The following is a 43546-nucleotide window of genomic DNA, read 5'->3' as shown; positions in this document are numbered from 1 at the left end:
TGCGGCCCGGCGCCACGGGCGCGCGGCCCCGCGCCACTGGCGTGCGGCCCGGCGCCACGGGCGCGCGGCCCCGCGCCACTGGCGTGCGGCCCCGCGCCACGCGGGCGAGTGGTCGTCCGGTGGGTAGGGCGCGCCCCCGTGTGCGCCGCCCGCTCCCGGTGACCTGCGAAATCGCCGCCCGGCCCGCATCCGTTGGGCGGCGGGGTCGTTGGCACGTACGTGCACACCTACGACGTCCCCAGCCGCCGGCCGTTCCAGCCGGTGCCCCCGACCGGCTCACCGCTCCCGCTCCGTTCCGGCGGAGAGGTGCCGGCGTCCCGAGCGGCCCGGCACGCCTCGGGCGGCCCCTCCGCCACGCCGATCTACGACGCGCTCTACGCCGAGTGGGTCCGGTCGTTCAGGACGCTGCCGGGCGACCGGCACGGCGAGGAGGAGCTGGGCTTCGCGGCGTTCGGGACCCTCGCGCGCGGTTCGAACTCGTACAGCACGTCGAGTTCGTACAACTCCCCCAGCTCGTACAGCTCCTACAGCGCGGGCGCGCAGACCGCGCGGCAGATCGCGGCGCAGAACGGGCAGGGCGCGACCGCGGTCTGGCAGGCGGGCGGCCGTCAGCAGGGCACCGGGATGCAGCACGTCCCGGCGGCGCTTCCCCCGGCCCCGCGCCGGGGCCTGTGAGAAACGGTTCCGCGGGCGGGCTGATACGGATGAGGGGCGGCTCCTGACCGGAGCCGCCCCTCATCCGCGTTGCCGCGAGGGCTACCTCTTCGTGTTGAGGGCTACTTCTTCTTGTTGGCGCCGCGCTTCTCGCGCACCCGCACCGAGATATGGATCGGCGTGCCCTCGAAGCCGAACTCCTCACGCAGCCGGCGCTCGATGAAGCGGCGGTAGCCGTGCTCGATGAAGCCGGAGGCGAAGAGCACGAAGCGCGGCGGCTTGGTGCCCGCCTGCGTGCCGAACAGGATGCGCGGCTGCTTGCCGCCGCGGATCGGGTGCGGGTGGGCGGCGACCAGCTCACCGAGGAAGGCGTTCAGCCTGCCCGTCGGGACCCGGGTCTCCCAGCCGGCCAGGGCCGTCTCGATCGCCGGGACGAGCTTCTCCATGTGCCGGCCGGTGCGGGCCGAGACGTTCACCCGGGGGGCCCAGGCCACCTGGCCCAGCTCGGTCTCGATCTCCCGCTCCAGGTAGTAGCGGCGCTCCTCGTCCAGGGTGTCCCACTTGTTGAAGGCGAGGACGATCGCACGGCCCGCGTCGACGGCCATGGTGACGATCCGCTGGTCCTGCACCGAGATGGTCTCGGACGCGTCGATCAGGATGACCGCGACCTCGGCCTTCTCGACGGCGGCGGCGGTGCGCAGCGAGGCGTAGTAGTCGGCGCCCTGCTGAAGGTGGACGCGCTTGCGGATGCCCGCCGTGTCCACGAACTTCCAGGTGACGCCGCCGAGTTCGATCAGTTCGTCGACCGGGTCGCGGGTGGTGCCGGCGATCTCGTTGACGACGACGCGGTCCTCGTTCGCCACCTTGTTCAGCAGGGAGGACTTGCCGACGTTCGGGCGGCCGATGAGGGCGATGCGGCGGGGGCCGCCCACCGCGGTGCCGAAGGTCTGCGCGGGAGCCTCGGGCAGGGCTTCGAGGACGGCGTCGAGCATGTCGCCGGTGCCGCGGCCGTGCAGCGCGGAGACCGGGTGCGGCTCGCCGAGACCGAGCGCCCACAGGTACGAGGCGTCGGACTCGCCGCTCATGCCGTCGACCTTGTTGGCGCACAGGACGACGGGCTTGCCGGCCTTGCGGAGCAGCCGGACGACGGCCTCGTCGGTGTCCGTGGCGCCGACCTTGGCGTCCACGACGAAGACGACCGCGTCGGCGGCCTCGATCGCGTACTCGGCCTGGGCGGCCACGGACGCGTCGATGCCGAGGACGTCCTGCTCCCAGCCGCCGGTGTCGACCAGCTTGAAGCGGCGGCCCGCCCACTCGGCCTCGTAGGTGACGCGGTCGCGGGTGACGCCGGGCTTGTCCTCGACGACGGCCTCGCGGCGGCCGATGATGCGGTTCACCAGGGTCGACTTGCCGACGTTCGGGCGGCCGACGACGGCGAGGACGGGCAGCGGGCCGTGGCCGGCCGCTTCGAGGGCGCCCTCGACGTCCTCTACGTCGAAGCCCTCTTCCGCGGCGAGCTCCATGAACTCCGCGTACTCGGCATCGCCAAGCGCCCCGTGCTCGTGCTCGGCCGAGCCGTCGGGCTGGATGTGGTCGTTCATGAAGTCCGTACCTCGTCGTTCATCGTGGTGATCGGTGGAGCGACGGCAAAACGGCCGATCCACTACTCAAGTGTCGCCTAACGCCCGTCGGGGCGCCCGGCGTTTTCCGGGCGTCCGGTCAGACGCCTGGCGTGGTCAAGGTGGGCGCTGAGCTGCTTCTGGATGCGGCCGGTGGCCTCGTCCAGGGCGCTGCGGGTGCGCCGCCCGCTGCCGTCGCCCGCTTCGAAGGGGTCGCCGAAGACGACGTCGACCCGGCTGCGCAGCGGGGGCAGCCCCTTGGTCAACCGGCTGTTGCGCTCGGAACTTCCCAGCACCGCCACGGGGACGATCGGGGCCCCGCTGCGGACCGCGAAGTAGGCGAGGCCGGCCCGGAGCGAGGCGAAGTCGCCGTCCCCCCGGGTGCCCTCGGGGAAGATCCCGAGGACGCCGCCGGCCGCCAGCACGCCGAGGGCGTCGGTGATGGCCGTGCGGTCGGTGGTGTGGCGGTCCACCTTGAGCTGGCCGATGCCGAGCAGGAAGGGGTCGAGCGGGCCGACGAAGGCTTCCTTCTTGATCAGGAAGTGGGTGGGCCGGGGGGCCACGCCCATGACCATCGGTCCGTCGATGTTGTGCGAGTGGTTCACGGCCAGGATCGCCGGGCCGGTCGCGGGGACCTTCCAGGCGCCGAGGACGCGGGGCTTCCACAGCCCGTACATCAGGCCGACGCCGATGCGGCGCCCGACCTCGGCGCCTCTCGCGGAGGGTGCGGTCACTTGGCGGCCCGCTTCTCCTCGACGAGGGTGACGACGCACTCGATGACCTGCTGGAGCGTGAGGTCGGAGGTGTCCACCTCGACCGCGTCGTCCGCCTTGGCGAGCGGGGACGTCTTACGGGTGGAGTCGGCGGCGTCGCGCTTGATCAGGGCCTCGCGGGTCGCGGCGACGTCGGCGCCTTTCAGCTCGCCGCTGCGGCGGGCGGCGCGCGCCTCCGGGGAGGCGGTGAGGAAGATCTTGAGGTCGGCGTCGGGCAGCACGGTGGTGCCGATGTCGCGGCCCTCTACGACGATGCCGTCCGGCGCGGAGGCGGCGAGGCTGCGCTGCAGCTCGGTGATCCGGGCGCGCACCTCGGGCACGGCGCTGACCGCGCTGACCTTGGAGGTGACCTCCTGGGTGCGGATCGGGCCCGCGACGTCGGTGCCGTCGACCGTGATGGTCGGGTCGGACGGGTCGGTCCCGGAGATGATCTCCGGCTTGCCGGCCGCGGCGGCGATCGCGGAGGGGTCCGTGATGTCGATGCCGTTGCTGACCATCCACCACGTGATCGCGCGGTACTGGGCCCCGGTGTCCAGGTAGCTCAGCCCGAGCTTCGCGGCGACGGCCTTCGAGGTGCTCGACTTGCCCGTGCCCGAGGGGCCGTCGATGGCCACGATGACGGTCGGGGCGGTCCGGGCGGCGCCGTTTTCCACGGTGGGAACACCTTCCTGGTGCGGGGTGGAGGTCAGTGCGGGGCACGATCGCGCCCCGCACAAGGTTACTGGCTCCGCGGACCCCGTATTACTGGCCCTTCCCCGCCGGCGTTACCGGCCCTTCCCCGCCCGCGTTACCGGGGTCCTCCCCGCCGGACGCGAGCGGGCCGTCCCCGGCCGGACCACGGAACCGTGCGGGCCGCACCACGGAACCCTCCGGGTCCGGACCACGGAACCGTGCGGGGCCGGATCGCGGGACCGTCCGGGGGCGAATCCCGGGACCGTCCGGGACCGGGTCACGGGACCGTCCGGGACCGGGTCACGGGACCCGTCCGACGGCGGTGGCCGGAGCGGACGGGCGGGGCTACTGCCGCAGGGCCCAGCCCCGGTCCCTCAGGGCGGCACTGAGCACGGGGACCGCCTTCGGCTCGACCATGAGCTGCACCAGGCCCGCCTGCTGCCCGGTGGCGTGCTCGATGCGTACGTCCTCGATGTTGACCCCGGCCTGTCCGGCGTCGGCGAAGATGCGGGCGAGCTGACCCGGCTGGTCGTCGATGAGGACCGCGACGACCTCGTAGACGCGCGGCGCGGAGCCGTGCTTGCCGGGGACGCGGACCTGGCCGGCGTTGCCGCGGCGCAGGACGTCCTCGATGCCGGTGGCGCCGTCGCGGCGCTTGGCCTCGTCGGAGGACTGGAGGGCGCGCAGGGCCCGTACGGTTTCGTCGAGGTCGGCGGAGACGTCCGTGAGGAGGTCCGCGACGGGTCCCGGGTTGGCGGAGAGGATGTCGATCCACATCCGGGGGTCGGAGGCGGCGATGCGGGTCACGTCGCGGATGCCCTGCCCGCAGAGCCGTACGGCGGCCTCCTCGGCGTGCTCCAGGCGGGCGGCGACCATGCTGGACACCAGGTGCGGCATGTGGGAGACGAGGGCGACGGCGCGGTCGTGGGCGTCCGCGTCCATCACGACGGGCACGGCACGGCAGTGCGACACCAGTTCCAGGGCGAGGTTCAGGACCTCGGTGTCGGTGTCGCGGGTGGGGGTGAGCACCCAGGGGCGCCCCTCGAAGAGGTCGCCGGTCGCGGCCAGCGGACCGGACTTCTCCCGGCCCGACATGGGGTGCGAGCCGATGTACGAGGAGAGGTCGAGGCCCAGCGCCTCCAGCTCGCGGCGAGGTCCGCCCTTGACGCTGGCGACGTCCAGGTATCCGCGGGCCAGGCCCCGGCGCATGGCGTCGGCGATGGTGGCGGCGACGTGCGCGGGGGGCGCGGCGACGATGGCGAGGTCGACGGGCCCGGCGGGCGGCTCGTCGGTGCCCGCGCCGAGGGCGGCGGCCGTACGAGCCTGCTCGGGGTCGTGGTCGGTGAGGTGGACGACGACACCGCGGGCGGCGAGCGCGAGGGCGGCCGAGGTGCCGATCAGGCCGGTGCCGATGACGAGCGCGGTCCTCACTGGGCGATGTCCTTGCGCAGGGCGCCCGCGGCACCGAGGTAGACGTGCACGATCTCGGCGCGCGGCCGGTCCGACTCGATGTGGGCGAGGAGCCGGACCACGCGGGGCATGGCGCCCTCGATGTCCAGTTCCTGGGCGCAGATCAGCGGGACGTCGACGATGCCGAGCTTGCGCGCGGCGGCCGCCGGGAAGTCGCAGTGCAGGTCGGGAGTGGCCGTGAACCAGATGCTGATGAGGTCGTCCGTGGTGAGCGCGTTCCGCTCCAGGACGGCGGTGAGCAGTTCACTGACCTGCTCGTCCATGTGGCCGGCCTCGTCCCGTTCCAGTTGGACGGCGCCCCGGACCGCTCGTACCGCCACGGTGATGCTCCTCGCTGTCTGCGCTGGTCTGCGTGTCTCGTGCGTGACCAGCGTAGTCAGCGCCCGCGGCGGCGGTGCGCGGCGCCCGCCTGACGAGACGGGTCAGGAGCCCGCCGCCCCGGGGCGGCGGGACGGCGGGGCGGACCGGGGGGGCTGCTGCGGGGCCGGGTCAGAGGGACTGCTGCTTGATGAGGTCCTCCAGCGAGGTGTCGGAGGGGACCTGGCCGCTCGGGGTGAGCTTGTCGACGGCCCGCGGGAGCGCCTGGGCGAGCTGGTCGGCGGCGTGCTCGGGGCTGACGCCGGTCTGCTCGGCGATCTTCTGAAGAGTGTCGTCGGGAAGCGCCTCGGCGACCTGCTGACCGCTGACGGCCTTGTTCTCGCCGGTGCCGACCCAGGACTGCGCCTGGTCGGCCAGGCCGGACTTGGTGAGCAGGTCCATCAGGCCGCCCAGCGGGTTGCCGCCGCCGGAGCCCGAGGCGCCGCCGAGGGCACCGAGCAGGGCGCCGAGAATGTTGCCCGCCCCACCGGCACCCGTACCCCCACCCCCACCGCCACCGCCCGAGCCGGGCTGGTTCCCTCCGCCGAGGAGGCTGCCGAGCAGACTGCCGAGATCGTTACCCGCCATGGTCCCGCCTTTCGTGAGCGCGGCCGGCGGGGAGATGGCCGCCGGCCTCGGACTCTGCCAATGTCACCGCGATCACCCTGTTCCGCCACTTCTGACGAGACCGCACAGGTCCGCCTCCGCACCCCGGCCGCCCGAGCCCCGGCCGACGCGCCGAAGGACCCCGCGACAACCGCTGAAGAACCCCGCCGACAAGCCGACAAGCCGACGTACTGAAAAGCCAAGCCGGTACACGGGCTCCACCCGCCAAGCCGGTGCGCGTGCTCCAGCCAAGCCGGTACGTAAGCTCCGCCAGTTAAATGGAACCCGGCCGCCCGGCGCCGGCCCGTACGCTCCGGACATGGCTTCCGAACCACCCGCCCCGCGCCCCTCCACGCCCTCTCCCGTGGACCCGCTCTCCCTGGTGCGCGACCACACGGTCTACTCCTGTGTCATGGGCTCGCGCGCCTTCAGGCTGGCCACGGACGGCAGCGACACCGACCGGCGGGGCGTCTTCCTCGCGCCGACCCCGCTGTTCTGGCGCTTCGAGAAGCCCCCGACGCATGTCGAGGGCCCGGCACAGGAGCAGTTCGGCTGGGAGCTGGAGCGGTTCTGCGCGCTCGCGCTGCGCGCCAACCCGAACATCCTGGAGTGCCTGCACTCCCCCCTCGTCGAGTACGCGGACGCGGTGGGGCGTGAACTCCGCGCGCTCAGGGGCGCGTTCCTGTCCCGGCTGGCGCACGAGACGTTCGCCCGCTACGCCGTCGGCCAGCGCCGGAAGCTGGAGGCCGACGTCCGCAGGTACGGCGCCCCGCGCTGGAAGCACGCCATGCACCTGCTGCGGCTCCTGACGAGTTCACGCGATCTGCTGCGCACCGGCATCCTCACGGTCGACGTCGGCGCGCAGCGCGAGCCGCTCCTCGCCGTGAAGCGGGGCGAGGTCTCCTGGAGCGAGGTCGAGCGGTGGATGGCGCGGCTGGCGGCGGAGGCCGAGGAGGCCCGGGCCGGCAGCCCGCTCCCGTCCGAACCCGACCACGCGCGCGTGGAGGACTTCCTGATCCGGGTGCGCCGGGAGTCGGCGCTCCGGGAGTGCGCCGGGGCGGGCGCCTAGGCCACGACCGACGCGGACGCGCTCCGGTCCGCGGCGAGGCGGACCCTGACGACGTAGTCGTGCAGGGCGTCCCGCGCTGAGGGCGCGTCCGGCAGGGTTGAGGCCGCCTGGGCCTCGTCGAGGACGGTGTGCAGCCGCTCCACGTCCTCCGCCACGCGCGCGTGGGGGACGTCGGCGGCGCCGTGCTCGCGCTCGGCCTTCTCGGCGATCAGGTCCGGCAGATAGCCGGGCGAGTCGATCTGTCCGACGAGGGTGGGCAGATCGGCCTGGACCTCGCCGCTGCGCATGAGGTGGATGCCGGTGAGCAGCACACGGAACGTGTAGAGCAGCGGCTTGAGTTCACCGGTCCGCTCGAAGAGCCGCCACTGCGTCGAGGCGAACCCCCGGTAGTGGTGGGCGTGATGGCGGGTGAGGACGCCCGGGGCGAGCGCGACCAGCTCCCGGTGTTCGTCGCCGGTGCGCACCACGAGCGGCGAGAGCAGCTGTTCCAGCACATAGCCGTTGCGGCGCAGCATCAGCCGTACGAACTTGCGCAGGTCGTGGGTGACCAGATCCATTTCGACGCCCTCGCGCACCCACATGCGGGACCGGGTCTCCGCCGGCTCGCGCAGGCCCACCAGGTCGGCTGTGGGCAGCAGATGGACACCGCGCAGGTCGACGTCGGAGTCCCGCGAGGGGAAGCCGTACAGGTGCGCCCCGGAGACGGTGGCGAAGAGCACGGGGTCGGGTTCTTCGGCCACCACGCTCGCGAGGTCGGTGCCGAGGTCCAGGGCGTCTGTCATCCCTCAAGCGTCCCAGAGGGCCCCCAGGGACATGAGGTCGCCCTGGTACTCGATCCGGTCGGCCCACTCCCGGGGCCAGGCGTCCGAGCCGTGGTAGGCGCCGGCGAACGCCCCGGTCAGGCAGGCGATCGAGTCGGAGTCACCGGAGGTGCAGGCGGCCCGGCGCAGCGCGGTGACGGGTTCGTCGACGAAGAGCAGGAAGCACAGCAGCCCGGTGGCGAGTGCCTCCTCGGCGACCCAGCCGCCGCCGGTGGCCATGCAGGGGTCGGACTCGGGCGAGACACTGCGCACCGCGTGCCGGAGGTTGTCCAGGACGTCGAGGCACTCGTCCCAGCCGCGCGCGATGTACTGCTCGGGTGTGGCGTCCTCGCTGTAGGTCCACAGGTCGCCGAGCCAGCGCGAGTGGTAGCGGTGCCGGTTCTCGTACGCGTACGAGCGCAGCCGGCCGATCAGTCCCATCGGCTCGGTGCCCTGGGCGAGCAGCCACACGGCGTGGGCGGTGAGGTCGGAGGCGGCGAGCGCGGTGGGGTGGCCGTGGGTGAGCGCGGCCTGGAGCTGGGCGGCGCCGGCGCGCTGTTCGTCGCTGAGCCCGCGGACGAGCCCGACGGGGGCGACGCGCATGTTGGCGCCGCAGCCCTTGGAGCCGATCTGGCTGGCCTCCTGCCAGCGGCGCTTCTCGTTCTTCAGGAGGTTGCAGGCGGTGAGGCAGGTGCGGCCGGGCGCGCGGTTGTTCTGCGGCGACTGGTACCAGTCCACGAACTCCGCGCGGACCGGCCGTTCCATCCGCGGCGGGCCGAGGAGTCCGCGGTCCATGGCGGTGCGCAGCCCCCGGGCCAGGGCCAGGGTCATCTGGGTGTCGTCGGTGACGATGGCGGGGCGGGGCAGCGCCATCTGCCGCCAGGGTCCGCACTTGTCGAGGATGGCGGGCACGGAGTTGAACTCGGTGGGGAAACCGAGCGCGTCACCGAGGGCGAGGCCTATCAGGGAGCCGGTGGCGGCGCGTTTCGCGAGGGTCGTGGTGGTCATCAGGGCCGTCCTTCCGAGGTGGGGCGCAGCAGGGGTGGATGCAGGGCTTTCGCGCCGCCCGCGCGGTAGAGGGCGGCGGGCTTGCCGCGTCCGCCGGTCAGGCGCGCGGCACCGGGGACCTGTTCGACGAAGCCCGGCGTCGCGAGGACCTTGCGGCGGAAGTTGGGCCGGTCGAGAGCGGTGCCCCACACGGTCTCGTAGACCTGCTGAAGCTCTCCGAGGGTGAACTCGGGCGGGCAGAAGGAGGTGGCGAGACAGGAGTACTCCAGCTTGGCGCCCACCCGTTCGTGGGCGTCGGCGAGGATGCGGTCGTGGTCGAAGGCGAGCGGGGCGAGGGCGTTGAAGCGCAGCCACTGGGCCTGTGCCGCGTCTCCGCCGCCGCGCGGTTCGGGGGCGTCGGCGATGAGCGCGGCGAACGCGACGGAGACGATCCGCATACGGGGGTCGCGGTCGGGTTCGCTGTAGGTGCGCAGCTGTTCCAGGTGGAGCCCGGAGATGTCCGACAGGCCGGTCTCCTCGGCGAGTTCGCGGCGGGCCGCGGCCTCGGCGGACTCGTGGGGCAGCACGAAGCCGCCGGGCAGGGCCCAGTGGCCGGCGTAGGGCTCCTGGCCGCGTTCGACGAGCAGCACCTGGAGCGCGCCCCCGCGCACCGTCAGGACCGCCAGGTCGACGGTGACGGCGAACGGCTCGAAGGCGTACTTGTCGTATCCCTCGGGCGTCGTGCCGCCCGGCGCGCGGCCTTCCTCTGTCGCCACACCCCACCCCTTCGATGTTTTATGGTCAGCCCGACTATGGTCAGTACGACCATAAAGGAGCCGGGAAAGCCCAACAAGGCTTCCGCCATGGCGGGTTGAGGATTGTCCGGGCCGCCGCGGGAGAGCTGTCGGCGCCTGGGGCGAGGGCGGCGCAAGGGGTACGACGTCGGGCGGCGGGAGGGGTACGCGGCCGGCCGACGGGAGGGGTACGCGGCCGGAGCGGCGGAAAATGGAGCGGCCGGTCCCGGAGAGGTTCCGGAACCGGCCGTCGCGCGCGAGAAGCGGTGTCTAGAGGCCGACCTCGGCCATCAGCATGCCGACCTCGGTGTTGGACAGGCGGCGCAGCCAGCCCGACTTCTGGTCGCCCAGGGTGATCGGGCCGAAGGCGACGCGCACCAGCTTGTCGACCGGGAAGCCGGCCTCGGCGAGCATGCGGCGCACGATGTGCTTGCGGCCCTCGTGCAGGGTCACCTCGACCAGGTAGTTCTTGCCGGTCTGCTCCACGACCCGGAAGTGGTCCGCCTTGGCGTAGCCGTCCTCCAGCTGGATGCCGTCCTTGAGCCGCTTGCCCAGGTCGCGCGGGATCGGGCCGACGATGTGCGCGAGGTAGACCTTCTTCACGCCGTACTTCGGGTGGGTCAGCCGGTGCGCCAGCTCACCGTGGTTGGTGAGCAGGATGACGCCCTCGGTCTCGGTGTCGAGCCGGCCGACGTGGAAGAGCCGCGTCTCGCGGTTCGTCACATAGTCGCCGAGGCACTGACGGCCCTCGTTGTCCTCCATGGTGGAGACGACACCGGCGGGCTTGTTCAGCGAGAAGAACTGGTACGACTGCGTCGCCACCGTCAGCCCGTCGACCTTGATCTCGTCCTTCTCCGGGTCGACGCGCAGACCCTGCTCCAGGACGATCTCGCCGTTGACCTCGACCCTGGCCTGGTCGACCAGTTCCTCGCAGGCCCGCCGCGAACCGTAGCCCGCGCGCGCGAGCACCTTCTGCAGGCGCTCGCCCTCCTCCTCGGCGCCCGGGAAGGTCTTGGGCAGCTTGATGTCGGGCTTGCCCGCGTACCGGTCGCGGTTGCGCTCCTCGGCCCGCGTCTCGTACTCGCGCGAGCGCGCGTTCTCCGTACGGCCGCCGCGCTGCTGGCCCTGCCGGGGACCGCCCTTGGCGCCGCCGCGCGCCGAGGCGCCGCGGCCGGACTTCGGGCCCTCCTGCGAGGCGCCGGGGCCTACGTCGTAGCGGCGCTCCTCGGGGCGCGGCTTGCTGGGGCGCTTCGGCCTGTCGTCGGCGCGCCCCCTGTCGTCGCGCCCTCCCGCGCTTCTCGGCTGGGAGCCACCGGCTCCGCGCGGCTTGCCGCCACCGCCGGTCCCCCGCGGGTTGTTCCCGCCGGTTCCCCGCGGATTGCCGCGCCCGCTGTTCCTGCCGCTGCCACTGCCACTGCTTCGCATCAAAGTTCCGTCGTCGTCGTGTCGTCTGCGTCTGTGTCCGGGGCGTCCGGATCGAACGACGGGACCCCTTCCAGCGTCTCGGCCTCGATCGCGTCCGCCTCGGGGAGGAAGGGCGCGAGCTCCGGGAGCTCGTCCAGACCGCGCAGGCCCATTCGCTCCAGGAAGTAGTTCGTCGTCCTGTACAGGATCGCACCTGTTTCGGGTTCCGCGCCCGCCTCCTCGACCAGACCCCTCTGGAGGAGGGTGCGCATCACGCCGTCACAGTTGACTCCGCGGACCGCCGAGACCCTGCTGCGGCTGACCGGCTGGCGGTACGCGACGACGGCGAGCGTCTCCAGGGCCGCCTGGGTGAGCCGGGCCTGCTGGCCGTCCAGGACGAAGCGCTCGACGGCCGCCGCGTACTCGGGCCGGGTGTAGAAACGCCAGCCGCCCGCGATCAGCCGCAGCTCGAAGCCGCGGCCCTGGACGGTGTAGTCGTCGGCGAGCGCGCGCAGGGCGTCAGCGATCTGCCGCTTGGGCCGCTCCAGGATCTTCGCGAGGTGCTCCTCGGTCGCGGGTTCGTCCACGACCATCAGGACGGCCTCCAGGGCGGGCCTGAGGTCGAGGTCGGCGACGGTGCGCGGTCCCGCCGGGGTCTCCATGGTGTCCTCGCTCACGCCGTCTCCTCCTGCTTCCCCTTGCCGTTCCCTTTCCCGTCCTCCGCCGTCTCCGGGGGCCGGTCGAACTCGTCCGTCACCCTCGGCTGGTCCTCGCCATCGCCGCCCGTCCAGCGCACCATGAGGTCCCCGAGGGCTTCCTCCTGGTCCAGCGCGACGGCCTTCTCCCGGTACAGCTCCAGCAGGGCCAGGAAGCGGGCGACCACGGTGAGGGTGTCGTCGGTGTCGTCCACGAGCGCCCGGAAGCTGGCCTCGCCGAGTTCCCTGAGCCGCGCCACGACGATCCCCGCCTGCTCCTGCACGCTGACCAGCGGCGCGTGGATGTGGTCGACGTAGACCTGCGGTTTGGGCTTCGGCTGCATCGCCTTCACGGCGAGCCTGGCGAACCCCTCGGGGCCGATGCTGATGACCACCTCGGGCAGCAGCTCGGCGTGGTGCGCCTCCAGGCCGACGGTACGGGGGTAGCGGCGGGCCTCCTCGTCGAGGCGGGCGTTGAAGATGTCGGCGATCTGTTTGTACGCGCGGTACTGGAGCAGCCGCGCGAAGAGCAGGTCGCGCGCCTCCAGGAGGGCGAGGTCGGCTTCGTCCTCGACCTCGGCGGTCGGCAGCAGGCGGGCGGCCTTCAGGTCGAGCAGGGTCGCGGCGACGACGAGGAACTCGGTCGTCTGGTCGAGGTCCCAGTCCGGGCCCATCGCCCGGATGTGCGCCATGAACTCGTCGGTGACCTTCGACAGCGCGACCTCGGTGACGTCGAGCTTGTGCCTGGAGATGAGCTGGAGCAGCAGGTCGAAGGGCCCCTCGAAGTTCGAGAGCCGCACTTTGAAGACGCCGTCGTCGGCCGTGTCGTCGGCCGCGGTGCCGTCGGGTACCCCGGGAGCACTGGCTCCGGGCGCCCCGGCCGCCACCCCGGCTTCCGTCCCGGCGGCGGGGGCGAGGGCCACCGACTCGACGGCCGCCGCGCCACCCGGAGCGGTCAGGGCGGCCTCTGCCGGCGCCTGGAGGGCCCCGGAGCGTCCGACCGGGCTCGCGGACCCCTCAACCGTCTCCGAGCCCTCTGGGAGCACCTCAGGCGCTCCCAGGGCCACCTCGCGGAGCGAAGCCTCGGTTCCGCCGGGCGCGGAAGCCTCAAGTCGGCCGACCGGGGAGGGGTGAGACCCGCCGGCCGGCGCAGGCTCAGAGCCGCCGGCCGGCGAAGGCTCGGGCCCGTCCGGCGGTGTGACCGTGCCCGGACCGCGGCCCAGCGCACGCCGACGGCCGCCGGATGCGGCGGGCGAGGGCGGATCGTTCGAGGTCATAGCCGTCGCAGGCTACCGCTACCGCCCGCGCAGCCGTCGTACGAGGATGCTCGCGTCCCCCCGGGATTCCAGGTCGGCGAGGACCACGGCGACCGCCTCGCGGACGATCCGCCCGCGGTCGACGGCGAGCCCGTGCTCACCGCGGAGCACCAGCCGGGCGTGTTCGAGGTCCATGAGTTCCTCGGCGGACACGTACACCGTGATCTTCTCGTCGTGCCGTTCCCGGCCGCTGGGCCGCCGGTTGGCCGGCACGCGCCCGCGCTTGCGGGACGACTGCCCCGCGGCGGGGGCGGGTGCGGCAGAACCTTCCTGCGGCTGCGGGCGCCGGCCCGCGCGGTCCGGGGCCGCGCCCCGGCTGCGGGACTCCCCCGCGTCGGACGACTCGGCGTCGGCGGCGACGTGTTCGTCACCCTCGCCGTCACCGCCCTGGACGGGCACCGAATGCGGCGCGTCCTCCCCGGCGGCGGCCGCGTCGCTCTCACCGGCCGGAGCCGGCACCCGGGCCTCGCCGTTGGTCCGGCGTGAGGGAGTGGACGACTGGAGCGCCATTCCCCCGGTGGTACGGAACAGTTCGTCGGCCCCCGGCAGACTCACTCGGCGTGACACCGGGCGAGCACCTCCCTGGCGAGCTGGCGATAGGCGGCGGCACCGACGGAGTTGGAGGCGTACGTGGTGATCGGCTCACCGGCGACGGTGGTCTCCGGGAAGCGGACGGTCCGGCCGATCACGGTGTGGTAGACGTGATCGTCGAAGGCCTCCACGACACGCGCGAGCACCTCACGGCTGTGCACCGTGCGGGAGTCGTACATCGTGGCGAGGATGCCGTCGAGTTCCAGCTCGGGGTTGAGCCGCTCCTGGACCTTCTCGATCGTCTCGGTGAGCAGCGCGACACCGCGCAGCGCGAAGAACTCGCACTCCAGCGGCACGATCACCTTGTGGGCGGCCGTCAGCGCGTTCACGGTGAGCAGACCGAGCGAGGGCTGGCAGTCGATCACGATGTAGTCGTAGTCGGCCATCAGCGGCTTCAGCGCCCGCTGGAGCGTGGACTCGCGCGCGACCTCGCTCACCAACTGCACCTCGGCGGCGGACAGGTCGATGTTGCTGGGCAGCAGGTCCATGTTCGGGACCGCCGTCTTCAGGAGCACCTCGTCGGCCGCCATGCCCCGCTCCATGAGCAGGTTGTAGACGGTGAGGTCCAGCTCCATCGGGTTGACGCCGAGGCCCACGGACAGCGCGCCCTGCGGGTCGAAGTCGACGAGCAGCACGCGGCGCCCGTACTCGGCGAGGGCCGCGCCCAGGTTGATGGTCGACGTGGTCTTGCCCACGCCGCCCTTCTGGTTGCACATCGCGATGATCGTCGCGGGGCCGTGGCTGGTCAGCGGACCCGGGATCGGGAAGTAGGGCAGGGGGCGCCCCGTCGGGCCGATGCGCTCACGGCGCTGACGGGCCGCGTCGGGCGCGAGCGTGGCCGCGTACTCCGGATCGGGCTCGTACTCGGCGTCGGGGTCGTAGAAGTGCCCCTCGGGCAGTTCGTCGTAGTCGGCGAAGTGGGTGTGGTTCTCGCCACTTCCGTTGCCGGCCATGGCGTTCACGTGATGGCCATCCATGCTCTGGTGTGCTGGCTGGGTCAGCCCTGTTCTGGTGGGACTCTGGTGGGCTGCGAAGGTGCGGACAGCGACGGAGCCGACAGCCTTGAGCCCCGTGGGGCTCTGGCCCCGCGCCGGCATTCCTGGTTGACCACCCCCGGGAGTAAATGTCGACTCATTCACAAGTCGTCTTACCTCCTTGGTGACCAGGAAACTTCTAGATAGGTCAGCGTGGCACCATGCCGACGGTTGGCGACTCTATGGCGTGTCACCGCTCCGCAGCAACACAATCCGCCGGACCCGACCCGATGTGTCGGCAACCGAACACCCCTCTGTCAAGGGCGTAAGGCCGTCGCACAGCAGGTTTCACCGGTGTGCGAATCGGTTGAAGAGTTGCGTACGCGGCGAGTTGAACGAGTGTCGCAAAGTGACCCGACACACACCCGGCCGGACCTTGTCGGGCAAGGTCCGGCCGGGTGCGCGGTGTTGACGACCTGTGTTGACGTATCGCCTTTTGTCGCCCCGGAGTCGACCGGGAAAGTCGACTCACGGAGCCGTGGGACCTCAGCTGAGCAGGCTCTCCAGCGCGACGTGCTCCAGGCCGTGGGCCTCGGCGACCTCGCGGTAAACGACCTTGCCGTCATGGGTGTTGAGACCCTTGGCCAGCGCGTTGTCGCGGCGCAGGGCCTCGACCCAGCCGCGGTTGGCCAGCTCGACGATGTACGGGAGCGTCGCGTTGGTCAGCGCGTAGGTGGAGGTGTTGGGCACCGCGCCGGGCATGTTGGCGACGCAGTAGAAGACCGAGTTGTGGACCGGGAAGGTCGGCTCGGCGTGCGTGGTGGGACGCGAGTCCTCGAAGCAGCCGCCCTGGTCGATCGCGATGTCGACAAGGACACTTCCCGGCTTCATCCGGGAGACCAGCTCGTTGGTGACCAGCTTCGGGGCCTTGGCGCCGGGGATGAGCACGGCGCCGATCACGAGGTCGGCCTCCAGGCAGGCCTTCTCCAGCTCGAAGGCGTTGGAGACGACGGTCTGGATCCTGGTGCCGAAGATCTTGTCGGCTTCCTTGAGCTTGTTGATGTCGCGGTCGAGCAGGGTCACCTGGAAGCCCATGCCGATGGCGATCTGCGCGGCGTTCCAGCCGGAGACCCCACCACCGATGACGACGGCCTTGGCGGGGAGCACGCCCGGGACACCGCCGGGCAGCACGCCCCGGCCGCCGTTGGCGCGCATGAGCTGGTAGGCGCCGACCTGCGGGGCCAGCCGGCCCGCGACCTCGGACATCGGCGCGAGCAGCGGCAGCGCGCGGCTCGGCAGCTCGACGGTCTCGTAGGCGATGGCCGTGGTGCCCGACTCCAGGAGGGCGTCGGTGCACTCCTTGGAGGCGGCGAGGTGCAGGTAGGTGAAGAGCGTCTGGTCCTTGCGGAGGCGGTGGTACTCCTCCGCGATGGGCTCCTTGACCTTGAGCAGGAGGTCGGCGATGGCCCAGACCTCGTCGGCGGTGCCGAGTATCCGCGCACCGGCCGAGACGTACTCCTCGTCCGTGATCGAGGAGCCGACGCCGGCGTTCTGCTCGACGAAGACCTGGTGGCCGTGGCGCACCAGCTCGTGCACGCCGGCGGGGGTGATGGCCACCCGGAACTCGTTGTTCTTGACCTCGCGGGGGATGCCGACCTTCACGTCGATCACGGTCCTTGGCTCAGAGGGTTCGGGGCTATGCACGCCGAGGCGATGCAAGCCAGGCGATGCATGTCATACCCGGCATACGGGAGCACACCGGGAGACACCACGGAAGAACGCGGCGGAGCCAGTCTAATGAAGGGATTCTTTCTGTCTAGCCTTTCAATGCATCAATCTTCAGACGATGCACTACGGATTTCGCAGGCGTTAGCGTCCTGTTCCAGATCGAATGCGCTCTCCGGCAGCTCATCTCCCAGCATGCGCTCGGCGGCGGCGCGGTGCAGCCGGGCGGCGGCCGGGTCGCCGAGCCGGTCCAGGGTGTCGGCCAGCCGGAGCTGGAGCGCGGCCTGCAGCCGCACGTCGTCCGCGCGGCGCGCCCACTCGACGGCCTCCTGGCAGGTGCGCAGCGATTCCTCGGGCCGTCCGGCGTACTCCTGGACCCGCGCCAGCTCGCTCAACGCGCGTGCCTGGGCCGCGACATCGCCGTTCTTGCGGTGTCCGGCGACGGCGGCCCGCCAGTTGACCAGCGCCTCGCCGTAGCGGCCCGCGTAGGTGTGGGCGGTGGCGATGCGTCCGTAGAGCCGGGCGGCGTCCTCCCGCTCGCCGCGGGCGAGCCGCTGGGCGAGGGCCCGGCCGTACCAGTCGGCGGCCCGGTCGTAGTCGCCCAGCTCCTGGTGCGCGCCGCCTACGGATTCCATCGCGCGGCCGGTCGCGTACGGGTCGTTCGCGGCGCGTCCGGCGTCCAGCGCGGCCCGGTAGCGGGCGAGCGCCTCGGTCGTGCGGCCGGTCTGCGCGTCCAGGTCGGCGAGGTTCAGCAGGGCCGCGGCCTTCTCGCGGGGCAGGTTCCGGCGCTCGGCGACGTCCAGGACGAGCCGGTGGATGCCGTACAGCTCGGGTGCGGCGGCCTGGGTACCGAAGTGGGCGACCATCGCCCGCACCAGGGCGGCCATCAGACGGCGCGCGAGGGTGTCCAGCTCGCCGTCGGCGACCGCGAGCCGCGCGGAGGCGAGCAGCGCGGGCGTGCGGACCCGCAGCCATTCCTCGGCCGCCCGGGGGGTCGGGAAGCGCAGGGCGCGCGGCATCCCGGCCGGCTTCTCCTGGGCGGGAGTGCTGTCGGGTTCGGTGATGGCGCGGCAGGACACCAGCAGCCGTACGGTCCGCTCCAGCATCCGGGCGCGGGCGAGCTGCACCTCGGCGGGGCGGTCGTGGGTCTCGGTCAGGCCCTTCAGGAGCGGCTGGAGGCAGCCGGGGACCTCGTACTGCGGCAGCGGGGACTCGGCCGCGCGGAGCAGCCCGAGGGCGACGAAGTCGTCCAGGGTGGTGCGGGCCGCCTGGACCGAGCAGCCGGCCAGCGCGGAGGCGGTGTGCGGGTCCACGAGGCCCGCGGGGGCCAGCGAGAGCAGTCGCAGTATCCGCGCGGCGGTGCTCGGCAGCGAGGTGTACGCGACCCGGAAGACGCGGGCCAGGGCGGTGCCGTCCTCGCCCTCGGAGCGCAGGTGCTTGGCGAGGTCGGCGACGGCGGATGCCGGGCGGGCGGCGAGCCAGCCGCCGGCCATGACCAGTGCGGCGGGCTGCCCGGCGCAGAGTTCGACCAGTCCCTCCGCCGCGAGCGGGTCGACCGTGATGCGCACGGAGCCGGTGAAGTGGCCGAGGAGTTCGAGGGCGGACTTGGTGTCCAGGCCGCCGAGGGTGCAGGGGCGGACGTCCGCGATCCCGGTCAGCGGCCCCTCGGAGACGGCGACGACCAGGCAGTCCGGGGAGTCGGGCAGCACGGCGTCGACCTGTTCGGCGTCGGCCGCGTCGTCCAGGACGAGGACCGCCCGGCGGACGGCGAGGGCCTCGCGCAGCCGTTCGCCGAGGTCGTCGGCGCCCGCTCCGGGGGGTGTGGGCAGGCCGAGGGCGGTGAGCAGCTCGCGCGCGGTCGTCTCAGTGGGCACCGGGGTGCCGTCGGGTTCGGTGAGCCGGGCTCGCAGTATGCCGTCGGGGTAACTCTCGGCGACCCGCGCGGCGAGTTCGGCGGCGAGCGCGGTCCGGCCCGAGCCCGGCTTCCCGGCGATGAGGAGCACCCGGGCGCGGGGGGCCTTGCGGCCGGAGAGGGTGTCCAGTCCGGCGCGTTCGATGTCGGCCCGGAGTTCCTTCAACTCTCTGGTACGGCCCAGGAACTGACTGGCCGTGGGCGCGGACCCGGCAGCCGGGCGCCGCCCCTCGGCCGACACCTTCGTGCCGCCGTCGTCCACTGCCTGATCCGCCACGGGCCACGCTCCCGTTCCACTGCGCACGCCAGCCCGCCGGGACTCCGGTTCGGGCGTTTCCAGAGCCTAGTTCACGCTCTGCGACGAACCGGGAGGAGCGCGGCGGGGACATCCCCCGATCGGATCAGGCGATCGTAGGACCGGACCCCTCAAACGGGTGGGGTCCGGCGGGAACGCCCCGTCCGGGAGACGGCGCGAGGTAGGGGCGTCAGTCCTCGAAGGGCCGGGCGGGCCACGGCGCCCCGGCGGGGCGCAGCGCGTCCAGACCCTCGCCCTGGCGGGCGGCGACCAGTGAGAGCGCGCCCACGACCAGGCAGTTGTTGTGCAGCTCACCGGCGAGGACCCCGCGCACGAGGTCGTCCAGCGGGACGCGGGCCAGTTCCATGTCGGCCTCCTCGTCCTCGACCTCGAAGCGGTCGCCCTCGGCCTCGGAGAGGTCGCGGGCCAGGAAGATACGTACGGCCTCGTCGCAGCCGCCGGGCGTGGTGTACACGTCGGTCAGCACCCGCCAGTCCTCCGCCTTGACGTGCGCCTCCTCGTACAGCTCGCGCTGCGCGGCGTGCAGCGGGTTCTCACCGGGGATGTCGAGCAGGCCCGCCGGGATCTCCCAGAGCTTGTGGCGCACGGGGTGGCGGTACTGGCGCAGCACCAGCACCCGGTCCTCGCCGTCCAGGGCGAGCACGGCCACGGAGCCGGGGTGGACCTGGTAGTCGCGGCGGACCACGGACCCGTCGGGCATGACCACGTCGTCGGTGCGTACCGAGGTCTTGTTGCCCTTGAAGGGGGTCTCGGTCGCCCGGACCTCCCACTCCTCGGGGGTGTCCTTGATCGTCATGGCCTGTCCTCCCACACGTGCCCAAAGAAGCCGGTCCGTCGACGGAGCCGGGGTGCGCGACCTGCGGACTTCCCCGCGGACAGCGCACCCCGGCCACCGTACAACTCTTGTGCTACCTGCCCGTCTTGCGCTCCACCGCGGCCTTGACCAGCCCGGCGAAGAGCGGGTGCGGCCGGGTCGGGCGGGAGCGCAGCTCGGGGTGCGCCTGGGTCGCCACCAGGTAGGGGTGGACGTCGCGCGGGTACTCGACGTACTCCACGAGCTTGCCGTCCGGGGAGGTGCCGGAGAACTGCAGACCGGCCTTCTTCTCCAGCTCGGCGCGGTAGGCGTTGTTCACCTCGTAGCGGTGGCGGTGGCGCTCCTCGACGTACTCCTTGCCGTCGTACACCTCGCGCACGATCGAGCCCTCGGCGAGCTTGGCCGGGTACATGCCGAGCCGCATGGTGCCGCCCATGTCGCCCTCGCCCGCCACGATGTCGAGCTGCTCGGCCATGGTGGAGATGACCGGGTGGCCCGTGCCGGAATCGAACTCGGTGGAGTTGGCGTCCGGGATGTCGGCCAGGTTCCGGGCGGCCTCGATCACGATGCACTGGAGGCCGAGGCAGAGGCCGAGCAGCGGGATCCTGTTCTCGCGGGCGTACTGGATGGCGCCGACCTTGCCGGAGACACCGCGGTCGCCGAAGCCGCCGGGGATGCAGATCGCGTCGACGTCACCGAGCTGCTTGGCGGCGCCGGCCGGGGTCTTGCAGTCGTCGGAGGTGACCCACTTGATCTTGACGCGGGCCTTGTTCGCGAAGCCGCCGGCGCGCAGCGCCTCGGTGACCGAGAGGTAGGCGTCGGGCAGGTCGATGTACTTGCCGACGAGCGCCATGGTGATCTCGTGGACGGGGTTGTGGACGCGGTCGAGCAGGTCGTCCCAGGTCGTCCAGTCCACGTCGCGGAACGGCAGGTCCAGCTTACGGACCACGTAGGCGTCCAGTCCCTCGGTGTGCAGCACCTTCGGGATGTCGTAGATCGACTTGGCGTCGATCGCCGCGACCACGGCGGCCTCGTCGACGTCGCACATCAGCGAGATCTTGCGCTTGATCGCGGTGGGCACCTCGCGGTCGGCGCGCAGCACGATCGCGTCCGGCTGGATACCGATGTTGCGCAGCGCCGCCACCGAGTGCTGGGTGGGCTTGGTCTTCAGCTCGCCGGAGGGGCCGATGTAGGGCAGCAGCGAGATGTGCACGACGAACACGTTGTCGCGGCCGACCTCGTGGCGGACCTGGCGGACCGTCTCCAGGAAGGGCAGCGACTCGATGTCGCCGACCGTGCCGCCGACCTCGGTGATGACGACGTCGACGTCGTCGGTGGCCATGCGGCGGATGCGGTGCTTGATCTCGTTGGTGATGTGCGGGATGACCTGCACGGTGTCGCCCAGGTACTCGCCGCGCCGCTCCTTGGCGATGACGGTGGAGTACACCTGGCCGGTGGTGACGTTGGCCGAGCCGTCGAGGTCGACGTCGAGGAAACGCTCGTAGTGACCGATGTCCAGGTCCGTCTCGGCGCCGTCGTTCGTGACGAACACCTCACCGTGCTGGAACGGGTTCATGGTGCCCGGGTCGACGTTCAGGTACGGGTCGAGCTTCTGCATCGTGACCCGCAGACCCCGCGCCTTGAGCAGCGCGCCCAGGCTGGAGGCCGTCAGTCCCTTGCCGAGGGAGGAGGCGACACCCCCGGTGACGAAGATGTGCTTGGTCGTCGTGGCAGTGCTGTTTCGGAAAGCAGCGGGCGGCATGGCCAAGAGGGGGCTCCCGTGGTCGCGGTCTGGGGTGCGTACCGGCGTGGGGTCCGGAGATCTCCGGAGGCGCCGTCGCTGCGGTTCGGGGGTTTCTTGCCCACCGGTCCACGGGCTACCAGGGTATCAGCGACCGAACGAGGCTGCTTCCGGCCACGCTCCGCGCACACCTGGGCACACACCCCGCACACCGCTCACTCGATCGGCCCAGCCGGGTTGCCGGGAGCGGCACGCGGATCATCCACGTGCGTCGTATCCTGCTCGGACACTCGCTGCCGAGTCCCGCCGGTACACGGCACCATCCCCGTCCGTAACCGGAACAAAGAGGGCTTGTCAGTTCGTTTCGAGACGACAATCGCATCGCCCATCACACTGAACCGGACGCTGCGCAGCGACGTACGAAACCACGTCCCCCACCCCCGATCCTCCGCAGTACCAATTTTTCGCATTACCTACTTTTCCGCACTACCTACGTTCCCTTGACCGCAAGAGCGACCGCCCCACGCAGGGGCGCCGTGGCCGTTCGACTGGAGATGCACGTGGCCGGGCGCATCGAGGACTACGCACTCATCGGAGACATGCAGACAGCCGCGCTGGTCTGCCGGGACGGCACAGTCGACTGGCTGTGCCTGCCCCGCTTCGACTCCCATGCCATCTTCGCGGGACTGCTGGGCACGGAGGAGCACGGATTCTGGCGGCTCGGGCCCGCGTACGCGGCCGACGCCGAACCCCCGACGGCGAACCGCCGCCGGTACCGCGGCGACTCGCTGATCCTCGAATCCGAGTGGGACACCCCGCGCGGCACGGTCCGGGTGACCGATTTCATGCCCCCGCGTGACGGCGCCCCCCAGCTCATCCGGATCGTCGAGGGCGTCACGGGCCGGGTGCCGATGCGCTCCGCGCTGCGGATGCGTTTCTCGTACGGCCGCGTGGTGCCCTGGGTGCACAAGCACGAGGGCCGCACGGTCGCCGTCGCCGGCCCGGACTCGGTCTGGTTCGACACGGCCTGCGAGACGTACGGCAAGGCGCTGACGACGTACGCCGACTTCACGGTGGCGCCGGGCGACCGGATCGCGTTCACCATCTCGTGGGAGCCCTCGCACAAGGTGCCGCCCGCGCTGCCCGAGCCCGAGCAGTCGCTCGAGGCGACCGAGGAGTTCTGGCGCGACTGGGTCGACCAGTGTACGTACCACGGCCCCTACCGCGAGGCCGTGGTGCGCTCCCTGATCACGCTCAAGGCCCTGACGTACGCGCCCACCGGCGGCATCGTCGCCGCGCCGACCACCTCCCTGCCGGAGGAGATCGGCGGCGTCCGCAACTGGGACTACCGCTACACCTGGCTGCGCGACGCGGCCATCACCCTCTCCTCGCTGCTGCGCACCGGCTACCGCGAGGAGGCCCGCGCCTGGCGCGAGTGGCTGCTGCGCGCGGTCGCCGGCGATCCGGAGAACCTCCAGATCATGTACGGCATCGCGGGGGAACGGGAGTTGGGCGAGGCCGAGCTGGACTGGCTTCCCGGGTACGAGGGTTCGGCGCCGGTCCGTGTCGGCAACGGCGCGGCGCACCAGCTCCAGCTCGACGTGTACGGCGAGGTCACCGAGGCCCTGCACCTGGCCCATATGACGGGGCTGTCCCGCAACGACTACGCCTCGCTGCTCCAGTTGAAGCTGATCCGCTACCTGGAGGACCACTGGGACCAGCCGGACGAGGGCATCTGGGAGGTCCGCGGTCCGCGCCGGCACTTCGTGCACTCGAAGGTGATGGCCTGGGTCGCCGTGGACCGCACGATCAAGCTGATCGAGTCCGGTGACGCGGACGGTCCGCTGGAGAAGTGGCGCGAACTGCGCGACGACATCCACCGGGACGTCTGCGAGAAGGGCTACGACAAGGAACGCAACACCTTCACCCAGTCGTACGGCTCGAAGGAGCTGGACGCCTCCCTGCTGCTGATCCCGCAGATGGGCTTCCTGCCGCCGGACGACAAGCGGGTGATCGGCACGATCGAGGCGATCCAGCGCGAGCTGTCGACCCCGGACGGTTTCATCCTGCGCTACCCGACGACGGGTGAGGACGCGGGCGTGGACGGTCTGGAGGGCGACGAGGGCGCCTTCCTCGCGTGTTCGTTCTGGATGGCCGACGACCTGGCGATGATCGGCCGGGTCGACGAGGCCCGCAAGCTCTTCGAGCGCCTGCTCGCCCTGCGCAACGACCTGGGCCTGCTCGCCGAGGAGTGGGACCCCCGCCTCCAGCGCCAGGTCGGCAACTTCCCCCAGGCCTTCAGCCACGTCCCCCTGATCGACACGGCACTGCGCCTGACGGCCAGCGGGGCGTACGGGGGCTGACTGTTGTGGGATCCCGTTCCCCGTGTCGGATTCCGCGCGGGAATGTCGTAGCCGTGTCGGATACGACATGTGAACGGGATTCATGCCTCTGACCCGAGTAGTTCCCCTCTTTGTGTACCGGACCGTCCCGGTCGTCATCAACGCAGACGACCGGGGCATGCCCACGGCGTTCGGCGGTCGATCAGGCCGCCTTGGAGCGCAAGGTTGGGGGTCCGATGAGCTCGACAGATCAGCCTGCGTCGGTACAGGTGAGTGTCCGGCAGGCCGACGAGTCCGTGGTGGAGGACTTGGAGTGGGCATCGCACCGGTGTCGAGCGCCTGGACAAGCAGCTGCTGGACCAGGTGAAGAACGACGCCGCATCTGAACGGGCCCGCCAGGAGCAACAAGACGCGCACTGAGCCTGCCCATGGCCGAACGGACCCACTACCTCCTCGTCGGATTGGCCGCCCCGCAACTGCAGAGCCTGGAAAAGCAACTTGCGCTGCCTGCCGGCCAACTCGACCAAGCTGTCGTGCCAGCAGGCATCTTCGGCCACCGCGCACCCCACTGGCGGTTCTGTCCGCAGTGTTTGCGCGAGATGCAAGGTCGCTGGCCCACACGGTGGTGGCTGCCTTGGTCCTTCGCCTGCACCAAGCATCACGCGCTCCTGCACAATGTTTGCCCGGATTGCCGCAAAGAGCCGCGCGAGTTCCTTCCCAGGCCGGTGCACCTACACCCCGCAGAACACTGCATGCGCCGAACCGGCCGACGAAGCATTTGTGGCACCGATCTAACTACCGCACCTCCGTTGGGCCTCGACCCACAGCATCCTCTGCTCCAGGCCCAGCACAAACTCGACTCCCTCCTCATTGACAGAACTATGAGTGCCGAGTCAGTCTTCGCAGCGGCGGACACTCCCTTCTCCATGCTTCTACAGTCGCGATCGCTCTGTGACCTTCAAGGCATGAGCGAAATTTTCCAGAGGACTTGGGAAAGATCGCACAAAGAGGCCACCAGCCCGACGTCACCGTTTGACAGCTGGCGTATCCGTGAGCGAGGACGCCGACTCCTCACACCCGATTTCCTGCACCGCGAGTACACGATAAAGAAAAAGACCCTCCGTAGAATCGCCGAGGAGTACGACTGGCTGCGACAGCAATATCTCCTCAGGGTCCGTACAGCTGAAGAAATCGCCCAAGATGTCGGGGTCAGCACCAGCGCCATCCTCAACCGGCTGGAAAAACTCGGCATCCCTCGTCGCCCTATGGGCGTTCACAGCCGACCCGCTCTGACGACAAAAATCGACAAATCAGTGCCTCTCGATATCAGGACAGCAGTAGAGGGAACCTTGCATGGCTGGCTTCGCCTGCGTCGTTTTCAGATTTGCATGGCTTTCCCCACCGCCAGAACTGCGGCTACGTACCTTGGGGTTGCGCAGTCCGTTCTCGCGCTACAGCTCGACCAACTGGAACGCGACATCGGCGCTCAGCTGTTCCACCGACCCGGCCGCCACAGATCCCAGCGACCAACCAGCCGCGGGACGACGCTCTTACAACACCTCAAGGGCAGTCACGTCCAGGAACTGATGCGTCACAGCCTCGGTTCCAACATCGAACCCATGCCAGGGCAAGATGTCCTGACCGCTGCAGCCAGAACCGTTGATGGCGCACACGCAGCACTGACCACTCTGCACCCAGAAACGCCAATTCGGCACCTGAACGTCCCTTCGCCTCTGCAGCCCCTCCTACACCACCTACTGACTGACGACGACCAGGAAACTTACGCAGCCCGGATCCACACCGCCACGGGAATTCCATTCAATACCGTCTACAAGCAGCTCAAGCGCCTGGAAGCAGCCGGCTGGCTCACAAGCCGCGTCGAATCCCGAGCCGAACGGCCAGGTTCCGCACGCCGACGCACCTATTACTCACTGACCGCGGCGACGCATCGTCTGAATCGGACTCAGCGGAGCTCGCTCGCCAGCAAACCCATCGTGAACATGTCGTACCACTTGCCGTCACGCCGGAAGACCTGACGAAGCCGGCCCTCCTCAACAAAGCCAACCTTCTGGTACACCTTGCGCGCGGCATGGTTCTCGGTGACGACGGTCAGCGTTATCTTGTGGAGGCGCATGTCTTCGAAGCCGTAGCGGCAGATAGTCCGCACTGCATCCGTGGCGTAGCCGCGGCCCCAGTAAGCCTTCTCGCCCAGGTAGATATCGAGTTTCGCGATGCCCTTCTCCGGGTCCGCATCGTGCAGCATGACGAGGCCGATGAGAGTGTCGTCGGCGAGCGCCTCGATGCCTAGGAGCAAGTCGCCGTAGGTGTTGCGAGGGCGCTCCTCCAACCACGTGCGGACGCGCTCCACCGACTGGGCGTACGTGTCGTCCATCCACCGCATGACCTCGGGGTCGTGGTTCCAGCGCCACAGTGCCTCGGCGTCTGCGGGACCCATGGCCCGCAGATTCACCAGTTCTCCAAGCGCCATGCTCATCGACCCCTTGCTCAACTCGTGATCATCTTACGAACCATGAAGTGGTACCACGACCGCGATGGCACACTCAATCGGTTTCGGCGCTACCGAGACCACGGTCAGGGGCAGGTTGGGGAACTGCGCGAAGCCGGACTTCTAAAACTCGCCCCCGGAACGGCCGGCCCAGCCGAACAAACTCACCCCGGCCCGAGTGAGACGGGGGTCCAACAAGCCCAGACTCGTCACGGGATGAGCGAGGAGCTCGGTGTTCCAGAGTCAGGCACGGAGCAGTGAGGCGTGGATGCGGGCGATGGCCCGCAACACCTCGTCACGGTTCTTGGCTTGCTGCATCCATGCGGGCAGGCGGGCCACCACGGTCATCCTTCGGCTCTTTTCGTGCCAGAGAACCCCTTCGCGTAGCGGTGCTTGCACGAATCGCCTGATCAGGTCGAGGTGTTCGAGGTTGTAGGCCCATACCCACCCGTGCCGGGTCTCGGTCTGCAGCCACAGACGGACGCCGAAGTAGGGATCTGTGGCCGATTCGTTCCGGTCCCTGGGCAAGGTCACACGCCCGCGGCTCCATTCCTTCGCCGTCCCGCAGTTCCGGCAGACGAGACGCCTTGGAGCGAAAAGACCCTGGTCGTACCCTCCGGCCGGGTCTGGTGCTGTCCCAACGTGCGCGACCTTCTCGCAGCCGGGACAGCGCACGAGGACAGACTCGAGGAAGTCGTACTTCGTGCTGCGTGGGTCCCGGAACCGATGGTGCGTGGAGATCGGACTCATCAGATCAGTATGCGTGCCAAGCACGAAGGCTCCTACGGGAAACTGAGGAAAACGACAGCGCCACGGGACGAAGCCACCGACACGACGGTGGGAACGACTCATGAAACCCCAGGCCAGAAGAACTAACGATGCGTCAGCTGACGGAAACCTACAGACTGTTCCCTCTTTGTGTACAGGGACCCCGCCCCGGTCAGCGTCTGCGTGCGCGACCGGGGCGGGTTTCCGGCGTTTGGCGGGCAGTGAGGCCGCCTGGAAGGGGGCGGGGTCGGTGGGCTCGGGGTCCGACGGGGTACAGCACCGGCCGCGCTGGTACGGCTGAGTGTCGGGCGCGATGGCGAGTCGGGGTTCGCCTTTGGAGCACCCTGCCGACTTCCTTCCTGTTCGGCTTGCCTGGAGTGCACTCCAATTCCATAGCGTTGAGGACATGCCTGGACCCTAGGGTTTCGCCGGGGTCCCATAAGGCTGCCTGATCTCCATATCGGCTCCCGGCTGAACACGGAATGGACGGGAGCCGACGACCGATATTCCAGGAGCGTCTCCAATGCGACAACGCACACTAGGACAAGACCTCGAAGTCTCGGCTCTCGGGCTCGGCTGCATGGGCATGAGTTTCTTCTATGGTCAGCCACACGACACAGCCGAGATGACGAAGCTGCTGCGGTCGGCCGTCGACCATGGCGTGACTTTCTTCGACACTGCCGAAGTCTACGGTCCGTTCACCAATGAGGAACTGGTCGGCCAGGCGCTGGCACCGGTCCGCGACCAGGTGGTGATCGCCACCAAGTTCGGAATCAAGCACGGCGAGCAGGGGCCGACCCCGATGTCCGGGGTCGACAGCAGGCCCGAGCAGATCCGCAAGGTGACCGAGGCCTCTCTCCGGCGTCTTCGAACCGAAAGCATCGACCTGCTCTACCAACACCGCGTCGACCCGGACGTGCCCATTGAAGACGTGGCCGGCACGGTCAAGGAGCTGATCGCCGAAGGCAAGGTAAAGCACTTCGGCTTGTCCGAGGCCGGTGCCGCGACAATTCGTCGCGCCCACGCCGTACAGCCGGTAACGGCACTGCAGAGCGAATACTCGCTCTGGACGCGCGAACACGAAACCGAAATCATTCCGACCTTGGAGGAACTGGGTATCGGCCTGGTGCCCTACAGCCCGCTCGGCAAAGGATTCCTGACCGGCAAAATCGATTCCAGCACCTCGCTGGCCGACGACGACCTCCGCCGCCTGCTTCCGCGCTTCAGCCCTGAAGCACGGCAGGCCAATCAGGCGCTGGTCGACCTGCTGCGGCAGATCGCCGACGACAAGGAAGCCACGCCGGCCCAGATCGCTCTCGCCTGGGTGCTGGCGCAGAAGCCGTGGTTCGTGCCGATCCCCGGCACCACCAAGCCGCACCGCCTGGAAGAGAACCTGGGCGCGGTAGACGTCGAGCTGACCTCGGACGACCTGCGCCGGATCGAGGAGGCCGCGGCCAACATCCGGATCGAGGGCGGACGGGTCCCCGAGCGGTTGCGCTCACAGTTCGGCCGGTGACAGTTCGGGGCACCGCACCACTGAGACGCGTCATCTCCGCACAGCACGCGCCGGGGCGGGTTCCGCTGCGGCGGGCGCCCACGTCCGGGCGGGTTCCGCTGCGGCGCGCGCCCCATGTCCGGGCGGTTCCGCTGCGGCGCGCGCCCCGTGTCCGGGCGGCTGCCGCCCCCTTCCGGCCCGGGTGGATGCCTTCGTGGCCGGCCGGAGATGCCCCGGTGGCCCGTCCGCGGGTAGCGTCCGCTGCATGGACAGCCGTTACGACACTCAAGGCGCCGGAATCACCGTGCAGCGGGCCCTTGAGCTGCCCGGTCTGCGCAGTGGGCTGCCGGAGATCCTGGCCGGGGCCGACCGGCTGCAGCGCACCGTGCGATGGGTGCACGCGGGCGAGGTGCCGAACATCGCCTCGCTCCTCAAGGGCGGCGAACTGCTGCTGACCACGGGATACGGCCTCGGCACCCGCCCGGCCGAGCAGCGGGCGTTCGTCCGCACCCTCGCCGAGCGCGGTATCGCGGCCCTCGTCGTGGAACTCGGCCCGCGCTTCACCCGGCTGCCCGCCGCCCTCGTGGAGACGGCCCGCTCCGCCGGTCTCCCGCTGGTGCAGCTCCATCGCGAGGTGCCCTTCGTGACGGTCACGGAGGAGATCCACACCGAGATCGTCAACGGCCACTACACCCTGCTCCAGCAGGCCGAAGAGGTCCACCGCCGCTGCACCGAGGCCCTGCTCGGCGGCGGCGGAGTGCCCCAGGTGCTGCGCATTCTCGCCGACTTCAGCGGCAACCCGGTCTTCCTGGAGACCGCCGACGGGCAGCTCCTTTACTCCGCCGGCGCCGGTGCCGCGGGCGCCGACCCGCTCCAGGTCTGGGAGGGGATGCGCGGCCAGCACAAGGAGGAGCCGCCCGCCGGGACGACGCTGGTGGACGTGCCCGGCGGAGGACCCGGCACCGGTTCGGTGCGGGCGCGCCTGGTCGTGCTGCCGGTCGGCGGTCCCGTCGCCCCGGTGCACCGGCTCGCCGCCGAGCGGGCCGCCGGCATCCTGGCCGTCGTGCTGATGCAGGCCCGCCAGGAGGAGGAGCTGGCCGCGCGCGGCCGGGGCGACTTCCTCACCGACCTCGCCGAGGGCCGTATCGAGGCGGAGGACGCGCCCGCCCAGGCCCGCGTTCTCGGTTTCAAGCCCGGCAGCAGCCCGCTCCTGCCGGTCGTGATGCGGCTGGCCGACGGTCTCGCCCCCGGCGGCGGCTGGGCGGTCCTGGCCCGTGCGGTCGCCGAGGAGCTGGCCTCCGTCGGCGTCCCGGTCCTGCTCGGCGTGCGCCCCGTCGAGGGCCGTGTCCCGCTGCTCCTCGGTCTGCGCGCGGAATCGGACCGCTCCACGGTGGCCGACCGGGTGGCTGCGGCGCTGCGCGCCGGTGTGGAGCGGGCGGGCATGCAGCGGCCCGGGGCGCAGCCGCCCGTGGTGGTCGTCGGAGTGGCGGGCGGCTGGGCGGCCGCGTCGGCGGGGCTGCGGCACGCGGCGGAGACGGCGACCGCCGCGCAGGGTCTGTCGGACCGGCCCTGGTACGACGCCCGCCGGCTGGACATCGACCTGCTGCTGTGGCGGCTGCGCGAGCATCCCGACCTGGCCGCCTTCGTGGACCGCGCGATCGGCCCGCTGCGTGATCACGACGCGCGGTCCAAGCCGCCGCTGCTGCCCACCCTGGAGACGTATCTGGCGCACGCGGGCCGCAAGGCGGAGACCGCCCGCGAACTGCATCTCAACCGGCAGACCCTCTACAACCGGCTGGCCCGGATAGGGGAGTTGCTCGGTACCGACCTCGACGACCCGCAGACGGTCCTTGCGTTGAGCCTTGCCCTGCGGGCCCGCAGACACGTGCCGTAGCGGACGGTGGCGGTGGCGGTGGCGGTGCCCCCCGGCGGGCTGGTCTCCGACAGAGAGTGCGCCGCAGCTCAGCCCAACGGCCGGGGCTGCGTCAACTCGTCGTAGACGCTGAGCACTTGGGCGACCGTCTCGTCCTCGGTCGGCCAGGTCGCCGCCTGCCGGGTGCCGCGCTCGCGCAGTTCCTCCCGGCGGACCGGGTCCGCGAGCAGCCGTACGACGGTGTCGGCGAGCGCCTTCGCGTCGCCGTAGGGGACGAGTTCGGCCGCGTCGCCGACGAGTTCGGGGATGCCGCCGACCGCGGTCGCGACGAGCGGCACGCGCGCGTGGAGCGCCTCCTGCGCGAGGACCGAACGCGATTCCCAACTGCTGGGCAGCAGTGCGATGTCGGCCGCCGCGAGCAGGTCGGTGATGTCGTCGCGCCGCCCGAGGAGCCGCACCGGCAGCCCTTCCTCCTCGATACGGCGTTGCAGGACCGGGCGCAGCGGCCCCTCGCCCGCGATCACCAGGAGCGGCACGGGATCGAGCCGGCACCAGGCGCGCGCCGCGTCCAGCAGGGTGTCGTAGCCGCGCTGCCGGTCGAGCGAGCCGACCGCCATGAGCAACGGGCGGTCGGTCGAGCCGAGTTCGGCCCGCGCCTTGTTGCGGAACCGCTCCGGGTCCGCGGGTTCGAGCGGCGGGCGGGGCGCGGGCAGGGCGACCGCGGCGAGCCGGGCGTCCCGCGCTCCTCTGCTGCGGGCCCGGTCCACCAGGTCGGAGGAGGTGCCGAGCACCACCGAGGCCGCCCGGGCGACCCGCCGTTCGAGGAGCCGCAGCAGATGGGCTCGCGCGCCCTCGGCGTCCGCGCGGGTGTGCCAGGTGACGACGAGCGGCACGCGCCGCCCGCTGAGTGCCAGCGCCGAGCGCAGTGCCGCGTGCAGCCCGTGCGCGTGCACGAGATCGGCGTCCGCGCACGCGGCCCGCAGCGCGGACACGGAGGCGGGGTCACTGGCCCGGGGGACGGGGACGTGGTGCGCGCCCACCCCGGAGAACCCGTACGCGCGGTCGGCGTCGGTGGGGGCGCAGACGGTGACGCGGACGCCCCGGGCGACAAGTCCCGAGGCCAGCGACCGCACATGCGCGCTGCTGCCCGCGCTTCCGCCGCCGAGCACCTGCACGGTGCGCAGCGGCGACTGACCGTGCGGTGAGTGGCTGCTCACGTGGCTCACGTGGCCGGGGCTCCTGGTTCGGCGTCGGACCGTCACGAAGAAACGTACAGAAGGATCGCGCGGAGGGGGTGGACCGCACGTCGTCCTGCACGGCGTATCTCCGCCAAGGATGCCAGGCCGTACGGGTGTTCCGGCACCGCCGTCGCGACGAGGGCACGTCAGAGAAGGCAACGTGGGGAGGAGGGTCACCCGCACGAGTGAGAAAACCCCCGGTCCAGGGACCGTCGCCCCCACTCAGCCCTCACCAAACTCCCCCACCCCACCCCCCACCGGTGTCACACACCCACCAGGGGTCGCCCCCACCTCACCGCACGCCCCCCACGACCACCCCCCACGCACCCCGCCTCCGCACCCCCGTCCCGTCGGCCGGGAGCCCGGAAACCCGGAACCCGGAAGCCCAGTACCCGGAAGCCCGGTACCCGGAAGCCCGGTACTCGGAAGCCCGTACTCGCGTACTGAGGCCTCTCGCTCAGGCCTCGCGGTTCCCCTCACCGCACGCGAGCGAGGTGCCCCCTGGCCGCCCCAACGCCACCGCCGCCGCGCTGATCCGCTCCCCGAAGGCCGCCGCGGCCACCAGTGCCGCCGCGTGGGCGGTCAGTCCCGGTCTGCCGTTGCCGAGCGCGATGGCCGCGCCGAGTGCGGCACCCAAGGCGTGGGCGCCCGCGTCGCCGAGCATGGCGCGCTCGCCCAGGTCATCGGCGAGGACGGCGGCGACGGCCCCCAGCGCGCCCGCCGACAACTCCCCCGCCGGGCCGCCGCGCAGCACCCCGGGTACGCCGAGCGCGAGGACGGCGCCGGCGGCGCGGCCGGGCCGTACGTCGACCAGGTTGACGAAGTGCGCGGTACCGGCGATCACCACGCCGGCGAGCACCTTGTCCAAGGGCCGCTCCTTGATCAGCGCCCCGGCCACCAGCCCCGCCGCGGTGATCCCGAACAACTTGACCGCCCCGCTGGTCACTTGGCCCTCGCGCAGTGCGCCCAGATGTGCCCGGAAACCGCGCCGCGGGTCAGTCGCTCCGGCGAGGTCGTCGTACGTCCCGCACGCACCGGCGGCGGCGACGGCGAGCCCGGCGGCGGGCCGGACCCGCGCGGCGGCGAAGGCCGCGCCCACGGCCGTCGCCGGGCCGGCGAGGAGACCGACGGTCCGCCCCGCGTAGTTGACCCGGGCCCAACGAGCCCGTCCCCCGGGCGGCTTGGCCCGCAGCGCGGCCAGGCACGCCCGCGTGACCGTAGCCCCGGCAGCGAATCCGGCGGCGCGTCCACCTCTGCGCATGATCATGCGATCACCCTAGAGAGCCGTGAAAAGCCACCGCCGGGAGGGCAGCACACGTGACCCGCCTATCGGCCGTGACCACCGACCGGCCGGCCGCCCCTGTCACCGGGCGGCAATCAGCCCCTCGGCGCCAAGCCGACAGCCCGCCCGCCCCGCAGGACGAAGCCGACCCGAGCCCCGCTCACCCAGCGCGCAGCGCCCAGCAGCCAGCACCCAGCCCGAGACCGCAGCCTCAGCCGTCCCCCCGTGCCGTCGCCAACAGTTCCTCCGCGTGGGCACGGGCCGTCTGGGAGTCCTCCTGGCCCGCGAGCATCCGGGACAGCTCGCGGATGCGTTCCTCGCCCTCCAGGACCTTCACGCCGGACCGGGTCACCGACCCGTCGTTGGTCTTCTCCACCAGGAGCTGCCGGTCGGCGAACGCGGCCACCTGGGGCAGGTGCGTCACGACGACGACCTGCGCTGTCTTGGCGAGCCGGGCCAGCCGGCGTCCGATCTCGACGGCGGCCTTGCCGCCGACCCCCGCGTCGACCTCGTCGAACAGATAGGTCGGCACCGGGTCGGTCCCCGCGAACACGACCTCCACCGCGAGCATCACCCGGGAGAGTTCACCGCCCGACGCGCCCTTGGCGATCGGCCGGGGCGGGGCGCCGGGGTGCGGGGCGAGCAGCAGTTCCACCTCGTCGACGCCGGCCGGTCCGTAGGCGACCGTGCGTCCGCCGACCTCGACCCCGTCCGGGTCGTCGGTCTGCCGGATGTCGAAGGACACGCGCGCGTGCGGCATGGCGAGCGAGGCGAGTTCGGCGGTGACGGCGGCGGCGAACCGTTCGGCGGCCTCCGCGCGGGCGTCCGTCAACGCCTGGGCGAGTCCGCCGAGTTCGGCGCGGAGCGCGTCCCGTTCGGCGGTCAGTTCGCCGAGCCGGTCGTCGTCGCCGTCCAGTTCGGTGAGCCGGGCGGCGCCCTGTTCGGCCCAGGCGAGCACGGCGTCGATGTCCTCGCCGTACTTGCGGGTGAGCTGGGTGAGCGCGGCGCGGCGCTCCTCGACCGCCGCCAGTCGCAGCGGGTCGGCGTCGAGGTCGTCGGCGTATCCGGCGAGTTCGCCGGCCACGTCGCCGAGCAGGATGGCGATCTCGCCGATCCGCCCGGAGAGGGTGGCGAGGGCCGAGTCGTGCGAGCGTACGGCTTCCAGGGCGCGGTGGGCGCCCGCGACGAGGGTGCCCGCGTCGATGCCCTCGGGGTCCTCGGGGTTGCCCGCGAGGGCGGCGTGCGCGGCTGTGGCGGCCGAGGCGAGGGCCTCGGCGTGCCCGAGCCGCTCCGCCTCCGCCGCCAGTTCGGCGTCCTCGCCGGCGCGGGGCTCGACGGCGGCGATCTCCTCGAGCCCGAAACGCAGCAGGTCCGCTTCCTGGGCGCGTTCACGCGCGCGGGTGGTGATCTCGTCCACTTCGGCGGAGACGGCCCGCAGCCGGCGGTAGGCGCCCGCGTACTTGGCGAGCGGCACGGCGACCGCGTCACCCGCGTACCGGTCGAGGGCCTGCCGCTGCCGGGACAGCTTGAGCAGCCCCTGCTGGTCGGTCTGGCCGTGCACGGCGACCAGCTCGTCGGCGAGTTCGGCGAGCACGCCCACCGGCACGGAGCGTCCGCCCAGGTGGGCCCGGGAACGCCCCTCGGCCGAAACGGTACGGCTGAACAGCAGCGCGCCGTCGTCCAGCTCGGCGCCCGCCTCCTCGGCCCGTACGACGGCCGTGCCGCCCGCGGGCACGGTGATCCGTCCCTCCACGACCGCGCTCTTGGCGCCGATCCGTACGAGCGCCGGGTCCGCGCGCCCGCCCAGCAGCAGCCCGAGGCTGGTGACCACCATCGTCTTGCCCGCGCCGGTCTCGCCGGTCACGGCGGTGAAGCCGGGCGACAGCTCGACCACCGCGTCGTCGATGACTCCGAGCGACCGTATCCGCATCTCCTCCAACACGGACACGACCTTACGAGGTCGGGGGCCGGGTGTGCGACGGGCCCCGCCCCGCCGGTGCGAAGGCGCAGGTGACAAGGCCGCCCAAAGAGGCCCTTGTCACCCGCCTGAGTGGGCTCCGCACCCTCCGGAACCCACATCGAACATCCATTCGCACCCCCGGCGGCGCAGGCCTAGGCGCAGCCTGTCCTGGGCGGCACAGACCCAGCGCGGGCCGCTCCCGGGCGGCACAGACCTGCGCACAGGCCGACGCGCAGACCTAGGGCGTGTCGTTTGGATCATGTGGCGGGTCGCGGTGCAGGGCACGCACTCCCCCAAGCTCTTCGAGCAGGGGGTACCCCCAGCGGCGTTGTCGTCGGTTGCCGACGCTCCGCGTCGTCGCCCTCCTCCGCCTTGCAGCTGCACGCACCCTGCCCCGCTCGGCCCAGCCGACAAGGCGCCGCACTCCGGCGCCACCTGATCCAAACGACACGCCCTAGTGAGGCGCCCCGCGCCACCCGGCGACCGGCAGGGCGAACTTGGCGACCAGCCGGTCGGTGAAGGAGGCGTGGTGCAGCCGTGCCAGGCGTACGGGCACGGCCCCGCGCCGCACCTCGACACGCGCGCCGGGCGGCAGCTCCACCGTGCGCCGTCCGTCGCACCACAGCACCCCGGGCGGGATGTGCGGCAGCACCTCCACGGCGAGCACCGAGTCGGGCGAGGTGACCAGCGGCTTGGCGAACAGGGCGTGCGCGCTGATCGGCACCATCAGCAGCGCCTCGACCTCGGGCCAGACGACCGGGCCGCCCGCCGAGAAGGCGTACGCGGTCGAGCCGGTCGGGGTCGCGCAGACGATCCCGTCGCAGCCGAACCCGGTGACGGGCCGCCCGTCGATCTCCAGCACCACTTCGAGGAGCTTCTCGGCGGACACCTTCTGCACCGCCGCCTCGTTCAGCGCCCAGTCGGTGTGCACGATGTCGCCGTTGCGGTGCACGACCACGTCGACGGTCATCCGCTCCTCTACCTCGTACGACCGGGTGACGACCCGGTCGACGACCTTGTCCAGGTCGTCCCGCTCGGCCTCGGCGAGGAAGCCGACGCGGCCCAGGTTGACGCCGAGCATCGGCACCCCGGAGGCGCGGGCGAACTCGGCGCCGCGCAGCAGCGTGCCGTCACCGCCGAGGACGATGAGCAGCTCGCAGCCGTCGAGGCACTGCGGGGTGGCCTCCTCGACGAGTTCCACCTGGTCGGGCAGCGGCAGGTCGGCGGCCTCGGCCGCCAGGACCCGTACGCCGATCCCGGAGCGCAGCAGCCCCTCGACGACCAGCTCGGCGCTGCGGATGGCCGCCGGCCGCCCGGTGTGGGCCAGCAGGAAAACAGTACGAGCTCGGCTCTGTGTCAACGCGGCCCCTCCGCCACTGCACGGTCAACATCGGCCGGGTCGAGTTCGGGTGCCCCGGCCCGCAGCCACAGAAAGTACTCGACGTTGCCCGAGGGTCCGGGCAACGGGCTCGCGGTCACACCCTGTACGCCGAGCCCCAGCTCACGGGCCCGTCCGGCCACCGCGCGCACGGCCTCGGCGCGCAGCTCGGGGCTGCGCACGACACCGCCGCTGCCCAGCCGGTCCTTCCCCACCTCGAACTGCGGCTTGACCATCATCACCAGGTCGGCGTCCGGTGCCGCGCACCGCACGAGGGCGGGCAGCACCAGTCCGAGCGGGATGAAGGACAGATCCCCGACAACCAGGTCCACGGGCTCTCCATCGATCGCCTCCAACGTCAACTCGCGTACGTTCGTACGGTCCTTGACGGTGACGCGTTCATCGCTCCGCAGCGACCAGGCGAGTTGTCCGTAGCCGACGTCGACGGCGAGGACGTGGGCGACGCCCGCGCGCAGCAGCACGTCGGTGAAGCCTCCGGTGGACGCGCCGGCGTCCAGGGCCCGCCGTCCCTCGACCTTCAGCCCCTGGGGCACGAAGACGGCAAGGGCCCCGGCGAGCTTGTGGCCGCCGCGCGAGACGTAGTCGGGGTCGCTGTCGTCCTGGGCGACGACGATCGCGGCGGCGGTCTCCACCTGGGTGGCGGGCTTGGTCGCGAGGGTCTTGCCCACGCTGACCCGCCCGGCGGCGATCAGCTGCCCGGCGTGCTCGCGCGAGCGGGCGAGCTTACGGCGGACCAGCTCGGCGTCGAGGCGTCGGCGCGCCACTCCTGCCACGTTCGGTTCAGCTCCTCGGGTACGTCGATGGGGGCGCCGGAGGTCCCGGGCGGGCGTCGAGCGCGGTGAGCGCGTCGCGCAGCCCCCGGTGTACATCCTCGTACACCTCGACATGCCCGTCCGTCGCGAGGTGGTCGGCGTCGGCGAGCCGGGCGAGCTGGGCGTCGACGTCGGCGTTGCCCGAGGGGGCGCGCGGGACGTTCAGCGGGGCCGGGGCGGCGGGGTCGTACGCGGGTGCGGAGGGGTCGTGGGCCGGGGTGGCGGGCTCGTGGGCCGGGGTGGCGGGCTCGTGGGCCGGGGTGGCGGGGGCTACCGCCGGGCCGGCGGGGGTGTGGGCCGGTTCCGGCGGGGGCGCCGTGGGCGCGCCGGGCTCCGTGGCCGTCGCCGCCCGCGGGACCTCGCCCTCGGGAACTGAGTCGCTCATGCCCCGACGCTACCGCGAAGCGCTGCGGTACCGTCGACCGCGATGGCGACGACTGAGGAGTGCCGCGCCGCACTCGACAAGCTTTCGGACAACATGGCGAGCGCGGACGGTGACGTGCGCAGCGCCGCGGCCCTGGACCGGTCGCTGAGCTGCCGTGTCACCGACCTGGACGTCACCTTCGTGGGCCGCCTGAAAGACGGCCGGATCGAGGTCCTGGACACACTTCAGGGCCCGCCCCCGGACAAGGCCCAGATCCGTCTCACCATGACCGGCGACGATCTGGTGGCCATGGTGAACGGCAGGCTGAACTTCGCGAAGGCCTGGGGGTCGGGCCGGGTGAAGCTGGAGGCGGGCCTGCGGGACCTGTTCCGCCTCAGGACCCTTCTTTAGCCGTCGCGACGCGCGTCTTGCGGGCGGCGGGCACCACGAGGGGCGTTCCGGTCTCCGGGTCGTCGATGACCTGGCAGCGCAGCCCGAAGACCTCCTCGACCAGGGAGGCCGTGACGATGTCGTTCGGCGCGCCCTCGGCGATGACCTCGCCGCCGCGCAACGCGATCAGGTGGGTGGCGTAGCGGGCCGCGTGGTTGAGGTCGTGCAGCACGGCGACGAGGGTGCGGCCCTGGGTCTCGTGCAGCTCGGCGCACAGGTCGAGGACGTCGATCTGGTGCTGGATGTCGAGGTAGGTCGTCGGCTCGTCCAGGAGCAGCAGCGGGGTCTGCTGGGCGAGGGCCATGGCGATCCACACGCGCTGGCGCTGGCCGCCGGAGAGTTCGTCCACATAGCGGTCGGCGAGTTCGGCGACGCCGGTGGAGGCCATCGACTCGCGCACCACCCGCTCGTCCTCGGCGGACCACTGGCGCAGCAGGCCCTGGTGCGGGTATCGGCCGCGGCCGACGAGATCGCCGACCGTGATGCCGTCGGGGGCGATCGAGGACTGCGGCAGCAGCCCGAGGGTGCGGGCCACCTTCTTCGCGGGCATCGACTGGATCGCCTGCCCGTCCAGCAGCACCCGCCCCTCGGAGGGCTTCAGCATTCGTGAAAGGGCGCGCAGCAGGGTGGACTTGCCGCAGGCGTTCGGGCCGACGATCACCGTGAAGGAGTTGTCGGGTATCTCCACCGACAGCTTCTCCGCGATGACCCGCTGGTCGTAGCCGAGGGTGACGTTGTCGGCGGACAGGCGGTTCACAGTGCTCCTTGGGGTGTTCTCGTCCGCGGGTACGGGCATGGCCTTCGCGGGGCGGCTCACGGCCGGCCCCTCCTGCACTCGGCTCACGGCCGGCCCTTCTCGCACGAGGTTCGCGGCCGGCCCTTCTTGCGCTCGGCTCATATCCGGCCCGCCTTGCGCTCGGTGACCAGAAGCCACAGCAGGTAGACGCCGCCGAGCACGCCGGTGACGACGCCGACCGGCAACTGGTCGGCGCCGAAGGCACGCTGGGAGGCCCAGTCCGCGACGATCAGCAGGGTCGCGCCCATGCACAGGGAGGGCACCAGGTTGGGTCCGGGCGAGCGGGTGAGCCGGCGGGCGAGCTGCGGGGCGGTGAGCGCCACGAAGCCGACCGGGCCGGCGGCGGCGGTGGCGCCCGCGGTCAGCAGCACGGCGGCCACCATCAGCAGCAGCCGCGTCCGCTCGACGCTCACTCCGAGGGCGTACGACACGTCGTCGCCCATCTCCATCATGCGCAGCCCGCGGGCGTTGCCGAGGACGAGGGGGATGAGGATGCCGCAGAGGACGAGCAGGGGCCAGACCTGCGCCCAGTCGCGGCCGTTGAGGGAGCCGGTCATCCAGACGACGGCGCGGGCCGCGTCCACGAGGTCGGCCTTGGTGAGCAGATAGCCGTTGACCGCCGTGACGATCGCGGAGATACCGATACCGACCAACACGAGCCGATATCCGTGCACGCCCTGCTTCCACGCGAGCACATAGATGGCGATACCGGTCACCAGGCCGCCGGCGAGCGCCCCGAGGGCGACCTGGGTCGCGCTGCCGGAGAACAGCACGATCATGATGAGCGCGCCGGCCGTGGAGCCCTGTCCGAGCCCGAGCACATCGGGGCTGCCGAGCGGATTGCGGGAGACGGACTGGAAGATCGCGCCGCCGAGCCCGAGCGAGGCGCCGACCAGCAGCCCGACCAGGACCCGGGGCAGCCGCAGGTCGTTGACGATGAACTCCTGGCCGGCGTTGCCACCGCCGAACAGCGTCCTGACCACGTCGGTGACCGGGATCGGGAAGTCGCCGGTGCCGATGAGCACCACACTCGCGGCGGCCGCGGCCACCAGCAACAGGGCGACCACGACGAACGCGCGGACGTCGAAGCGGACGGAGAGCCCGCCGGCCGTGCGGAGGGACCGGACGCGCCGGACGGGGAGCGCGGGCTCGCCGTGCGGGCGGGCGGTGCGGATACGTGGGGTCGTCACAGCTGCGCCGTCCTCCGTCGCCGTACGAGATAGATGAAGACCGGCCCGCCGATCACGGCGGTGACGATGCCGACCTGGAGTTCCGCGGGCCGGGCGACCATCCGTCCGATGACGTCGGCGCCGAGCAGCAGCACGGGCGACAGGACGGTGGCGTACGGCAGGATCCAGCGCAGGTCGGGGCCGGTGAAGGAGCGGACGACGTGCGGGACCATCAGGCCGACGAACACGATCGGCCCGCAGGCCGCGGTCGCGGCGCCGCACAGCACGACGGCCGCGGCCATGGACAGCGCCCGGGTGCGGTTCAGGTTGGCGCCGAGCGCGCGGGCGGTGTCGTCGCCCATGGCCACCGCGTTCAGCGGCCGGGCGAGGGCGAGCGCGAGCAGGGTGCCGACGGCGAGGAAGGGGGCGACCTGCCGGATCGTGGAGTCGGTCGCGGAGGCGAGTGAACCGACCGTCCAGAAGCGCATCTTGCCGAGCGCCGCGTCGTCGGTGATCATCACGGCCTGGAGGTAGCCGTAGAGGGCGGCGCTGATCGCGGTTCCGGCGAGCGCGAGGCGTACCGGGGTCGCGCCCCGGCTGCCGCCCAGGAACCAGACGAGCGCGCCGACCGCCGCCGCACCGGCGAAGGCGAACCACACGTAGCCGCTCAGCGAGGTGACGCCCAGGAAGGTGATCGCCGTGACGACCGCGGCGGACGCTCCCGCGTTGATGCCGAGCAGGCCCGGGTCGGCCAGCGGATTGCGGGTGAGCGCCTGGAGGACGGCACCGGAGAGGCCGAGGGCCGCGCCGACCAGCAGTCCGAGGACGGTGCGCGAGATCCGGTCACCGACCACGACGTCGGCGTACGTCCCCGAGTCGTGGAACAGGCCGTGCCACACCTGGTCCAACGGCAGCGCTTTCGCGCCGATCGCGATGCTCGCGAGCGCGACGAGCGCCAGGACTCCCACGGAGAGCAGGAGCCCGAGGGCGCGTATCGCCCGTCGGGGCGGGGGCGCGGGTGCGGTCTCCGCGCGGGGGTCTGGGGGACTGTCGACCAACACGAGGTTAGGTTAGCCTACCCTCCCATCTGCTCAGGCCCCGCCTCCACGCCCGGCCTCTCTCACCAACACCCAGGTCAGCACAGGGGCCGGCCCCTCTGCCGAGAGGACAGCCGACACCACGCCAAGCCGGCCGCAACGGCGGCGGTTGCGCGCGTCCGGCGGACGGCAACGGCGGTCTCCTGTCCTCTGGCCCCCCTCTAGCCCCCGCTAGCCCCCGCTAGCCCCCGCTAGAGCCCCAGCCGCGCCAGCGCCTTCCCTCCGTCCAGCTCCGATCCGGACTCCCCCGCCGCCGTCCACGCCGCCGCGCACAGCGCCCGCAGTCCGTCGATCGGCTCGCCGTCCCCGGACAGCTCCAGCTCCTCGCTTCCGGCCTTCGCCGTCCAGCCGCCGCAGCGGAACCCGCCGTCCGCCTCCTCGACCTCCGGCTGGCCCGCGAGCATCCCGCGCAGGTCGGCGTCGACATAGGTGGGCCGGTGCTGCGGCGGCGCGGCGAGGAGCTGCGCGCCGTCCGTCACGCCGGTGAGGACGAGCAGCGAGTCCACCTCGCCGTTGAACGCGCCCTCGATGTCGGTGTCCAGCCGGTCGCCCACCACCAGAGGCCGCTTCGCGCCGGTCCGCAGGATCGTCTCGCGGTGCATCGGGGGCAGCGGCTTGCCCGCCACCTGCGGCTCGGCACCGGTGGCGATCCGGACGACCTCCACCGCCGCGCCGTTCCCCGGCGCGATACCGCGGCCGCTCGGGATCGTCAGGTCGGTGTTCGAGGCGAACCAGGGCACCCCGCGCGCGACGGCGTAGCAGGCCTCGGCGAACCGGGACCAGACCAGGTCGGGACCGCCGTACCCCTGCGCGACCGCCGCCGGCTCGTCGTCCGCCGAGTCGACCGGCTCGAGACCACGCTCCCGGAGCGCGACGCGCAGCCCCTCACCGCCGATGACCAGCACACGGGAACCGGCGGGCACCTGCTCGCTGATGAGCCGGGCCACCGCCTGCGCCGAGGTGATGACATCGGAGGCGGCCGTCGGTATGCCCAGCTCGGTGAGGTGCTTGGCGACCGCGTCCGGCGTCCGCAGCGCGTTGTTCGTCACGTACGCCAGGTGCATTCCGCCGGCGCTCGCCGACGCGAGCGACTCCACCGCGTGCGCGATGGCGTTCCCACCCGCGTACACCACGCCGTCCAGGTCGAGCAGTGCCGTGTCGTAGACCTCGCTCAGGGCCTGACCGCTGCCTTCGGGCCGCGTCCTGACGGGCTGGCTCATTACGCATCGCTCCTCGTTCGATCCCTTTGCCCCGATCATCGCTCATGCCACTGACACACTTACGATGCCTCAATGAACTATGCGGGCCCCGAGGAGGAAACACCGGCGCGGAACGGCCTCGAACTCACCCCGTTCCAAGGCCTGCGCTACGACCCCGACCGGGTCGGCAGCCTGGCCGCCGTGACATCCCCGCCGTACGACGTGATCGTCCGGCCCGACGGCCTGCTCGAACTCGAGTCCGCGGACCCGTACAACATCGTGCGGCTGATCCTCCCGCAGGACCACTCCCCCGCCGCCCGCAACCAGCAGGCCGCCGACACCCTGCGCCGCTGGCGCGCGGAGGGCGTCCTGACGACCGACCCCGAGCCGGGTCTGTACGTGTACGAGCAGCGCGACGGCGACCTGGTGCAGCGCGGGGTGATCGGCGCCCTGCGGCTGTCGGAGGCCGCGGACGGTGTCGTCCTGCCCCACGAGGACGTCATGCCGCACATCGTCGCCGACCGCGCGAACCTGATGCGGGCCACATCCGCCAACCTCGAACCGCTGCTGCTCACCTACCGCGGCGACGGCTCCGGTTCCGGCGCCGCCGCCGTCATCGAGAAGACGGCGACACTCTCCCCGCTGCTGGCGACGACCACGGAGGACGGCATCTGCCACCGGCTGTGGTCGGTGACGGATCCGGCCGACCTCGCGGAGATCGCCGCGGACCTCGGCCGGCACCAGGCCCTGATCGCCGACGGCCACCACCGCTGGGCCACGTATCTGCGTCTACGCGCGGAGCACCCCTCGCCGAGCCCCTGGGACTACGGTCTGGTGCTCCTCGTGGACACCGCCCGCTACCCGCTGCGCGTCCGGGCCATCCACCGCCTGCTGCACCGCCTGCCGGTCGACGCGGCCCTGGCCGCCCTCGGCGACGCCTTCCGCGTCCGCCGCCTCGACGTACCCCTCGCCGAGGCGCTGGAGTCCCTGGCGGCGGCGGCCGGCGACGGAAACGCCTTCCTCCTGGCCGGCGACGGCGCCTTCCACCTGATCGACCGCCCCTCGCCGGACCTCCTGGCCCGGACGATCCCGGCCGGCCACCCGGAGGCCTGGCGCACCCTGGACGCGACGGTGCTGCACGCCACGCTCCTCGACCATGTGTGGGGCATCCCGGAGGACTCCCCGGAGCACATCGCCTACATCCACGACACGACCGCCACGGTGGAGAAGGCCGAACGCGACGGCGGCACGGCCGTCCTGATGCACCCGGTCCGCGAGGAGGTCGTACGCGATCTCGCCCGCCAGGGTGTGACGATGCCCCGCAAGTCGACGTCCTTCGGCCCCAAGCCGGCGTCGGGGCTGGTCCTGCGGGCCCTCACCTCCTGACACCGGCGGGCCAGAAACGCCACGTGGGCGGCGGCGCTCGACCAGGTCGAGGACCTGGGCGGTCTGCTCGACGCCGAGGGCGGCGGTGGGCTCGTCGAGGATGACGAGCTTGGGCTCACCG

General features: G+C 71.7%; 38 protein-coding genes and 2 pseudogenes. 9 read left to right on the top strand and 31 right to left on the bottom strand.

Going from position 1 to position 43546, the window contains the following annotated elements; translation table 11 throughout:
- Positions 1-306: 306 nt before the first annotated feature.
- A complete protein-coding gene (locus AB0912_RS29815) occupies positions 307-675 on the top strand; it encodes a hypothetical protein (protein ID WP_366705237.1) in 369 nt (122 codons plus the stop codon).
- Positions 676-776: 101 nt separating this feature from the next.
- Here AB0912_RS29815 and der read toward each other — a convergent pair whose 3' ends face one another.
- From der to AB0912_RS29785, 6 genes are all read right to left on the bottom strand, one after another.
- Positions 777-2255 (bottom strand): ribosome biogenesis GTPase Der, encoded by a 1479-nt coding sequence (gene der, locus AB0912_RS29810; RefSeq protein ID WP_366705235.1) that lies wholly within the window; start codon positions 2253-2255, stop codon positions 777-779.
- Positions 2256-2332: 77 nt separating this feature from the next.
- Positions 2333-3046 (bottom strand): lysophospholipid acyltransferase family protein, encoded by a 714-nt coding sequence (locus AB0912_RS29805; protein WP_366705233.1) that lies wholly within the window; start codon positions 3044-3046, stop codon positions 2333-2335.
- Positions 3004-3699, bottom strand: coding sequence for a (d)CMP kinase (gene cmk, locus AB0912_RS29800; RefSeq protein ID WP_366705231.1), 696 nt, complete (start codon positions 3697-3699; stop codon positions 3004-3006). The genes AB0912_RS29805 and cmk overlap by 43 nt, the downstream gene beginning before the upstream one ends.
- 364 nt (positions 3700-4063) lie before the next feature.
- Positions 4064-5149, bottom strand: coding sequence for a prephenate dehydrogenase (locus AB0912_RS29795; RefSeq protein ID WP_366705229.1), 1086 nt, complete (start codon positions 5147-5149; stop codon positions 4064-4066).
- Positions 5146-5508: a chorismate mutase gene (aroH, locus tag AB0912_RS29790; RefSeq protein ID WP_366705227.1), complete on the bottom strand. Its 363-nt coding sequence runs from the start codon at positions 5506-5508 to the stop codon at positions 5146-5148. The genes AB0912_RS29795 and aroH overlap by 4 nt, the downstream gene beginning before the upstream one ends.
- 169 nt (positions 5509-5677) lie before the next feature.
- Positions 5678-6133: a YidB family protein gene (locus tag AB0912_RS29785; RefSeq protein ID WP_366705225.1), complete on the bottom strand. Its 456-nt coding sequence runs from the start codon at positions 6131-6133 to the stop codon at positions 5678-5680.
- 337 nt (positions 6134-6470) lie between these two features.
- Here AB0912_RS29785 and AB0912_RS29780 point away from each other — a divergent pair, with 337 nt between their 5' ends.
- Entirely contained in the window at positions 6471-7220 is a 750-nt protein-coding gene (locus AB0912_RS29780) for a nucleotidyltransferase domain-containing protein (RefSeq protein ID WP_366705223.1), read from the top strand.
- On the opposite strand, the gene AB0912_RS29775 is transcribed toward AB0912_RS29780, so the two are convergent.
- The 12 genes from AB0912_RS29775 to AB0912_RS29720 all read right to left on the bottom strand — a co-directional run bounded on the left by AB0912_RS29775 (position 7217) and on the right by AB0912_RS29720 (position 21310).
- Positions 7217-8002: a nucleotidyltransferase domain-containing protein gene (locus tag AB0912_RS29775; RefSeq protein ID WP_366705221.1), complete on the bottom strand. Its 786-nt coding sequence runs from the start codon at positions 8000-8002 to the stop codon at positions 7217-7219. The two genes, AB0912_RS29780 and AB0912_RS29775, sit on opposite strands and share 4 nt — an antisense overlap.
- A gap of 3 nt (positions 8003-8005) precedes the next feature.
- Positions 8006-9028 (bottom strand): ADP-ribosylglycohydrolase family protein, encoded by a 1023-nt coding sequence (locus tag AB0912_RS29770; RefSeq protein ID WP_366705219.1) that lies wholly within the window; start codon positions 9026-9028, stop codon positions 8006-8008.
- Positions 9028-9783 carry an NUDIX domain-containing protein gene (locus AB0912_RS29765; RefSeq protein WP_366705217.1) on the bottom strand — a complete coding sequence of 252 codons (756 nt, stop codon included), beginning with the start codon at positions 9781-9783 and terminating at the stop codon, positions 9028-9030. Before AB0912_RS29765 ends, AB0912_RS29770 begins: the two co-directional genes overlap by 1 nt.
- 288 nt (positions 9784-10071) lie before the next feature.
- Positions 10072-11226, bottom strand: coding sequence for a pseudouridine synthase (locus AB0912_RS29760; RefSeq protein ID WP_366705215.1), 1155 nt, complete (start codon positions 11224-11226; stop codon positions 10072-10074).
- On the bottom strand, positions 11226-11882 hold the full coding sequence (scpB, locus tag AB0912_RS29755) for an SMC-Scp complex subunit ScpB (RefSeq protein ID WP_366705213.1): 657 nt from the start codon (positions 11880-11882) through the stop codon (positions 11226-11228). The genes AB0912_RS29760 and scpB overlap by 1 nt, the downstream gene beginning before the upstream one ends.
- A complete protein-coding gene (locus AB0912_RS29750; protein WP_366705211.1) occupies positions 11879-13177 on the bottom strand; it encodes a segregation/condensation protein A in 1299 nt (432 codons plus the stop codon). The genes scpB and AB0912_RS29750 overlap by 4 nt, the downstream gene beginning before the upstream one ends.
- Before the next feature lie 18 nt (positions 13178-13195).
- Positions 13196-13783 (bottom strand): hypothetical protein, encoded by a 588-nt coding sequence (locus tag AB0912_RS29745; protein WP_366705209.1) that lies wholly within the window; start codon positions 13781-13783, stop codon positions 13196-13198.
- Positions 13768-14904: a ParA family protein gene (locus tag AB0912_RS29740; protein ID WP_366705207.1), complete on the bottom strand. Its 1137-nt coding sequence runs from the start codon at positions 14902-14904 to the stop codon at positions 13768-13770. Before AB0912_RS29740 ends, AB0912_RS29745 begins: the two co-directional genes overlap by 16 nt.
- Before the next feature lie 423 nt (positions 14905-15327).
- Positions 15328-16452 (bottom strand): alanine dehydrogenase, encoded by a 1125-nt coding sequence (ald, locus tag AB0912_RS29735; protein ID WP_366705205.1) that lies wholly within the window; start codon positions 16450-16452, stop codon positions 15328-15330.
- A gap of 161 nt (positions 16453-16613) precedes the next feature.
- A complete protein-coding gene (locus AB0912_RS29730; RefSeq protein ID WP_366705203.1) occupies positions 16614-18695 on the bottom strand; it encodes a tetratricopeptide repeat protein in 2082 nt (693 codons plus the stop codon).
- A gap of 208 nt (positions 18696-18903) precedes the next feature.
- Complete coding sequence (locus AB0912_RS29725) at positions 18904-19530, bottom strand: NUDIX hydrolase (protein WP_366705201.1); 627 nt, start codon at positions 19528-19530, stop codon at positions 18904-18906.
- A 112-nt stretch (positions 19531-19642) separates the two neighbouring features.
- Positions 19643-21310: a CTP synthase gene (locus tag AB0912_RS29720; RefSeq protein WP_366705199.1), complete on the bottom strand. Its 1668-nt coding sequence runs from the start codon at positions 21308-21310 to the stop codon at positions 19643-19645.
- 539 nt (positions 21311-21849) lie between these two features.
- On the opposite strand from AB0912_RS29720, the gene AB0912_RS29715 reads away from it, so the two are divergent.
- From AB0912_RS29715 to AB0912_RS29705, 3 genes and pseudogenes are all read left to right on the top strand, one after another.
- The gene (locus tag AB0912_RS29715) at positions 21850-23652 is read left to right on the top strand and encodes a glycoside hydrolase family 15 protein (RefSeq protein WP_366705247.1); all 1803 of its coding nucleotides are present in this window, start codon (positions 21850-21852) and stop codon (positions 23650-23652) included.
- Positions 23653-24059: 407 nt separating this feature from the next.
- A pseudogene (locus AB0912_RS29710) lies at positions 24060-24290 on the top strand (hypothetical protein); the annotation flags it as partial.
- A gap of 306 nt (positions 24291-24596) precedes the next feature.
- Positions 24597-25667 (top strand): LysR family transcriptional regulator, encoded by a 1071-nt coding sequence (locus tag AB0912_RS29705; RefSeq protein WP_366705245.1) that lies wholly within the window; start codon positions 24597-24599, stop codon positions 25665-25667.
- Here AB0912_RS29705 and AB0912_RS29700 read toward each other — a convergent pair.
- Together AB0912_RS29700 and AB0912_RS29695 are read right to left on the bottom strand one after the other, a co-directional pair.
- Positions 25595-26119, bottom strand: a complete 525-nt coding sequence (locus tag AB0912_RS29700; protein WP_366705197.1) for a GNAT family protein — start codon at positions 26117-26119, stop codon at positions 25595-25597. The two genes, AB0912_RS29705 and AB0912_RS29700, sit on opposite strands and share 73 nt — an antisense overlap.
- A 261-nt stretch (positions 26120-26380) precedes the next feature.
- Positions 26381-26887, bottom strand: a complete 507-nt coding sequence (locus AB0912_RS29695) for a hypothetical protein (RefSeq protein WP_366705195.1) — start codon at positions 26885-26887, stop codon at positions 26381-26383.
- A 541-nt stretch (positions 26888-27428) separates the two neighbouring features.
- Between AB0912_RS29695 and AB0912_RS29690 the strand changes: the two genes are divergently transcribed.
- Positions 27429-28421 carry an aldo/keto reductase gene (locus tag AB0912_RS29690; protein WP_366705193.1) on the top strand — a complete coding sequence of 331 codons (993 nt, stop codon included), beginning with the start codon at positions 27429-27431 and terminating at the stop codon, positions 28419-28421.
- 244 nt (positions 28422-28665) lie between these two features.
- Positions 28666-30294 (top strand): PucR family transcriptional regulator, encoded by a 1629-nt coding sequence (locus tag AB0912_RS29685; protein ID WP_366705191.1) that lies wholly within the window; start codon positions 28666-28668, stop codon positions 30292-30294.
- 68 nt (positions 30295-30362) lie between these two features.
- Here the strand turns inward: AB0912_RS29685 and AB0912_RS29680 are convergent, their stop codons facing one another.
- The 6 genes from AB0912_RS29680 to AB0912_RS29655 form a co-directional block, all read right to left on the bottom strand.
- Positions 30363-31499, bottom strand: coding sequence for a glycosyltransferase family 4 protein (locus AB0912_RS29680; RefSeq protein ID WP_366705189.1), 1137 nt, complete (start codon positions 31497-31499; stop codon positions 30363-30365).
- Between the two features lie 469 nt (positions 31500-31968).
- Positions 31969-32778 (bottom strand): hypothetical protein, encoded by an 810-nt coding sequence (locus AB0912_RS29675; RefSeq protein ID WP_366705187.1) that lies wholly within the window; start codon positions 32776-32778, stop codon positions 31969-31971.
- Between the two features lie 226 nt (positions 32779-33004).
- Positions 33005-34735, bottom strand: coding sequence for a DNA repair protein RecN (gene recN / locus AB0912_RS29670; protein WP_366705185.1), 1731 nt, complete (start codon positions 34733-34735; stop codon positions 33005-33007).
- A 472-nt stretch (positions 34736-35207) separates the two neighbouring features.
- Positions 35208-36113 carry an NAD kinase gene (locus AB0912_RS29665; protein ID WP_366705183.1) on the bottom strand — a complete coding sequence of 302 codons (906 nt, stop codon included), beginning with the start codon at positions 36111-36113 and terminating at the stop codon, positions 35208-35210.
- Positions 36110-36925, bottom strand: coding sequence for a TlyA family RNA methyltransferase (locus AB0912_RS29660; RefSeq protein WP_366705181.1), 816 nt, complete (start codon positions 36923-36925; stop codon positions 36110-36112). The genes AB0912_RS29665 and AB0912_RS29660 overlap by 4 nt, the downstream gene beginning before the upstream one ends.
- A gap of 7 nt (positions 36926-36932) precedes the next feature.
- Positions 36933-37349, bottom strand: coding sequence for a hypothetical protein (locus tag AB0912_RS29655; protein ID WP_366705180.1), 417 nt, complete (start codon positions 37347-37349; stop codon positions 36933-36935).
- Between the two features lie 42 nt (positions 37350-37391).
- On the opposite strand from AB0912_RS29655, the gene AB0912_RS29650 reads away from it, so the two are divergent.
- Entirely contained in the window at positions 37392-37739 is a 348-nt protein-coding gene (locus AB0912_RS29650) for an SCP2 sterol-binding domain-containing protein (protein WP_366705178.1), read from the top strand.
- Here AB0912_RS29650 and AB0912_RS29645 read toward each other — a convergent pair.
- The 4 genes from AB0912_RS29645 to AB0912_RS29630 all read right to left on the bottom strand — a co-directional run bounded on the left by AB0912_RS29645 (position 37723) and on the right by AB0912_RS29630 (position 42060).
- A complete protein-coding gene (locus AB0912_RS29645; protein WP_366705243.1) occupies positions 37723-38574 on the bottom strand; it encodes an ABC transporter ATP-binding protein in 852 nt (283 codons plus the stop codon). The genes AB0912_RS29650 and AB0912_RS29645 overlap by 17 nt on opposite strands.
- A 98-nt stretch (positions 38575-38672) precedes the next feature.
- A complete protein-coding gene (locus AB0912_RS29640) occupies positions 38673-39749 on the bottom strand; it encodes an iron chelate uptake ABC transporter family permease subunit (RefSeq protein WP_366705241.1) in 1077 nt (358 codons plus the stop codon).
- Positions 39750-39760: 11 nt separating this feature from the next.
- Entirely contained in the window at positions 39761-40804 is a 1044-nt protein-coding gene (locus AB0912_RS29635; protein ID WP_366705175.1) for an iron chelate uptake ABC transporter family permease subunit, read from the bottom strand.
- A gap of 227 nt (positions 40805-41031) precedes the next feature.
- Positions 41032-42060 carry an HAD hydrolase-like protein gene (locus tag AB0912_RS29630; RefSeq protein WP_366705173.1) on the bottom strand — a complete coding sequence of 343 codons (1029 nt, stop codon included), beginning with the start codon at positions 42058-42060 and terminating at the stop codon, positions 41032-41034.
- Between the two features lie 72 nt (positions 42061-42132).
- Here AB0912_RS29630 and AB0912_RS29625 point away from each other — a divergent pair, with 72 nt between their 5' ends.
- The gene (locus tag AB0912_RS29625) at positions 42133-43425 is read left to right on the top strand and encodes a DUF1015 domain-containing protein (protein WP_366705171.1); all 1293 of its coding nucleotides are present in this window, start codon (positions 42133-42135) and stop codon (positions 43423-43425) included.
- Between the two features lie 12 nt (positions 43426-43437).
- Here AB0912_RS29625 and AB0912_RS29620 read toward each other — a convergent pair.
- Positions 43438-43546 (bottom strand): annotated as a pseudogene (locus tag AB0912_RS29620) (sugar ABC transporter ATP-binding protein); the annotation flags it as partial.

Origin of the sequence: Streptomyces sp. NPDC007084 (genome assembly GCF_040703595.1) — a bacterium.
GTDB lineage: Bacteria > Actinomycetota > Actinomycetes > Streptomycetales > Streptomycetaceae > Streptomyces.
Note: the sequence above shows the minus strand (reverse complement) of the source record. Positions and strands in the feature narration are given on the sequence as shown.

Excerpts from the sequence above, each read along its gene's own strand:
- AB0912_RS29775 (WP_366705221.1), bottom strand. The coding sequence starts at position 8,002 with ATGACAGACGCCCTGGACCTCGGCACCGACCTCGCGAGCGTGGTGGCC.
- AB0912_RS29695 (WP_366705195.1), bottom strand. The coding sequence starts at position 26,887 with ATGAGTCCGATCTCCACGCACCATCGGTTCCGGGACCCACGCAGCACG.
- AB0912_RS29740 (WP_366705207.1), bottom strand. The coding sequence starts at position 14,904 with ATGCCGGCGCGGGGCCAGAGCCCCACGGGGCTCAAGGCTGTCGGCTCC.
- AB0912_RS29645 (WP_366705243.1), bottom strand. The coding sequence starts at position 38,574 with ATGCCCGTACCCGCGGACGAGAACACCCCAAGGAGCACTGTGAACCGC.
- AB0912_RS29785 (WP_366705225.1), bottom strand. The coding sequence starts at position 6,133 with ATGGCGGGTAACGATCTCGGCAGTCTGCTCGGCAGCCTCCTCGGCGGA.
- AB0912_RS29780 (WP_366705223.1), top strand. The coding sequence starts at position 6,471 with ATGGCTTCCGAACCACCCGCCCCGCGCCCCTCCACGCCCTCTCCCGTG.
- AB0912_RS29725 (WP_366705201.1), bottom strand. The coding sequence starts at position 19,530 with ATGACGATCAAGGACACCCCCGAGGAGTGGGAGGTCCGGGCGACCGAG.
- AB0912_RS29630 (WP_366705173.1), bottom strand. The coding sequence starts at position 42,060 with ATGAGCCAGCCCGTCAGGACGCGGCCCGAAGGCAGCGGTCAGGCCCTG.
- AB0912_RS29750 (WP_366705211.1), bottom strand. The coding sequence starts at position 13,177 with ATGACCTCGAACGATCCGCCCTCGCCCGCCGCATCCGGCGGCCGTCGG.
- AB0912_RS29770 (WP_366705219.1), bottom strand. The coding sequence starts at position 9,028 with ATGACCACCACGACCCTCGCGAAACGCGCCGCCACCGGCTCCCTGATA.
- der (WP_366705235.1), bottom strand. The coding sequence starts at position 2,255 with ATGAACGACCACATCCAGCCCGACGGCTCGGCCGAGCACGAGCACGGG.
- AB0912_RS29655 (WP_366705180.1), bottom strand. The coding sequence starts at position 37,349 with ATGAGCGACTCAGTTCCCGAGGGCGAGGTCCCGCGGGCGGCGACGGCC.
- AB0912_RS29760 (WP_366705215.1), bottom strand. The coding sequence starts at position 11,226 with ATGCGAAGCAGTGGCAGTGGCAGCGGCAGGAACAGCGGGCGCGGCAAT.
- AB0912_RS29685 (WP_366705191.1), top strand. The coding sequence starts at position 28,666 with ATGGACAGCCGTTACGACACTCAAGGCGCCGGAATCACCGTGCAGCGG.
- AB0912_RS29690 (WP_366705193.1), top strand. The coding sequence starts at position 27,429 with ATGCGACAACGCACACTAGGACAAGACCTCGAAGTCTCGGCTCTCGGG.
- AB0912_RS29705 (WP_366705245.1), top strand. The coding sequence starts at position 24,597 with ATGAGCGAAATTTTCCAGAGGACTTGGGAAAGATCGCACAAAGAGGCC.
- AB0912_RS29700 (WP_366705197.1), bottom strand. The coding sequence starts at position 26,119 with ATGGCGCTTGGAGAACTGGTGAATCTGCGGGCCATGGGTCCCGCAGAC.
- AB0912_RS29625 (WP_366705171.1), top strand. The coding sequence starts at position 42,133 with ATGAACTATGCGGGCCCCGAGGAGGAAACACCGGCGCGGAACGGCCTC.
- AB0912_RS29675 (WP_366705187.1), bottom strand. The coding sequence starts at position 32,778 with ATGATCATGCGCAGAGGTGGACGCGCCGCCGGATTCGCTGCCGGGGCT.
- AB0912_RS29720 (WP_366705199.1), bottom strand. The coding sequence starts at position 21,310 with ATGCCGCCCGCTGCTTTCCGAAACAGCACTGCCACGACGACCAAGCAC.
- AB0912_RS29650 (WP_366705178.1), top strand. The coding sequence starts at position 37,392 with ATGGCGACGACTGAGGAGTGCCGCGCCGCACTCGACAAGCTTTCGGAC.